Raw genomic sequence first — 57671 nt, 5'->3', positions numbered from 1 at the left:
CGTGGGGGTTCAAGTCCCTCTACGCGCACCATCATTAATGCGGAAGTGGCTCAGCGGTAGAGCATCGCCTTGCCAAGGCGAGGGTCGCGGGTTCGATTCCCGTCTTCCGCTCCATATTTTGCGCCCTTAGCTCAGCTGGATAGAGCGTTTGACTACGAATCAAAAGGCCGGGAGTTCGAATCTCTCAGGGCGCGCCATTTTTTTATCCAAGTCATTCATGCATTAACGGGATGTAGCTCAGCTTGGTAGAGCACCTGGTTTGGGACCAGGGGGTCGCATGTTCAAATCGTGTCATCCCGACCATTATTTAAATGATAACCTCTTGCTACCGGCAGGAGGTTTTTTTGTGTTTAAATGCCATGAGTCGCTATCGCTGAGAACCGTTGACCGCGCGAATTTATTGTTAAAAAGAGGAAAAAGATCGAGACGCCAAGAATGATGTAGATTAAGGCCTACATAGCTCGAAGGAAGGCAAGGCGATGAGATGCAGGTATTCATTCTGATGAAGCAGATCGGCAAACGTCAGCCCGTAATAGGCGAACGGCCACTCCTGCTGCAAGAAGCGCCGATGACGCTGCGGCATCTAATCGGGCAGGTTGTCGCGCAGGAAGTGGAGCGTTACAACGCGCTCGAGCTCGAAGCGGATTTTGTTCGGCTGCTGACGCAAGAAGATATGCAGGAGCAGGCGGCTAACGGGAAGATAGGGTTCGGCCGCCGCTATCAGGCAGATAATCAGTCTGTTCGGACGTCAATTGAGACAGCTTGTCAAGCTTTCGAAGACGGGTTATACAAAGTCGTGATTAATGAAGAGGTGATCGACGAATTGGATTCACCTCTGCAGGTAAACGAGAACGACCGCATCGTCTTCATTCGGTTGACGATGCTCGCGGGTCGATTATGGCCATAAAGGAGCCGACAAATGCGGACTGCCAGTGAACAGAAGCAAGATTTGGAACGTTATATCGCGAGCAAACGGGAAGAGGCTGCCCGCTGGCCGGAGTCGAAGCGCCGGTTGATCGAAGCCGTATTGGCCGACGTGGAGGACCCGACGGTCCAGTCCGCGCAGATGTTGGAGAAACTCTTCTGGCCTGCACAAGTGAATCATATCAGCGAAGCGCTCCAGGGTGAGCGGCTTGAGGTTGTGGCAAAGCTCATCGGCGAAGAGCATGCGGCGATGTTCAAAGCCATCTGGGACCGATCTGTCCTGTATCCGTACACAAGCGGACTCAGCCGACTGCCTTTTCGGTCGCCCGAGCAGTCCCGGCTCTATCTGCCGCTGAATTTGCGCCGCCTGGCGGCTGCGGTTCATTTTGTCGCGCAAGGGTATGCATGGGGAGTGGAAGCTGTACTGCAAGATGCGGCTAACCATCCCTTCCTTCACGATTGGATTGCGCTTGCCATCGATCAAGGCGACGATCAGTCACTGCAAGCCGTTAAGCGCGTGATCGAGAGCGACGATAGCGGCGCGAAGCTGACGCGAAACATGATCAAGGGCTGCCTCATGAGTCACAACGTCGAGGCTCGCCGCGCGATCGGCGAGCTTCTGCTGTCTGCGAAATTGCAGGAAGGCTTGCGCCAAACGATTATGGAGTGCGCGGACGAGACAAGCCGCGAGTCGTTCATCCTGATGCTCCAGCTGGTGCTGGAAACGGATTTGCTGCGGTTTCCTTCGATCGTCCGCGCCTTCGGCACCTGGACTGCCATCGTGCTCGATATGGACAAGCCGGCGGTTATCCGCAAGTGCCTGCAGAGTGCCTATGATTGCTTGACCGACCGCGACGCATTGACGGCGTGTCTGAACAGCAGCGACGCGCAGCTGTTCTATATCGGACTTTGGGCGCTTGCCGTAGACGAGACGGCATGGCTGCAGCAGCCGATTCTGCTTGCTATCGGCACCGGCGAGGTATACAAGGCGGTTGCCGCGCTGGAGCTGCTGCAGCATACGCAGCAAGAGGATTTTCAGCATAAGCTTGCGTCCGGCTTCTTGATCAATACCGAGGCTGGCGGAATGACGCATCTTCATTTCTTGGCGAAAGTGTTGGCGAATTTGTCGACGCACGATGGGACGGATTCGGCATTTTCGCTGCGGCACAGAACGAAGCTAAGAAACGCGACCGAGGCGGATATCGCTCTGTTTCGTCAGTTTCGGAAGCTTCTGGCGATTGTGCCTATTAAACAGCAAACGTTCTGGGAACAGGACTATTCCTCGTATACCATCTCAGCCGATACGGTCTGCCTGCATATGATCGTGCTGGCCATCGAGACGGGGAGCGAAGAGATGGGCGACGAGCTGTTGGAGCTGCTGCCGACGATGAGTCCCGGGACGAGAGAGACGTTCTGCTCTGCCGTTCTGGGGCATGCCCGCAACGATAAACAACGGAGCGCTCTAATCGACGCGCTTGGCGATAAAGGCGCCGGCGTACGTCATGCGGCTATGCGAGGCGTGAGCAAGCTTGCGCTTATGCCTGAGGAATATGCAAGAGTCGAGCAGCTGCTGCAATATAAAGCCGGGGACATACGGCAGAACGCGCTGGAGCTGCTGTTCAAGCAGCCGCTTGAAGAGCTGAAGGCGACGGTCGGACGGCTGCTGACCGACAAGAAAGAGGAGAAGCGGCTGGCAGGGCTGGAATGCATGGTGCAGATGCGGGATTCCGAGCGGCACGGTCCGATTTTCGAAGCTTGTCTGGGGCTGGCACGCGGATTGAAGCAGCCGACGTCGCGGGAAAAGGTGCTGCTGGACAGTATCGTCGAGAAGGATATTTCGGCGGATGATCCCATGCACGGCTTCGGTTTGTATGATCCATCGATGCATGATAAACTGTCTCCTCTGCCGGAGCATCTGACATTGGAAGGGATTTTCCGCACAGGTCATGAGGAGTTGAAGCAAATCCTTCAGGTCTGGAGCGATCGGATTCATGAGCTGCGGAACGAGGAATTCGTGCTAGAGCTCGGGGATGGAACGCAGCAAACGTTGCTGTTATCCGAAGGGGAATGGGGGTTCCAGGCACTGCGAATGCGGGCAGTCAAGCCGATGGATCAGTTTCCGTTCCCTGATGTATGGCGTGAGCTTGCCCGTTCACAAGGGTTGGACGGCGAACGGCTTATCCAGCTGATTTGGTACCTTGAAGCGCCTGGTTCGAAACAATTCGGCTTTAAATTGGACGATTTCAAGGAGAACTATCATACGCCGCATTTGGACGGACTTTTCGCTTCATTGAAGCAGAGCGGCCTGCAAATCTTTAAAGAAAAGCTGCACTATAGCTGGTTTATAAGAATGCTCTGCAGAGCGTTGTATCAGGAGGAGCAGGAGGACGAGCGTTACCGTATCGTCTATCATACGTCCGTGGCGATTTACAACTGTCTGATGGCCGATTCTCAAGTGCAGAAGCAGGATAATCGGCCGAGGCAGGGGAGGCTGCGTTTCGGCAACGGGGAAGTGCATTTCGGGGATGTCGTCGATACCGAGGAAGTTCAGTTCTGGCTGAAACATTTGCAAGATTTCGGGTTGTACGGCGCGGACGAAACGGAATGGCGGGACGAATGGAGATGGCAGGATGGGAAGTTCCGGGAGAGCTTCCGGCTGCGGCAGCGCATCGCGAAATTAGAGCGGCAGGAGTATGCTGGTCCGATCCTGGAGACGGAGGAATTGCTCGGCGCGCTGGAAGCCGGCATCCTGTCGGAGAATGAATTTTATCGCGAACTGTTCGAAGGGGACCATGGAAGAACGCATCTGCACGCGCTGACGAGAGACGCCGCCTATCATCGCATTTCGCTCGAGAAGTATCCCATCGGACAGCGGCTGACCCGTCGGGCGGTCGACCGTATCGCGGAGATCGAGATGAAGCGCGGGGATATTGCGACGCCGGTCAGCCGGCTTGCGGAGGGGATTCAACGTTTCGAGGGCGCGAGGCATTTTGTACAGTGTCTGCTCAGCTTGGGATCCGAGTCGCTCGCCAGAGGCTACGACTGGTTCGGCGTGAGCACGAAGAAGGGCTCGCTCAGCCGGATGCTGAAGCATGTGTTCCCAGGTGCCGGCGAGGACGCTGGTACGCTTCGCGCTTTGCTGAGCGGGCATAAGGTTCCCGAGCGGCGCTTGATCGAAGCGGCCATGTACGCACCTCAGTGGATCGATCTGGTGGAGCAGGTGCTGGAGTGGGAGGGGCTTTCGTCGGCTTGCTGGTATTTCCATGCGCATACGACGGATTATTTGACGGCGGATAAGGAAACGATGGTGGGCCGCTACTCGTCTATCCCGCCCCGGCAATTGCAGGAGGGCGCCTTCGACATCGACTGGTTCCATCAGGCATATCGCAAGCTTGGGGATAAACGGTTCAGACATGTCTATGACAGCGCGAAATATATTGCGAACGGAGCGAACCACCGCCGGGCGCAGCTGTTCGCGGATGCCGTATTGGGCAAGCTTCAGCTGGCGGAGCTGGAAGCGGAGATGATCGAGAAGCGGAACAAAAATTATGTGCTCTGTTACGGACTCGTGCCAATGCTGGAGAAGGACGGCGATCATCGGGAGGATTTGCTGCATCGTTATGAAGTGCTGCAGCAATTTCTGAAGATAAGCAAAACGTTCGGCGCGCTGAGACGGGAGTCCGAATCGGCCGTCGTGCAGCTTGCGCTCGAGAATCTGTCCCGCAATGCAGGATTCGCGGACTTGACGCGGATGATCTGGCACGTGGAGGCAGAAGCGTTCCAAGCGCTGTCGGGCCATTTTGCGCCTATGGCAATCGGGTACTGGGAAGCGTCGCTCGCCGTCGACGAATTCGGGCAAACCTCGATGCTGGTGACGAAAGACGGGAAAGCGTTGAAATCAGTGCCTGCGGGGCTGAAAGGGTACGAGGCGTTCAAAGAACTCAAGAAGACTCAGGCGTCGCTGAAGGCGCAGCTCCAGCGCGCACGGGCCGCGTTCGAGCAGGCGATGGTCAATCAAGAGGCGTTTACATGCGGGGAATTGGTCCGTTTGGAGAAGAATCCGATCTTGGCTCCGTTGGTTGGACGGCTCGTATTCCGAACGGAGAGCGGCGGCTTAGGCTGGTTCGTGGACGGTTCGCTGCGCGGCGTGAATGGCGATCTTACGGTGATCCGGGGCGAAGAACGACTGTGGGTTGCGCATTCGTTCGATCTCTACGAGAGCGGCGAATGGCCGCAGTTCCAACGGCAGCTGTTCGCCGAGAAAATCGTGCAGCCGTTCAAGCAGGTGTTCCGGGAGCTGTATCTGCTCACGGAGGACGAGCGTTCCAACGGCGCGGCATCCGGCAGATACGGCGGCCACCAAGTGCAGCAGCGCAGAGCGGCCGCGCTGTTCAAAGCAAGGCGGTGGACGGTCAGCCACCAAGCGGGACTGCAGAAGGTGTACCATCGGGAACGTATCATGGCGACGATGTATGCGCAGGCCGATTGGTTTACTCCGGCGGAGATGGAGGCGCCGACGCTGGAGACGGTCGAGTTCTTCCATTTGGACACGTGGCAGCGGGTTGCGTTAGCGGACGTGCCGCCGGTTATTTTCTCCGAGGTCATGCGGGACATTGATCTGGTCGTCAGCGTAGCCCATGTCGGCGGCGTCGATCCGGATGCCAGTCTATCGACGATCGAGATGCGTGCGGCGATGGCTGCCGAGCTTATGCCGCTGCTGAAGCTGAGCAATGTAACGTTCAAGAGCGCTCACGCGATTATTGAAGGCGTGCTTGGCGAATATAGCGTCCATCTGGGCAGCGGTGTCGTCCACCAGACAGCCGGAGGCGCGCTTCACATCTTGGCGGTTCACGGCCAGCAGCGCGGCCGGTTGTTCCTGCCGTTCGTCGACGACGATCCGCGGACGGCGGAAGTGTTATCGAAAATCATCGTGCTCGCGGAGGATCGCAAGCTGAAGGATCCGACGATCTTGAGACAGATCAAGCAGTATGCGGGGAGTTAAGAGGTTCGCGGGCGGGATTTTTCGTAAATAGATATAGGCTAAAGGTAATTAAAAGCGTCCGCCCCTTTCGTTAGGGTGCATCCAGAAGCAGAAGCGCCGGCGCTATAGATTCAAATCGTAAAAATAACCAAGGCCAAGCATGCATGCTTGGCCTTGGTTTATGTTGAAAAAGCTTTGAAGGATCACCAATTCATTTTCAGCATTCGCAAATAGCGTTGCATAGCATCGTGAAACGCATCGTTGGAAGCGGGCAAGCGATGGAGCAGCAGCTGCATGACATCAGCCATCTCATCGCGGCAAGGTGCCGTCCAGCGTCTGCCTGAGCTCAGCCAGAACAGGCGCGAGGCGGATCGCTCCGCTGTTTCTTGCATCTCTTGATTGCGGCCGAGCGCGAGTATGCTGCGGATGGCCGACAGCTCGAATGCGCAGAGAGCTTCGGGATTGGCGTCTAGCTTGTCCGCTTCCAGTCGTACTTGAAGTTCAGCAGCCAGCTTAAGCGACAGCTCGGCGAGCCCTTCCGGATCAAGCCGACGGACGGAAGCAACCGCGAATAGCAAAATGGCGGCGATCAGTTCTAGCAGGTCGCCGGTTCGCTGCGCGGAGGCGTCCAGCACAAGCACGCCGTGTTTCGAAATGATGCGTACGAAGCCTTCGGTTTCCAATTGCTGCAGGGCGGCCCGGACAGGCGTCCGGCTCATGTCCAGTTGAGCGCTCAGCTGCACCTCGGAGGTGACAGTGCCTCCGGCCAGCGCACCTGCTGCGATTTGTTCGTAGATGATATGATAGGCTTGATCGCGGAGCGAAGGAGCGGACATAGGTAATGACGCGCCTCCTTTCGAGGAACTATTGAGGAACTAGTTTGAAGTATAACATAGGCTTGCGGGCCCGGATAAGGAGATGAACCGCGTGAGCAGGCAAGAGGGGAATGTGACGCTTCGCGAGACGGCGTTCCAGGTCATCAAGAAGCATATCGTCGGCGGCGATTGGACGGGCGGCACGTTCCTGTCGGAGAAGTTTCTGAGCGAACTGCTCGGCATGAGCAAGACGCCGATCCGCTCGGCGCTGGACCGGCTGGAGATGATGGGGCTCGTGAAGCTTGCGCCGAAGCAAGGCGTATTCGTGCAGGAGCTGTCGTTGAAGAAGATCTTGGAGTTCTATGAGCTGCGGCTGTCATTGGAAACGTATGCCGCCCGGAAGCTGACGGGACGGATGGATGCGGCTTTCTTTCAGAGGCTGGATGCTAACCTTGCGCTGCAGGACGAAGCGATTCGGCAGGATGACATCTCCCGTTATGTGGAGCTGGATCGCGAATTCCACGCGATGATCGTCGGCGGTCTCGACAATGAGGAATACATGGAAGTGATGTCGCGGATTCAGGATAAGTTTCTGCTCGTCGTCCGTATGACGTTCGTCAAAAACAAGCGGCGGCTGATCGGCAGCATCGAGGAGCATCGGCAGTTACGGCAGGCATTGGCGGGGCAGGACGCCGCTTTGTCGGTCAGGCTGGTCGAGGCGCATATCGAGTACGTGAAGAAGATTATGTTTTGAGAGAAGGGCGATGCTGAAGAAGTAGATAAATGCTGCATTCCCTGACCTCCGTCAGTGAACGCAAACCAATCATCTGACGCAAACCAATCATAACATGTATACATGTTAGACATCTTGTGCGTTCGGAAACCCCTGTGCTACGTTGGAGCTAGCAGTTATTCTTCGTGCAAGGGAGCGACGCAAGGATGAAGATTACCGATGTTCGCACGTTTATTTTGGGCAATCCGTGGAAGAATTGGCTGTTTGTACTCGTGGATACGGACGAGGGCGTGACTGGGCTGGGCGAGGGAACGCTGAATGGTTTTGCGAAGACGGTGGAGGCTGCCATTCATGAATTGAAGCATCTCGTCATGGGCCGCGATCCGTTCGATGTGGAGACGATCAGCTTGAAGCTGTTCCGCGACGTGTATTCGGACGGCGGGCAAATTCAAGGCTCTGCGCTGGCGGCAATTGAAACCGCTAGCTGGGACATCATGGGCAAGGTGACGAACCAGCCGCTGTACAAGCTGCTCGGCGGGCAATGCCACGATAAACTCCGCGCGTACGCCAACGGCTGGTACCGCGGTCCGAACACGCCGGACAACTTCTTCGAGAAAGCCAAGCTCGTAGCCGCGAAAGGCTACACCGCGCTCAAATTCGATCCGTTCGGCGCGGCTTGGCGGACGGTGACCCGGCAGGATTTTGCGGCGGCGATCGAGAATATTGCAGCGGTGAGGGAAGCGGTCGGCCCGGACGTCGATATTCTGATCGAAGGCCATAACCGGTTCAGCGTCTCGACCGCGCTGCAGTTCGCGGACGCCATGCTGAAATACGAGCCGACGTGGTTCGAAGCGCCGGTTCCGCCGCATCTTATCACCTCGATGGTCGAGGTCGCGAGACGCAGTCCCGTACCGGTCGCGTGCGGCGAGGACTACTATTCCCGCGAACAGTTCGCGGAGCTGCTGCGGCATGACGCGGTGCACATTATCCAGCTGGAGCCGCAGTTCCTCGGCATTGCCGCGTCGAAGCAGGTTTGCGGCATGGTCCATGCGCATAACGGGGTCACGGCGCCGCACAGCGCGCAAGGGCCGGTCTGCTCGGTCGTCTGCAGCCATTTGAACATGGCGACGCCGAATTTCTATTTGCATGAGATCTTCGATGAATTCAACGAACCATGGGAAGAGCAGGTGCTGATGCCGCCGCTTAAAGTTCAGAACGGTTATCTCACGCCGCCGGAAGGACCGGGTCTTGGCGTCGAGCTGAACCTGGAGGAAATCGACAAGCACCCGTACCAAGTGGGCAACTGGCTCCCGTTGTTCAAGCAAGGCTGGGAGAAGCGCGAGACGGTCAACGAATAGGGAGCGATGAGAGAATGACGCAGGCAATTGCAAAACAGTTCGCGCATGCGGCGGAGCTGCTGCTGGATGCGAAAGCGATTTTGGCAGAGGGACCGCATTGGCATGCCGCGCAAGGCAAGCTGTATTGGGTGGACATTCAAGGCCTGTCCTTCGGACGGTTCGACACGGCTTCCGGCGTCAACCAGCAGTTCCGGGTAGGCAAAACGGTCGGAGCCGTCGTCTGCGATGCCGAGGATGGCGAGGTCGTCTATCTCTCGACGCGCGACGGCTTCGAGCGGTACGACTGCCGCACGGGCGAGCTGACGAACATCGCGGACCCGGAGGCGGATAAGCCGGCTAACCGGTTCAATGACGGGAAATGCGATTCCGCCGGACGTTTCTGGGCAGGCACGATGATGGATGCCGAGACCGGCGTTACCGGCGCGCTGTACGTGCTGGACAATGATAGGAACTGCCGCAAGGCATATGAGAACGTCGGCGTTTCCAACGGCATTGCGTGGAACGCCGATGAAACGGAAATGTACTATATCGATTCCATGAAAGGCACCGTCACGGCATTCGATTACGATCTTGCTGCGGGAAGTATCGATCGCCCGCGGATCATCATTGATTTCCGCGACGAACCGGGCGCGCCGGACGGCATGACGATCGATGCCGAGGGCATGCTGTGGATCGCGCATTGGGGCGGATGGCAAGTGTCCAGATGGAACCCGCGGACCGGCGAGAAGCTCGATGCCGTGTACGTTCCGGCAGCGAAAGCGACGTCGTGCATCTTCGGCGGCGATGAGCTCGATATCCTGTACATCACGTCGGCGAGCATCGGATTGACGCCGCAGGAGCTGGCGGAGCAGCCGCATGCAGGCGGTATTTTCACCTACCGGCCCGGCGTGAAAGGCACGCCGACGCATGCTTACCGGGCGGCGAAAGCTTAGAAGAAAGCTTAATCGAAACTTTAACCAAAACCCGTCTCCGGGCTGGTAGCAAAGTCTCTTATTTGGGGTATAGTAGAGATATAGAGACGGAAGCAGGCGGCATGGGAGTTCTGCTAGCTTACCGGCAAGGAGATGGTATTTCGATGAAAAAGCGTGCGATTGGTATTGCGTTAACTATTCTGGGATTAACGACGCTCGTATCCACGGTGTCAGCGCTCGACAACGGTTATGCGCCCGTCAAGCAAACGCCCGATATGATCACGGTTTATATCCACGGCATCGAAAATCAGGACGGCCGGGAAACGCTGCAGGCGGATCCGATTCAATGGTTCGAAGGGAAAGCGGCAGACGAAGAGTTCCTGAAGGATGAACCGGATTCCGGACTGGATGGCGCGCCGGACGGTTACTATATCGTAAATGACGATCAGAAGCTGGAGACGCTCGAGATCGATCCGCATGCCGCCGTGTACATGCAGATCTATGACCGCACGGGCAGCCTGGTCAACGTTACGACAGAGTGGAACCAATCGGTTTCGCTGGAGAAGTTCAAGGCGATTTACCGCAACAACGCCATCGTCGACGTGAGCGAGTACCCGTACCATTTGACGCTGAAAGACGGCAAGGTCGTTCGCATCGTGCAGCAGTTCGTTCCATGACCGGTACACTTAAATTCATGCCCTTCCACGACCCGTGGAAGGGTTTTTCGTTTGGCTTGCCGTATGTATGTACGGACAACCTATTATTTTGCCGAAAAGGGAGCTGGTCCGCATGTTCGATCCAACCGTATTCGATAACTTGAAGGTGGCCGTCGAGAATTACGTCTACGACCTGGACAACCTCGATGCCCGCGTCATCGTCACGCACCGCGTCGACCGGCTGGAAATGGCCGTGATGGGAAGGGTGTTCGCGCTGCAGTTCACGCTGGCCAAAGGGAGCGGGATCACCGCTGAAATTCGGCTGGAAGCGTCGCTTCAAGATTTGGCCGCCGAGATTCTGGACCAGCAGGGCGCTGCACCGGGATGCACGGTCCGGATTCGCTTCTATATGCCCGTTGAAGACATCGAGACGACTTGTGCCTATACCGAACGGGAGTTGACCGAGATCTGGCAGCTGGAGATGCCGCCGACGCAAATGCTTAGCTTTATGTACGGCGAAGGACTTCCGTCCCCGAGTTACCAGAACGAGATCGAAGTGCATTTCCATCGTAAAATCAACGAGGAGCAGATGGAGGACCTTCCGGAACTGATCGAGCATATGGTGCAGTCGCTGGAGAGACTGGAGGCTTTTGCGGCAGAGCCGGCGTAGTTGCTAAGAAGCGTCATCGCGACGACAACGGCGGCAACGGCGGCAACGGCGGCAACGCGGCAAGACATAGGTCAAACCAATGACCGATATAGGTTCTCCGTATTTCACGCGGCCGGCGCCGTGGCGTATGATAGGAACAACTTGGAGGTGGGCGAAATGGAAAACATGAACCATGTGCGTTCGACGTTCGACGCGACGGCCAACGGCTACGATGCGCAGCGCCGCAAGCTGATTCCTTGCTTCGACGATTACTATGGAACGGCCGTCTCGCTGGCGGAAGCGGGTGCGGCGAAACCGCGCATTCTCGATCTGGGAGCGGGTACGGGACTGCTCTCGTCGATGCTCTTAGCGAAGCATCCGGAGGCGCAGCTGACGCTGATCGACCTGTCGGACAATATGCTGGCCGTGGCGAAGGAACGGTTCGCAGGGCAGCCCGATATCGACTATGTTTGCCGGGACTATACGAGCTACATGGAAGAGGAAGCGTTCGACTTGATCGTGTCGAGCTTATCGATCCATCATCTCTCGGACGAAGGCAAGCAGGCCGTCTACCGGAACGCCTATGCGAACTTGAAGCCGGGCGGTATCTTCATCAACGCCGATCAGGTGCTCGGCCGTACGCCGTTCATCGACGCGCTCTACAAAGACGATTGGAAGCGCAAGATCGAAGCCAGCGGCTTGACGAGGGCGGAGCTGGATGCCGCCTATGAACGGACGAAGATCGACCGCATGTCGGGGCTGGACGAGCAGCTGGCATGGCTTGCGCAAGCCGGCTTCTCGGACGCAGGCTGCGTGTATCAATCATTCAACTTCGTCGTCATGTACGGCAGGAAGCAGGAAGAGGGATCGCGAAGCGAATGACTAGCATAGCTTACCGAACATTAATCGGGGTTCCTGCGGGAACGCCGATTTTTTCTTTTTCGAGAATGCAGGGCAGTCTTCTTAAAATCAAGGAGGCGCCGTCCGATATAGTACTCAGCACCTACGCAATGTTCCCGGATTACGTTATTGCTTCTTGGAAGAATGTTCTATTATACCGATGTTGGATTTTTCCAGTCCTGCTATAATGGTAATCTACCTTTTTAAATGACCTGGAAGGAGATTCTATGCGAACAAAATGGTTTGGTCTTGCTCTTATTCTCGTTGTTATTGTCGGTGGTTTAGGTTTGCGCTCCAATGATGCCGCAGCTACGACCAAGGTTCCGTATCAAGCAAAAGTCAGCACGACCGCACTAAACGTCCGGAGCGAGCCGGCGCTTCAGGCTTCGGTCGTCGGGCAGTTGAAGGCAGGAGACGTCGTCACGGTCACGGATGAAGAAGAAGACGGCTGGGTGCAAATCAAGAAAAACAACCTGTCCGGTTATGCGGCCGGCTACCTGCTCCGCAGAACGGACAACAGCGGGCAGACGGCAGGAACCTCCTCTTCCACGGGCGGAAAGGTGAGCACGAGCCCCGGCTCGACCGCTACTGTAACGGCAGATTCGCTGCGCATCCGCTCCGGCCCGGGGACGGGCTACAAGGTTGTCGGTTCCTTGAAGCAAGGCGAGCAGGTAACGATTCTCAGCAGCGAGACGAGTTGGCTTAAGATCCGCGCGACCCCCAGCGTAACGGGATGGATCGCGAAGGAGTACGTCGACAAAGGCGCTCCGAAGCAGTCCCATTCGTCGGGGACAGGCATTCGAGGCAAGCTCATCGTCGTCGATGCCGGCCATGGCGGCAGCGATCCCGGAAAGATCGGTACAACCTACGATACGAAGGAAAAAGGACTCACGCTCAGCACCGCGCAGTATCTGAAGCAAGAGCTGCAGCGGCTTGGGGCTAAAGTCGTCATGACGCGGACGACGGACGTGAAGCCGGAATTGTCGGAGCGGGTTCAAATCAGCGAGTCGAACCATGCCGATGCCTTCGTCAGCATTCATTACAACTCCGCGGAGACGAAGACGAGCGGCACGCTGACGTTCTTCTATTCCGAGCAGAAGGACAGGCCGCTCGCGAATGCGATCGAGTCGGAGCTGTCCGAGTCGGGCATCGGGCTTCGCAGCAACGGGGTTTCGTTCGGCGACTTCTACGTGCTGCGGGAGAACAATGTGGTGTCCACCTTGGTGGAGCTGGGCTTCCTCTCGAACGCGAAGGACGAATCGAACGTCCGCGGTTCGGCGTATCAGAAGAGTGCCGCGGCGGCGATTGCGCGCGGCTTGGCGGATTATTTTGACTAATGGGTGTTAAAAGACTAACCGGTATTAAAAAGGGCCTTCAGCGATCAGTCATCGCTGGAGGCTATTTTTTGGCGTGCCTGATACTGCGCGACCGGAGCGGAAATGGGACGACTTTACCAAATTGATACGGAGTTGTAACTCTTCTGTAACGACATTAAATAGAGGACGTTTTATAATCGTCCATGTAGCCGAAATAAGCGGTAATTTAGACAGCAAGAGGGGCCGATTCCCCTTCTGGAAGGAGAATGCTTTATGCCAAGACCTATTGGAAGCAGCCGGTATATGCCAGGGCTCGACGGGTTGCGGGCAATCGCCGTTTTCGCGGTAATTGCGTATCATCTAAACCTCTCATGGGTGCCAGGCGGTTTGCTAGGTGTCGGTATATTCTTCGTCCTCTCCGGATATCTCATTACGGACATTTTATTGAAACAGCACGCCAAAGCGGGAAAGCTCGATCTGCGCGATTTCTGGATTCGCCGCGCCCGGAGACTGCTTCCGGCAATGATGATCATGTTGGCCCTCGTATCTTCGTGGCTGCTCGTCGCCGATCCAGGGCGGCTTGCCTCCATGAAGGGGGAGATCGTCTCGGCGCTGCTCTACTATAGCAATTGGCGATTGATCTTTCACGACGTCTCGTACTTCGAAAGCTTCGGTCCTCCATCGCCGCTCGGGCATTTGTGGTCGCTTGCGGTCGAAGAGCAGTTCTACCTTATCTGGCCGCTTGCGCTCGTGTTCTTGATCCGCAGCGTGAAAAGGCGCGGCCGGCTGTTGTTCTTGATCTTGGCCGGCGCCGCGGCTTCCGCGGGTGCGATGGCGATGCTCTATGTGCCCGGACTCGATCCGAGCCGCGTCTATTACGGAACGGATACGCGGGCGTTCGGTCTGCTCATCGGCGCCGCGCTGGCGGTCGTTTGGCCGAGTTGGAAGCTGAGCGCATCGATTTCGCGCCGCGGCAGCATGGCGGTCGACGCCGTCGGCACAGGCGGCTTGATCGTCGTCGCGCTGATGATCGCGCTCGTTGGCGAATATGATGCATTCTTGTATCGCGGCGGCATGGTTCTCCTGTCCATTGCGACAGCGGCGGTCGTGGCCGCCATGGCGCATCCGGCCAGCAGGCTGGCCCGCCTCATCGGGAGCAAGCCGCTGCAATGGTTCGGCGCCCGCTCGTACGGCATTTATTTGTACCATTATCCGGTCATTGCGTTGTCGACGCCGATGGCGCAGGTGGATGAATTCCATCCGCTGCGGGCGCTGCTCCAGATCCTGGCTTCCATTGCGCTTGCCGAATTGTCCTGGCGCTTCATCGAAGAGCCGATTCGCCAAGGCGCTATCGGCAAGCTGCGCAGCCGCTTGGCAGATGGCGTCCAAGGACGCCAAATCGGAAGAAAACGCGGCGTGATGCTGGCTTGCATCTGCGCCTTGATTATTACAAGCGTCTCCTGCTCCAGCCAGAACAATCTGGTGCAAGGCGACAATGGCAGCGGGCAGACGGGCAAAGGCCAATTAACGGCCGGAGGCACGAGTGGCGGTCAAGACGCCGGAATTATTCAGACCGGCGATCAAGGAGGGACGGCTCCGAACAACAACGGAACCGGCACGGATCATCAGGCCGGTGAAGACGGAAGCGACGGCAATTCCGCAGGAAGCGGAACTGCGGGCAACGCAGGCTCGAACAATGGCGCCGGCGCTGACGGCACCGAAGGCACGGGCAATTCGAAGCCCGGCGCTTCGGACGGAGGTACGGCCGCGCCGGATCAAAACGGGGCAGGGGACGCCGGAGACCAAGGCGGTGCAGGCGGATCTACCGGTCCGGGTGCCGGCAACACGGCTGGTTCGGGAGCGAATGGTTCTACTGATGCCAGCGGCGGGAACGGCAGCTCCGGCGGCGGCACGGGAATTATTGGCAGCGGCAGCGGAGGAAGCGCCGATACGGGCAGTTCGGGCGGTACGGCAGGCGGCGGAAGCACCGGCGGCACGAACGGCAAGCCGGATTCCTCCGCCGGCAACGGAACGCCGCCAGCGGCTAACACCGGCGGCGACAATGGCAACGGCACGATTCCTGTCCAGCCGCCCGCCGAGCTGCCGATTGCCAAAGACGGCATTACCGTCATCGGCGACTCCGTCATTTTGGACGCAAAGCCGTTCCTGGAGAAGCTCGTCAAAGGCATCGTCGTCGAAGGGAAGGTCGGCCGCCAGATGGCGCAGGCTGACGACGTCATTGCCGATCTTAAGAAGCGGAACCAGCTGGGCAAGACGGTCGTCATCGAGCTTGGCACGAACGGCTCCTTCTCGCAGAAGCAGCTTGATGAGCTGATCGCGGCCATCGGCAGCGACCGGACGATCTACTTCATCAATACTCGCGTGCCTCGCAAATGGCAGGATGTCGTGAATGAAATGCTGAGCGATACGATCGCAGCCACCGCGAACACGAAATTGATCGACTGGTATACCGCGAGCAAGGGACATGACGACTTCTTCGGCAAGGACGGCGTTCACTTGAAACGCAGCGGCGGCGAGTTCTTTGCAAACTTGATCGTGAGTGCGCTTAAATAGGCTGAGGCATTATCGTCTCCTTGTAAAAAAGACAGCGAAAATTCGCTGTCTTTTTGCATTTATGGCCTATCTGCGATTGGGTCACTAATTTCTCCAGCTTTGTTTCGGACCGGCTGCACAGCTTAAGGCATGCGGTTTCGTCGCGGCTTATAAATACGGCAAATTGTTTATATTCATATTGCGGCGTCTCCAGCAGTACAAGCACCATCCTATCGGGAGGCGTCAGCTAGGGGGTTATTTCTGATGCGGTCGAAAACCGGAACAGAAATTTGGAAGAATTCCATCATTTCGGGAATACTATCACGGTACTTGAATACACGTGAATAACGTGTGAATAAAACTGACATACAAGAGGCGGGAGGCAGCTTTTTTCCACAAAACTTATTTACAAAATTGCTAAATCACCGTATATTTGATACATATAAGAACAATTGTTAAAAGTCGCTTTTTACAAATGTTTAACAAGGGGTAATAAAGCACGAATTAATAAGGGAATGGGGCGTTTCAGACATGAAGAAGAGTTTAAGTTTAGTTGTAATTTGTATGTTAGTTATGGTTTTGGCTGCATGCGGCAGCAAGGACAATAACAGCGGGAACAACGCGAATACCGGTTCCAATGGCGGCGGTACGAACGGCGGGGCTACGAAAGCATCCTTTAAAGCGGGCATGGTTACCGACTCCGGTACCATTGACGACAAATCCTTCAACCAAGGCACTTGGGAAGGCTTGGAGCGCGCGAAGAAAGATCTTGGCGTCGCTGACAAATACCTGAAACCGGCTGGCACGACGGAAGCCGACTACCTGAAAGAAATCGGCAACCTCTATGATGCCGGCTACAAAATGATCGTCGTGCCTGGCTTCAAATTCGAGACGGCGATCTTCGCCGCTCAAGACAAATACAAAGACGCGAACTTCGTCCTGATCGACGGAACGCCTCATTCTTCTGCCAAAGACGCTCCGCCTGCCGTTGGTTCCAACACGGTATCGATCTACTTCGCGGAACACGAGTCGGGCTTCCTTGCCGGCGTAGCGACTGCGGTTCAGCTGAAGGAGGGCGAAGCGGGCTTCATCGGCGGCATGGAAATTCCGCCGGTTCAGAAGTACAACTGGGGCTTCCAGCAAGGCGTGAAATACGCGAACGAGAACCTGGGCACCAAGATCGGCCTCAAGAAAGAAAACGTCGTGTACCAAGGCAGCTTCGACAACTCGGCGGCAGGCGGACAACTGGCTGCGCAAATGTACGACCGCGGCGTTAACGTGATCTTCACGGCTGCCGGCGGCGTAGGCGTAGGCGCGATCAACGAAGCCAAGAACCGCGCGCAAGCGGGCAAGACGGCTTGGATCATCGGCGTAGACGGCGACCAGTACAAAGACGGCGTTTACTCAGGCGACAAATCCATCATCCTGACTTCGGCTATGAAGAAGGTCGACGAGGCTTCCTTCGATATGGTTAAAGCGCTGCAAGAAGGCAAGTTCCCAGGCGGCCAAACGCTGACGTTCGACATCAAGAACGATGGCGTGGGCATTCCGGCCGAGAATCCGAACCTGACGGACGATACGATTGCCAAAGTCAACGACGTGATCGCGAAGCTGAAAAGCGGCGACGTGAAGGTTGCGGCTGAACAAGGCGACCTGATCAAGTAAAATAACGTAGGCATGTCATATCCAAGAAGAGACGGAGGCTCCGTCTCTTTTTGGTTGCTATATACCGATCTTATGCGCAATAAGATGGATGCGAAAAAGGCGAAAAGGGGCCCTAACGTATGGATTTTGTAGTGGAAATGCTCAATATTCGCAAAGAGTTTCCCGGCGTCGTGGCCAACGACGACATTACGCTGCAGCTTCGGCGAGGCGAAATTCACGCGCTCCTTGGCGAGAACGGAGCCGGTAAATCCACGCTCATGAGCATTTTGTTCGGCATGTACCAGCCCGATCAGGGGAGCATCCGAATCAATGGGAATCCGGTGAAAATCGCTAATCCCAATGTGGCGAATAATTACGGCATCGGCATGGTTCATCAGCATTTTAAGCTGGTCAGCAATTTTACCGTTACTGAAAATATTATTCTGGGCAACGAACCGACACGCTGGGGAGCGCTGAATATTCAAGGCGCGGCACGCAAAATCGAAGAACTGTCCCGTCATTACGGACTGAACGTCGATCCGCACGCGAAGATCGAGGACATCTCGGTCGGCATGCAGCAGCGGGTCGAGATTCTGAAGATGCTGTACCGCGACGCCGAGGTGCTCATTCTCGATGAGCCTTCTGCCGTGCTGACGCCGAAGGAAATCGAAGAACTGATCAAGATCATGCTGAACTTGGTCAAAGAGGGCAAATCGATCATCGTCATTACCCATAAGCTGAAGGAAATCAAGGCAGCGGCTGACCGCTGTACCGTCATTCGCCGCGGCAAGACGATCGGCACGGTCGACGTGAAGACGACGAGCGAAGCGAAGATGGCGGAGATGATGGTCGGCCGGGACGTCAATTTCACGGTGACGAAGGCCGACAGCAAACCGGGCGAAGTGATTTTGCAGCTGAACGATCTCACCGTCAAGAATAACAAGAACGTCGCCGGCCTGAAGCAATTCTCGCTGGAAGTAAGAGCCGGGGAAATCGTGGGCATCGCAGGCGTGGAAGGCAACGGCCAGACGGAGCTGGTCGAGGCGATCACGGGATTGCGCAAAGCGGAAAGCGGGAACATTCTCCTGGAAGGACAAGATATTACGCGGGATTCCATCCGTTCGCGGATCGACAAAGGGATCGCGCATATTCCGGAGGATCGGCAGAAGCGCGGACTCGTGCTGGATTATACGCTCGAAGACAATATGATCCTCCAAGTGTATAACCGGGAGCCGTTCTCGAAGCGCGGCATTCTGAACCGGGCGGCCATTCGCAAGTATGCAAGCGCCATACTAAGCAGCTTCGACGTGCGTTCGGGACGGGGACCGTTGTCCGTGACTCGTTCGTTGTCGGGCGGCAATCAGCAGAAGGCGATCATTGGCCGCGAGATCGAGCTCGATCCTTCGCTGTTGATCGCCGTTCAGCCTACGCGCGGTCTCGACGTCGGTTCCATCGAATACATCCACAAGCGGCTCATCGGGCACCGGGACAACGGCAAGGCCGTACTGCTGATTTCCTTGGAGCTCGACGAAGTCATCAACGTCTCCGACCGCATTGCGGTCGTGAACAATGGCGAATTGATCGGCGTCGTCAACGCGGCCGAAACGAACGAACAAGAGATCGGCCTCATGATGGCCGGCGTAGGCAAAGGGGGAGAACAATGAGAAACCTCATCATATCCCTGTGCGCCGTGCTGTTCGGCTTGATCGGCGGCGCCGTTCTGATGGCGGTTACGGGGCATGATCCAATCGAAGGCTATAAATTCCTGTTCCAGGGCGGGCTTAAGAATTCGAAGCGCCTAGGCGATACGCTGGCGACGGGAACGCCGCTGGTGTTCACGGGATTGTCGGTCGCTTTCGCCTTCCGCACGGGGCTGTTCAACATCGGCGCGGCGGGCCAAATGCTGTTCGGCGGCTTCTGCGCGACGATAATCGGCTTGAACATCGATACGGCCAGGCCGCTGCTGCTGCTCATGATGATCGTGGCGGCTATGCTCGGAGGCGCCGTGTGGGCATTCATTCCAGGCCTGCTTAAAGCCCGGTTCAATGTCCACGAAGTCGTGTCGACCATCATGATGAACTGGATCGCCTATTGGACGATCTACTACGTGGTGCCGGCATACCTCAAGGCAGAGTCGGTCGAGACGGAATCCAGGCTTCTGCCGGACAAAGCAACGCTTAAATCTACGTTCCTCTCCGATATGTTCGGCGGTTCGTATATCAATATGGGGCTTTACATCGCGGTCGTCGCGGTGATCGTCATTGCGTTCATCATTAATAAAACGACGCTCGGCTACGAGCTCAAGGCGGTCGGTTACAACCGCCACTCCGCGGAATACGCGGGCATCAAGGTCAGCCGGAGCATCATTACGTCGATGCTGATTTCCGGCGCGCTCGCCGGACTGGGCGGCATGGCGCAATTCGCGGGCAACGGCGCCAATATCCAGATCGGCGTGCTGCCGACGCAAGGCTACGACGGCATCGCCGTGGCGCTGCTGGGCGCGAACTCGCCGATCGGCGTGCTCATCTCCGCCTTGTTCTTCGGCCTGCTGTATTCGGGCCGCGGTTTCATGAATGCCATGACGGATATTCCGCCGGAAATCGCGGATTCCATCATTGCGATCATCATTTATTTCGCCGCGACGAGCGTGCTGATGGACAAATGGATTACCCGCATCGTTAATCGCCGGAAAGCTTCCGCCGGCGCAGGCACGGGCGGACCGGTCAGCGGAAAGGAGAGCGCATAGCCATGTGGACGACAATCGAGCAAATATTCCCGTACGCGATCATGTTCACGATTCCGCTGCTCATCACCGCCCTGGGCGGACTGTTCAGCGAACGGAGCGGCGTCGTCAATATCGGTCTGGAAGGGCTCATGGTCATGGGTTCCTTCGTCGGCGCGCTGACGATCAGCAAGCTGCAGGAAGCTTGGCCGCATCATACGGTGCAAGCCATCTGGATCGGTCTGCTAGTCGCGCTGGCCGCGGGGATCGTCTTCTCCCTGCTTCATGCCTTCGCGAGCGTTCATCTCAGCGCGAACCAGGTCATCAGCGGTACCGCGATCAACATGATTGCGGGCGCCATCACGGTGTTCTTGTCACGGAACATTACGGGCAGCGGGAACATCCGCTTGATGAACGGCTTCCAGCCGTTCGACGTACCGCTGCTATCCGATATTCCGATCATCGGGCCGCTTGTGTTCACCAAGACCTATTGGACGACCTGGATGATTCTCGCCGTCGTGCTGATCAGCGCTTGGGTGCTGAAGAAGACGCCGTTCGGCTTGCGTCTGCGTTCGTGCGGCGAATATCCGCAGGCAGCGGAAGCAGCTGGTGTCAATGTGCGCAGAATGCGGTATATTGGGGTTATGATATCCGGCGCATTCGCCTCGCTCGGAGGCGCGATTCTGCTCGTTACGATTGCCGGCGAGTTCACGGGTACCGTTGCCGGACTCGGCTTCCTCTCCTTGGCGGCGCTTATATTCGGCCAATGGCGTCCGCTTGGCATCCTTGCGGCGACGCTGTTCTTCGGCTTCGCCAGCACGGTCGCGAACGTATCGCAGGTTATTCCGGCGTTAAAGCATATCCCGCCGATAATACTCAGCTTGTTCCCATTCGTGGTAACATTGATCGCGCTCGTTATTTTCTCCAAGAGCTCGCAGGCGCCGAAGGCCGCAGGGGAGGTATTCGATTCCGGAAAACGCTAACGATTGCATGGGATAGGGGAGTGTTGAGAACCAATGTATGACGAACGCACAGACGACAAACGAGGCAAAATGCTTGACGCCGTTCGTATGTATTACCAGTTGGACTACAGCCAACAGGAAATCGCCAAGCAGCTCGGCGTGTCCAGGCCGACAGTCAGCCGTTTCATTCAGCAGGCAAAGGAAGAAGGGTACGTGGTCATCAGCATCATCGACCCGCTCGAGAACAACGATCTGCTTGCCGGCAAAATCGAACGTAAATTTGGGCTCAAAAAAGTGGTTATCGTCAATGTACCGAACTATACCGACGCCGTCGTCAGGAAGTATCTCGGCGTCGCGGCGGCCAAGTACTTGGACAATATCATCAAGGATGGCGATATCGTCGCGGCGACGTGGGGAACGACGCTGTACGATGTTGCGCTGAACTTGCAGGACAAGCATGTGAAGGACGTCAAGGTCGTCCAGTTGAACGGCGGCGTCAGCCACTCGGAGACGAGCACCTATGCCAGCGAGATCATGAGCTTATTCGGCAAGGCGTTTCACACCATCCCGTATTTCATTCCCCTGCCAGCTATCGTGGACCATCCGATCGTCAAGAAGACGATCGAGACCGACCGGCATATTCGGAATATATTGGAGCTTGGGAAGAAAGCGAATATCGCGATGGTGACGGTCGGCTCGCCGACCGAAGACTCCGTCCTGATCCGGGCCAACTATTTCAGCGATGCGGAATTGAAGCTGATCTACGAGAAAGGGGCGGGGGACATTTGCTCCCGCTATTTCAATATCAACGGCACGATTTGTTCGCAAGAATTGGATCAGCGCACGATCGGAATCGAATTAAACGACTTGAAGAAGAAAGAGCAGTCCATCCTCGTGGCGGGCGGCGTTCGCAAAGTCGACGGCATTTATGGGGCGCTCCGCGGCAGATACACGAACGTGCTGATTACGGACCAGTTCTCGGCGAAGTATTTGATGGAACGCCCATAAATTTACAGAGAGAAAGGGATGTTCAACATGGATAAGGAATTGGGAGGAGCAGCGCTGGCTGCTTACTTTGACCATACATTGCTGAAACCGGAATCGAAGCTTTCGGACATCGTTAAATTGTGTGCGGAAGCGAAACAGTACCGCTTCGCGACGGTTTGCATTAACCCGTACTGGGTCGCGGAAGCGGCGGAACAGCTGAAAGGATCGGAGGTCGGCGTCACGACGGTCATCGGATTCCCGCTCGGCGCGAACAACACGTTCGTCAAAGTCGCGGAAACGAGAGACGCGCTCGCGAGCGGCGCGACCGAGATCGACATGGTGCTGAACGTCGGTGCCTTGAAATCGGGCCAACTCGAAGCGGTCGAACGGGACGTGCGGTCCGTGGCGGAAGCATGCAAAGGAAAAGCCTTGCTGAAGGTCATTCTGGAGGTCGGCTTGCTGACTGACGAAGAGAAGACGACGGCATGCGCGGTCTGCAAGCGCGCGGGCGCCGATTATGTGAAGACGTCCACGGGCTTCGGTCCCGGCGGCGCGACCGTGAAGGATATCGCGCTTATGCGCGAGGCGGTCGGACCGGAGATGGGCGTGAAAGCATCCGGTGGCGTACGCGACCTGGAGACGGTCCGCAGCTTGATCGCAGCGGGCGCGACGCGCATCGGAGCCAGCGCAAGCGTGACGATCGTAAGCGGCGGCACGGGCGAAGGCTACTAAGGTTGATCGGCATTGAACGTCATACAGGAAATACACACAAGGAGCTGTTCCCGGTCATGGTCATTGACACGGGGACAGCTCCTCGGTTGTTTGGCGTTACGCGGAAAGATATCGGTCGCGAACGATGCTCAAGTGGTGCAGCTCGTGGCCTGCGATGACGTAAGCGAATGCGCGGGCCGACATCTCCGTATTGCTGGCAGTGCCTTTGCGCGTCCAGGCTTCCGCGGGGATCGAGCGAATCAAGCTTACGGTCGAGGCGCGTACGGCCTCGTAATCCGCGAGCAATCGCTCCACGGTGCTTGCAGTAAAGTCGGCGTTCGAGATGTAGCTGTCCTGGTCGAATCCGGGCAGCGGCGTCGTATCCCCGCGGGCGATGCGAAGCATACGATAACTCATGACGCGTTCCGTATCCGCCAGATGGCCGAGCACTTCCTTCAGGCTCCATTTGTCCGGCGCGTAACGGAAGTTTGCTTCTTCGTCCGTCAGCTTCGCGAACAGCGCCGTCGCGTTCCGGCGGTTGTCTTCGAGCTGTTCGAGAACGCTGCGATCCGCGACAAGATTGATGTAGGTTCCGAAATGACCGCCGAATTCATCGGCTGCAGGGCGGCTAAGCATAGACGTCATCTCCTCAAAAGGTTGAATTTGAATCGCTTATGGGTGTAAGCTACTAGAACAAGCGTAACCCTCGTGCAAGTTAAAAACAAGGAGTGTTTTCGAAAATGGCAGGAAGATCGAAAGAAGAATTGCAAGAGAACGGCATCTCCCACTTGGGCAACCAAGGCACGCAGTATCTGTTCAATTACAGCCCGGAAGTACTGGAAACGTTCGAGAACAAGCATGTCGGCCGGGACTATTTCGTCAAATTCAATACGCCGGAATTTACGAGCCTATGCCCCATTACGGGCCAGCCGGACTTTGCGTCCCTCTACATCTCGTACATCCCCGACGTGAAGATGGTGGAAAGCAAATCGCTGAAGCTGTACCTGTTCAGCTTCCGCAACCATGGCGATTTCCATGAGGATTGCATGAACATTATCATGAACGACCTGATCGCGCTCATGGAGCCGCGCTACATCGAAGTGTGGGGCAAATTCACGCCGCGCGGCGGCATCTCGATCGACCCGTACACGAACTGGGGCCGGCCGGGCACGAAATTCGAGGAAATGGCCCACTTCCGCCTCATGAATCACGACCTGTACCCGGAGAAAGTGGACAACCGCTAACAGTAAGCATTTGCTAAACGGACTTCTAACCGCCGATACTTGCGAAGCTGACCGTTAACCGCTTTAGGATGCGCGGTCGAGGCACTGATGCCGCCTACACTTCATCCAACGCAGCCCGCAAATCCTAACGAATCCAGAAAACCTTAATCGGGCCAATTTCGATCTTTTTAATTTCTAACGAACTCCAGACGCGCTATATCTATGCAATCGGTGATATTTCGCCTCTTTTCAACGCTTCGCTGACTAATAACGCTGCTGGAGTTCGTTAGAATGAAACTAGAGCCCGTTTCCAGGAAATAAGCGTGCTTCGGTTCGTTAGCTTGCCTTGCCTCCAGCGTGGCGAACGGTTCGCCGCCTGTCCCTGCGATCGCCATTTTGCGCGAATGCACGCTGGTTAGTGATAATCGCGGCGGCAAAGCGCAATTCAATGTACGACTGCACATACAACGTTACAAAATCCAAAGGACCCAGCGACTTTCAAAGATAAAGCCGCACGCAGATATGCGAAAGGACGTGGCTATGCAATGAAATTTTCGTGGGAACGAAATCTTGCCGTGCTGTGGACGGGCGTTTTCTTCTGCAGCATGGCGTACTCCATCTCCATTCCGTTTCTGCCGATCTTCCTGAACACGGAACTCGGCGTGGAGCATCATTTGGAGGCCTGGTCGGGCATCGCGTTCGGCATCACGTTTCTGGCCAGCGCGCTGATATCGCCCTACTGGGGCTCGCTAGCCGACAAGTACGGACGGAAGCCGATGCTGATCCGCTCGGGCTTCAGCTTGGCCGCTCTCTATTTCATCAATTATTTCGTGCACGATCCGTATTTGTTTCTGATCGTTCGGATCTTCCAGGGGCTGCTGGCCGGCTTCGTGCCTGCCTCCATCGCCCTTGTCGCGACGAATACGCCGGAAGAGAAGACGGGGTATGCACTCGGGATCATGTCGACGGCCGGCGCGACGGGGAGCATTATCGGACCGCTCGTCGGCGGCGTGGTCAGCCACTATATCGGCAATCGGGAAGCTTTTCTATTCTCCAGCGCCATCGTGCTCGTCTCCGCGCTCGTTGCCGTCTTCTTCGTGAAAGAGCAGAACTTCAATCGGAAGGCGACGCGGTCGCATGTGCTGGACGACTTGAAGCATGCGATGTCGAATCGCTCCTTCATGGTGCTGCTGTCGCTAGTCGCGCTCAGCACCTTCTCCGTCATGATCCTGGAGCCGCTCATTACGGTGTACGTGCTGCGGATGGGCGTCGACAAGAACAGCGCATCGCTCAGCTCCGGCATCATCTTCTCGGCCGTCGGCATCGCCACGGTCATCATGGCGCCGCGCTGGGGCAAGATCGGCCGGAAGGTCGGGTACGAGAAGGTGCTTATTATCGGGCTCATCGGCAGCGGGATCGGCAATCTGCTGCAGGTGCTCGTGACGAATTACATCGGCTTCGGCATCCTTCGTTTCGGTTACGGGCTGTTCTTCGCGGCGGTGAACCCGTCCATCAATGCAATGATCGTGAAGACGACGGAACCGGATTTCCGGGGACGGGCGTTCAGCTTGAACCAATCGTCTTCCCAGATCGCCACGATGGCGGGGCCGATTCTCGGCGGATTGCTCGGCGGCTGGCTGCCGATCCGCTGGATTTTCGTCATCAACGGCAGCATGCTGCTGCTGGCGGCGCTGATGTTCAAAGCCAGAAACCAAAGCAAGTCGACGGTTGCCGCACGGCATAGCTAATTAGAGTTAGCATGTTCAAGCATGCAAGGATAATGAAGAGGCTGTCCCTTCAACGGGGGCGGCCTCTTCGTCATTTTCTGACATTTTTCTCTAAATCTCGTTCTCTATCGAATTCGCCCATGGTATAGTAAAGGGAGGAAATGACAGGCTTTTGCCGCTGAGGCAGCGCATAAGGCAGCTTCGCCCGGCCGGCGTTTTCATAGATCGACAGTGCGACCGATATGGGGGAATGAGAGGGAATGTTGAGAAAGCAGAGCAAGAAACGGCAGTGGTCGGCGAGCAAGACGGTTCGGATATTCGGAACGGCCGCGACGGTCGTTCCTCTAGCTATGTCCGCGCAAGCAGTGAGCGCCAATCCGATTCAGTCGCCGGTAGTGAATGCGAGCATCGACAGTTTGCTGGCCAATGCTTATTCCACCTCGCTGGTCGCCGGCAAGAGCTTCGCGATCGATCTGGATGACGTGTTCCAGAATGCCGACGATCTCGACTACGCGGTGTTCGTCCAGTTTAATTCGATCGCGGATGTCAGCGTCAGCAACGACGGCGACGGCAAAAAGCTTCGGATCGGGCTGAAGAAAACAGGTACGACGAAGGTCGACTTGATGGTATGGGTGCCGGAAACGGAAAATTATGAACATCAACGGTTCACGCTGACGGTTCAGCCGAATTATGCCCTGAATAGCTCGGGTACCGCGGGAATCGGCGACGTCATCCGGTACTACAAGTCGCATCCCGCGGAATTTCAATCGACGGACGATTACCGCCGTCTGCTGCAGGCCGCCGTTTCCAGCTCCGCTCCGGCAGTCAATCATCCGCCGGTTGTCTACTCGGACGCCATGTCGGAACCCGGCAGCCCGGACGTGAAGGACGTCAACCTGCTGTTGGACGCGAACAATTCGGAAACGATAGACTTGAGCGATTATTTCAGCGATGAGGACGGGGATACGCTGACGTACCGCATCATCGAAGGAACGGATCACCCGACAAGCGGATCGTTCGCGTACGGCCAGATCGTTGGAGGATCGCAGCTGGAATTGCACGCTTACGGCACAGGCAGCATGGATTTCATCGTCGAGGCTTCGGACAATCAATCCGCGGCGACTGCCGCGATGACGTTCAGGTTGTCGTCGGAGTGGGCGCCGGAAGAGCCGGACGATGATTTCATCCTGCATACGATCGGCGACGGGAACGCCTTCAGCATCCATGAAGGCCAGTCGGCGAAGATCGATTTGTCCCGGATGTTCGAAGAGGTCGGAGAGGGCGAAGTCAGCTATGACTTCTCGGTGGATGACGGTTACTTTGTCGATGGTGAACTAGCCGGCTCGGAGTTGACCTTGCAGACGACAGGATCATCCAGTCTCACGCATCTTACCGTCATGGCGAGCGACGATGAAGGCGAGAATTGGACGTCGCAGACGATTTCGATTTCTCCCGCCGAGGGCAGCAAACTGCCGGACGTTGCATACAACAACTCGATCGCGACCGCTGCCATCGACGTGGCGGATTATTTTGCCGGAAGTTATACCTTTGACGCATCCGTGCCGGAAGGGCCGGCAACGGCGGAGCCTAACGGCAGCCTGCTGACGTTGGGCCTTCAGCCCGACAGCACATCGACAGTCGAGGTGGATGCTTCGAACGAGAACGGATTAACGATTCGCGATCGGTTCCAGGTCGAGGTCAGCGACATGAGTCCCGTGGATATCGGCGTGCAGCATATGAATCGGGATGGAGACGTTTATTTTGCATCCGTGGACCTTTCCGCGATTTTCCCGAATGCGACGGATTTCCGCGTGGCGGATTACTCCTACGAATTAGAGGATTTAAGCGGTTATTCCGATTATTCCAGTAATAACATGCTGATGCTGCGTACGACGGTTCCATCCGACGACTATCTATATGTCGATGTGGAAGCTATCAATGATGAGGAAGTGACGGGAACCTATCGGATCCTGTTCAGTCAGAGCAGCGAGCCGTTTGCACTATAGAATATGCCTGTTAATCGGAAGGGTCTCACAGCGGAAAGGCCAACTGCGCAGTTGGCCTTTCTTCTCGTTCAAACGATTCAAAGGGATAGATAGACGCGGCTATCATCATGAGAAGGGGGAAGCGGCATGAAGATGGAAGTACGTTCGGACGCGATTCGGCAGGCGCTTCAGGAAGGCCGTTACGACGAGGCGGAGAAGCTGGCGACGTTGAAAATCAAAGCGGGCCCGCTTGCCCCGCAAAGCTGGGTGTTCCTTGGCGAGGCACTGATGCACGGGGGATTCGCGGGAGCGGCGCGCGGCGCGTTCGACCGGGCTGCTCTTCTGGATCCTCAGGCGCAGTGGATGCCGGACGTGGAGAAAGCTTTGGCCGCGCGGCCCGCAGGCCCGGTGCGGATCGATATCGGGCGGCTGCTGGCGCCGCCGGCCGTCGTGACGGTCGCCGCGGTCATCATGACGCGTAACGAGGCGCGGTGCATCGCGCGCTGCATCGCCAGCTTGGCCGATGCGGCGGACGAGATTATCGTCGTCGATTCCGATTCCACGGACGACACGGTCGAGATTGCCTCGCGTTTCCCGGGCGTGAAGATTCTGCGCGGGGTGACGCTGCAGGATGATTTTGCCGGCAAACGAAACGCTGTCCTGCCGCATATTCAAAGCGACTGGGTGCTGTGGGTGGATGCCGACGAATGGCTGCTTCCTGAGGATGCAGCGGCGGTTCGCGAAGCGGCCGGCATCTATAACGATGCGCGCGAGCATGTCGTGTTGAATATAAGCCAGGTCAATCACGTTCGCGGCAGGCAGTCGACCGATTTCGGCGTGCCGCGGCTGTTCCCGCTGCGCAGGGGATTGCGTTATTACGGGCGGGTACATGAACAGGTGATCATTGATGGCCGGGACGCGTACGACGAATCCGTCCTGCGGCGCAATGTACGCATCCGTCTCCACCATGACGGCTATGAGCCGGAACGCATGGCCTCCAAGGGGACGGTCGCTCGCAATCTGAAGCTGCTCGTCCGAATGATCGAGGAGGAGCCGGGCAATCCCGGATGGCTGCTCTATTACGCACGCGAGTCGATGGCGGCCGGGGAGATCGCTAATGCGAAGGAGGCATTGCTGCGGGCGGATGCTGCCGCGGAGTCCACGCCGGGCTTCGGGCGGCGGCTGCAAATCTGCATGCTGCTGCACCGGATATACATGTCCGAGCGGGCGTTTCTTGAAGCGGAGCGCGCGTGCCGGAAGGCTCTTCGGCTGCAGCCGGATTATCCGGACGCGCTGTATCATCTGGCCGAGGCGCAGCTCGCCCTTGCGGCGGAGACGCTTCGGGAAGCGCAGCGCCATGCGGAAGCGGCGAAGTCCGCGTTCCGTGCCTATCGGGGAACCGTTTCGGCGGATGAAACGATCGCGGATTGGAAGGCGGATTTGCTGCTGGCCGACCTGACGCTGATGCGCGGCAATCAGGGGGAAGCGAAAGCGCAGTACGAGGCGCTGTTCGCGCGGCATCCGGAGCTGGCCGAGCGCCGGGTGAAGCGCGGGGCGAAGCCGCGGGAGTAGACGGGATGAGCAAGACAGGCAGCTGATGCGAGGGAATTGGATAGGAGCGAAAGCGAAATATGCCGGTAGCCGGAAGCGAATGCTGGTTGCGGGGCGCAGCTCGCGGGGCGCAGCTCGCGGGGGATCGGAGCGAAAGCGAAATATGCCGGTAGCCGGAAGCGAATGCTGGTTGCGGGGCGCAGCTCGCGGGGGATCGGAGCGAAAGCGAAATAGGCGGGAATCAAGCTGGCAGCGATTGCGTGGTTTGCGGGGCGCAGCTCGCGAGTGATCGGAGCGAAAGCGAAATAGGCGGGAATCAAGCTGGCAGCGATTGCGGGTTGCGGAGCGCAGCTCGCGGGGGATCGGAGCGAAAGCGAAATAGGCGGGAATCAAGCTGGCAGCGATTGCGGGTTTGCGGAGCGCAGCTCGCGCGGATCGGGAACTGACGGTTCACGCCGCTAACGAACCTAGTAAGCGCTATTCGTCCCTGTAGCCGGCTTTATGTAACGTAACGAATCCCAGCGGCGTTATTAGACCTAATTGGCTTACTTATGGGCTGGTTTCAACGCAATAAGGCGTGTCGGATTCGTTATTCTGTATACGTTGCTTATTTCGTCCAAATAAGGCGCGCGGGGTTCGTTAGCATTCGAAACCTATGAAACATGCGGAAGTTGCTAGTGGGATATTCCAGTGGTGAGGCCATGCGGCATGGGGCAGAGAGCATAGAGCGTTAGTTAGGTTGCCTGCAGCAGCGGCGAAAGCGGGCAAGGCGTTAAGCCGCCTGCGGCGGTGAATAGCGCGGTGAGCGTAAGGCAGGCTGCGGCAGAGCGAAAGCGAGCAGGGCGTTAGGCCGCCTGCGGCATGCTGCCGTTGTTCAGCTGTTTCCAGGCCGATCTCCATTTGAGCAGCCGGGATTTCAAGTCGCGGACTCGTTTCATGTCCTCAGATTCCCTCCATCATGCGCGATTTGTTGTTATCAGCATATCGCGGCACTGTTATCGGGCCGTTATCGGCGCGTAACGATTGCAAGAAGAAAATGTAAGATCCCGTCTTTCCGGCTTCCGGAAGGGCGGGATCTTTGTTTTGCGGCAGTTATGGACGCACGGAGCGGCGCTAGGCTTCGGAAGCGGCCTTGCGCAGGACGGCTTCGACGTCCGGATGCGCAAAATGCTTCGCCCAGCCGAGCGGCGTGCTGCCGTACCGGGCATCCTTCAGCGACAAGTCCGCGCCGCGGCGGATGAGCAGCTCCGTCAATGCGGTGCTTCCGCCGGCCGCAGCCCAGTGAAGGGCTGCCGCGCCCGTCCGGTCGAAGCCGGAAGGGGTGCCGTTCACGTCGGCGCCGCGGTCCAGCAGGTACTCGGCGCATGCCAGGCTGCCGCCGATTGCCGCGTAGATGAGCGCTTGCTGCAGCAGCTCCTCCGGTCTGGCGCCGCCCGGAATGGGGATGTTCACCGGCTCGCGGTGATGTCCGGCGTCTGGCAGCAGCGCGCCCTCCGCATCGAAGAAGGCGGGGAGCAGCTCGCTGCGTCCCACGGCCGCGGCGAGCTCCAGATCCAGCGCCGCTCCGCGCTGCAGCAGCAGCTCCGTCACCTTGCGGCAGCCGTACCAGACGGACTGGGCGAGCGGCCTTCGGTCATCGTTCAGTCCGTCGACCGGTGCCCCGGCGTCGATCAGGAAGCCGGCCATAACGGCATCGTCGTTGCTGGCAGCCCATTGCAGGGCGGTCTCTCCGCGTTCGGGATCGATTGCCCGGGCATTCACGTCAGCGCCGGCTTCGACCAGCACCCTGGCCGTCTCCAGCTGGCGGGGGTAATGGCCCGGCCAGTCGCACAGCTGGTGCAGCAGCGTGCGGCCCTGGACCGAGCGGGCCTGCGCAAGGCCGGGGTGCGCGGCAAGCAGCTCGCGCAGCCGTTCGGCCTCGCCTTGCTTGACGGCATGATAAGCGGCGCGATAACTCGTTAACAGGCCCGCCTCCGCGGCTTGGTCATCGATATCGTTGGAAGAGTTCACGGGGTCAGCTCCTTTTTTTTGTCGGGACAAGGTTGGCTTTGCCTCCACTTTATCATGAATCGCCGTGCGGGAAAATACGATGTAATAAGCGGTTGTAGGCATGGGGCGCTCTGTCTGTTTCGGGAAGGGGGCGTTATGCGCATGGAATTCGGACTTTCGGAGGAAGAGGCGATGATCCAGGACATGGCGGCGCGGTATGCGGAGCAGGAAACCGCGCGCCGGGTCGGACCGCTCGATGAGTCGGAGTCATTCGACCGGCAGTCGTTCGACGAGCTGGCGGAGCTGGGGTTCACGGCTTTGCCCTGGCCGGAGGAAGACGGCGGCGCGGGCGGCGGCTTCGTCGGTTTCGCGCTCGTGCTGCAGGAGCTCTCGCGGGTGAATGCTTCGCTAGCCGCCGCGTTGTGGGCGCATGTGTATTTGGCGGCGTGGCCGCTTATGCGAGGCGGCAGCGCAGAGGCGAAACGGCAGTATAAGGGGCCGCTGCTGGAAGGAAGCATGCTGGCAACCGGCGTATTGCCGGGCGCGGTCGGCGGCGCCTCACGGCTGCGGGTAGGCATCGAAGCGAGAGCGGAGGGCGGCGAGTATGTGCTGGAAGGCCAGCAGAAATACGTGCTTGGCGGCTCGCAAGCGGATCTCTTCGTCGTATATGCGGAGACGGCCGGGCCATCCGGGGGCGTGCGCAAGCGGTACAGCGCTTTTCTCGTCGGCAAAGACATGCCCGGACTCGACATTCAGCCCGTGACGAAGAAACTGGGCCTGCGATCCGCAGGAATGGCGCACCTGACATTCCGGGATTGCCGCGTATCGTCGGATTTCCGCTTGGGCCGGGAGGGCCAGGGAAACGCGCTTGCGCGTGGCGCGGTCGCCGGCGTGCGCTGCGGATTGGCGGCGGTCGCTGCGGGCATCGCGCGGGGAGCGGCCGATGCCGCGCTCGGTTATGCCAAGTCGCGTTCGCAGTTCGGCAAGCCGATCGCGAAGCATCAAGCGATCGCTTTTCTGCTGGCGGATATGGAAGCGGGCGCGAATGCGGCGCAGCTGCTCGCGCATCAGGCCGCATGGCGCGCGGATGCCGGAATAGCGGATGGCGGCAAGGCCGCTGCGCTGGCGCTTCGGTATGCCGCCGATGCGGCGATGGCGGGCAGCATCCAAGCCGTGCAGGTGTACGGCGGCTATGGCTATATGAAAGAATATCCCGTCGAACGGTACATGCGGGATGCGAAGGCGCTGCAAATGTTCAAAGGGCTCGACGGGCTGGATAGGCTAGATTAAAAGCCGCCGCAGCGGCGGGCGGGGAAGGGAAAAAGGACTTGGCTGAAACGGTTATTATCGGCGGCGCGCGAACGCCTTTCGGCAAATTCGGCGGCGTGTTGAAGGGACGGCCGGCGGTGGAGCTCGGAGGCATTGCGCTTCAAGGCGCGCTGCGGCGGAGCGGGATTTCTCCATTGTCGGTGGACGAAGTCATCATGGGCATGGCGATCCAAGCAGGTGCGGGACAGAACCCGGCGCGGCAAGCGGCGTTGTTCGCCGGGTTCAATGCCGAGGTGCCCGCAGAGACGGTGAACAAGGTGTGCGCCTCCGGCATGCGGAGCATCACGCTGGCCTCGCAGATCATTGCCGCGGGCGATGCGGAGATCATCGCGGCCGGCGGCATGGAAAGCATGAGCAACGTACCCTACGCCATGCGGGATTACCGGTTCGGAAAGCGCATGGGTGACGGTACCGCCACGGATCTGCTGCAGCGCGATGGACTTCGCTGCGCGACCGAAGGCCGGCATATGGGCGATTATGCCGACAGTATCGCCGCCGAATACGGCATTTCCCGCACGGAGCAGGATGAGTGGGCGCTGCGAAGCCACGAGCGCGCGGTGCAGGGGATTTTGCAGGGGATCTTCGCTGCGGAAATCGTCCCGGTTCCGTTGGAGGACGGAACGCCGCCCGCCGCGAGTCACGTGTTCGCCGTCGAAACGGATGAACCGCCGCGCGGGGACACGAGTCTGAAGAAGCTCGCCGCGCTTCGGCCGGCCTTCGCGGCAGCTGGCACGACGGGCACGATTACGGCGGGCAACGCGCCGGGCGTGAACGACGGCGCGGCGGCGGTTATCGTCACCTCGAAAGCTCGCGCGATACGCGAAGGCTGCGCGCCGCTCGCGACGATCCTCGGGCATGCGGCGGTCAGCTTGGAGCCGCGCCTGTACCCGATCGCGCCGGCGCTGGCGGTGCAGAAGCTGCTGCAGCGGCAGGGGCTGCAGCTCGATGCGGTCGACCGGATCGAGCTGAACGAGGCGTTTGCCGCAGTCGTGCTCGCCTGCGGCCGCCTGCTCGGCTGGGATAGCGATAAGGTGAACGTGCATGGCGGCGCGATTGCGCTCGGGCATCCCGTCGGGGCGAGCGGCGCGAGGATCGTCGGCACGCTGGTGAACGGGCTGCGGCGGCGCGGCGGCGGACTGGGCATAGCCGCCGTCTGCAGCGGCGGCGGGCAAGGGGATGCGGTGCTGATTCGGGTTGAAGGGTAGCGCCGGTACCCATATTCAGGGAAGGAGCTGGCATTGTGACGATTCAGAACGTATCCGTCGTCGGAGCCGGGCAGATGGGGCGCGGCATCGCGCAGGTCGCGGCGCTGGCGGGCTGCCGGGTGCTGCTGCATGACACCGACGACGCCCGCGTGTCCGCAGCGCTTGATGCAATCGGCAAGGCGCTCGCTTCCGGCACGGCCAAAGGACGCCTGGCGCCCGAAGCGGCGGCGACCGCGTTCGCGCGCATCGTGCCCTGCGGCAATCTGAGCGCGGCGGCCGAAGCGGAGCTGGTGATCGAAGCGGCGACGGAGAACATGGCGGTGAAGAAGAAGATTTTCGGCGTGCTGGACGGCATCTGCGGGGACCGGACGATTCTGGCAAGCAACACGTCCTCGCTCTCCTTGACGGAGCTGGCCGCGGCGACGACCCGGCCGGAGCGGGTCATCGGCATGCATTTCATGAACCCTGTTCCGGTCATGAAGCTGGTGGAAATCATCCGGGGGCTGCGAACGAGCGACGAGACGTACGACGAAGTGGCGGAGCTCGCGGGGCGGATGGGGAAGACGGCGCTGGAGGTGCGGGATTTTCCGGGCTTCGTGAGCAACCGGATCTTGATGCCGATGATCAATGAGGCGGTTTATGCGGTGTACGAGGGCGTGGCGACGGCGGAAACGGTCGACGGCATCATGGAGCTCGGCATGAATCACCCCATGGGGCCGCTCGCGCTGGCGGATCTGATCGGGCTCGATACCTGCCTTGCCATTATGGAGACGCTGCACGAAGGTTTCGGCGATTCCAAATACCGGCCTTGTCCCCTGCTTCGCAGCTATGTGCATGCAGGCTGGCTCGGACGCAAGAGCGGCCGGGGATTCTACGTCTACGGAGACGGGGAAGGGAGCTGATCTCCCGGTGAAGTTTCGGTTTACGGAGGAGCAGGAGGCGCTGCGGGAGCGGGTGCGTGGTTTTGCCGAGACCGAAGTGGCGCAGGCGGTGAAGGCAATGGAGGAAACGGATGCTTTTCCAAGGGAGCTCGTCGCGAAAATGGGACGTCAGGGCTTGCTCGGCCTGCCGATATCGACCGCATGGGGCGGAAGCGGCTGCGATATGGTTTCCTACATGCTGGCGATCGAGGAAATCTCGCGGGTCAGCGCGGCGGCCGGCGTCATCCTGGCCGTGCATACGTCGGTCGGGACGCTGCCCATCGTCTATCACGGCACGGAGGAACAGCGAAACCGCTGCCTGCCGCTGCTGGCCTCCGGATCCTGGCTTGGCGCCTTTGCGCTGACGGAACCGCATGCCGGCTCCGACGCATCGACCATCCGGACAGCCGCCGTGCGAAGAGGCGACGATTACTTCCTGACAGGGACGAAGGTGTTTATCACGAATGCCGGAGAAGCCGCCCAGTACGTGTTGTTTGCCGTTGTGCAGGAGGAGGCGTCGTCGTTGGAAACGGGTGAAGAGCAGGACGGCGGCAGCGGCGCGGAAAAGGCGGAGCTGCGCAAGGCGGACGTCGATGCCGGAGCGAAACGGACTGGGGGATCGGGCGGATCGCCGGCGCGGGCGCAGGCTCGGAGCGGCGGCATTACGGCTTTCTTGGTCGCTGCCGATACGCCGGGCTTCGCCGTTGGCCGCAAGGAGACGAAAATGGGGCTGCGAGGCTCGAACACCTGCGAGCTGATATTGGAGGAAGCGCGGGTGCCGGCATCGCAGCGGCTCGGGGGGGAAGGCCAGGGCTTCCGTATCGCGAAGTCGGCCTTGAACGGCGGCCGCATCGGCATCGGCGCGCAGGCGCTTGGCATCGCGCGGGCGGCGCTGGCGCTGGCGGAGCGCGAGCTGCCGCTGGTGCCGCGGCGCCAGCGTGCGAGAGCCGCGGCGGAGCTGCTGGATCTGGCCGCGGGGACGGAGGCGGCGGCGCTGCTCGTCTATCGCGCGGCGGAGCTGCTGCAGCGGGGGCGTTCTTGCACGAAGGAGGCGTCCATGGCGAAAATGTTCGCCAGCGACACCGCCGTTCGCGTCGCCACGCGGGCCTTGCAGTGGTGCGGACCGGAAGCGCTGACGGAGGAGCATCCGGGGGAACGGCTGTTCCGCGACGCGAAGGTGACGCAGATCTACGAGGGGACGAACGAGATCCACCGGATCGTTATTTCGGGGGAGCTGCTGAAAGGGTAGCGGTGTTTGGAAGCGGGAAGGAGGGGCGCGATGAACGACGGCAGTGGAGACGGGAATGGTGACGGGACGTACTTGAACGGCAGCGCCGATGATAGCCGCGGCATTGGCAGCGGAGGGAGTATCGGAGCTGACAGCGGTATCGAAGCCGACAACGGTATCGGAAAGGCAGGAGCTGGCGGCGGCAGCTCCGTCCGCAGCGCAAGCAGCGCTTCGCCCGGCAGGCGATTCAGGGAAGCGCTGCTGCAGGAGCAACCTCTGCAGATCGCGGGGGCGATCAACGCGTACGCCGCAATGCTGGCGCAAGCGACAGGCTTCCGCGCGCTGTACCTGTCCGGCGCCGGGGTGGCGAATGCTTCCTTCGGCCTGCCGGACCTCGGCATTACAACCTTGAACGACGTGACGGAGGATGTGCGCCGCATCACTGGCGCGGTCGGCCTGCCGCTCCTGGTCGACGCCGATACGGGCTTCGGGTCCGCGTTCAACATTGCCCGCACGGTGCGGGAGATGATCCGCGCGGGAGCCGCGGGCATCCACATCGAGGACCAGGCGGCCGCGAAGCGATGCGGTCATCGGCCGAACAAGGCCATCGTATCGCAGAGCGAGATGGCCGACCGGATCGCGAGCGCGGCGGATGCGAAGCACGACGCGGATTTCGTGCTGATGGCCCGGACGGACGCGCTGGCGTCGGAAGGAATGGAAGGCGCGGTCACGCGCGCGCTCGCTTACGTGGAAGCGGGAGCGGACATGATTTTTCTGGAGGCGGCGACCGATCTCGAGGCATATCGGGCTTTTACGTCGCAGGTGAAGGTGCCGGTGCTTGCGAACGTCACGGAGTTTGGCCGCACGCCGCTGCTGACCGCGGAAGAACTGGGCTCGGCCGGGGTCGCCATGGCGCTGTACCCGCTGTCGGCGTTCCGGGCGATGAACGCGGCGGCGCTGCGGGTGTACCGGACGATTCGCGAGAAAGGGACGCAGGCGGACGCCGTCGGCCAGATGCAGACGAGGGAAGAATTGTACGGGTATCTGGACTATTACGCCTACGAACGCAAGCTGGATGCGCTGTTCGACCTGGGGAGGAAACCGGAGGAGGGATGAAGGATGGCGGTGAAGAAGCCCGGCGGGCTGGCAGGCGTGGAAGCAGGCGTAACGGCGATCAGCACAGTGGGAAAAGACGGACGCGGGCTGACCTATCGCGGTTACGGGATCGAAGATTTGGCGGAGCATGGCAGCTTCGAGGAGACGGCGTATCTGCTTATACGCGGCAAGCTGCCGAACGTTGACGAACTGACGGATTACCGGCGCAAGCTCGATGCCGCAAGCCGGCTGCCGGAGACGCTGAAGCGAATTCTGGAGCTGCTTCCGGCGGACGCGCATCCGATGGAGGTGCTGCAGGCCGGCTGCGTCGCGCTCGGCACGCTGGAGCCGGAATCGCCGCAGCGGCAGGCGGCCGATCTCGCGGATCGGCTCATTGCGTTGACAGGGCCGATGCTGCTGCATTGGTATTATTTTCACCGAGGCGAACGCGTGAGCGAGACGCTCGCGGTCAAGTCCGCGGACGCGCGGCAGGCGGTGTTCAAAGCCGATACGGCCGACGGTTTGACTGAAGCAGAAGCGCTGGGCGGCGACGAAGACGCGCCAGCGGCGAGCTCCGCGGCTAGCGCTCAGCAACCCGCGCTGGCCACCGGTCCCGCGGCCAGCGCCCAGCAACCCGCGGCCGACGAGGATTACACCGTCGCCGGCCATTTCCTCTACCTGCTGCACGGCAAGCACGCGGCGATCCGCGCCCGGCGCGTGTTCGACATTTCGCTCACGCTGTACGCGGAGCACGAGTTCAATGCCTCGACCTTCGCGGCCCGCGTAACGGCGTCGACGCTGTCGAACTTCTACTCTTGCATCGTTACGGGCATCGGCACGCTGCGCGGCAATTTGCACGGCGGCGCCAACGAAGCCGTCATGGAGCTGATCGAACGCTTCACGACGCCGGAAGAAGCGGAAGAAGCCACCCGCGCCAGACTCGCGGAGAAGCAGCTCATCATGGGCTTCGGCCATCGGGTGTACAGCGTTTCCGATCCGCGCTCCGACATTATTAAGAAATGGTCCGAGACGCTTTCCTTCTGGTCGGAGGACGGCCATCTCTACCCGGTTTCCGAAGCCGTCGAGCGCGTGATGCGGGAGGAGAAGGGGCTCTTCCCGAATCTCGATTTCTACAGCGCGACCGCTTATCATTTCATGGGCATTCCGACCGCGATGTTCACGCCGATCTTCGTTATCGCGCGGCTGGCGGGGTGGACGGCGCACATCATGGAACAGCGAAGGAACAACCGGATCATCCGGCCGACGGCCGCCTACGATGGACCTGATAATCTGCCGTGGCTGGAGCTGCATGCGCGGCGCTAGAACGAAAGCGAGGTGATGAGGCATGTCGCAAGTCCAAGAACCGAACGTAAGGCCGGAGCCTGATCAATTGCTCATCGACATTGCCGATTACGCGGCGAACTTCCGTATCCGCAGCGAGACGGCATACGAGACGGCGCGCTACTGTCTGATGGATACGCTCGGATGCGGTATTCTGGCTTTGAAATACCCGGCCTGCACGAAGCTGCTCGGTCCCGTCGTACCCGGCGCGGATCTGCCCGGCGGCGTCCGGATTCCAGGCACGTCGTATGAGCTCGACCCCGTAACGGCGGCCTTCAACATCGGGTGCATGATTCGCTGGCTGGATTTCAACGACACGTGGCTGGCGGCGGAGTGGGGACATCCGTCCGACAATCTCGGGGCGATTCTGTCCGCCGCCGACTATGTCAGCAGACGCAACGACGCGGCTGGCAAACCGCCGCTCACCATGCGCGACGTGTTGACGGCCATGATCAAAGCGCATGAGATCCAAGGCGTGCTGGCGCTGGGCAACAGCTTCAACCGCGTCGGGCTGGACCATGTCATTCTCGTCAAAGTCGCCTCGGCCGCCGTCGCCACCGGCTTGCTCGGCGGCACGAAGGACGACATCGTCAGCGCGCTCTCGCACGCTTGGCTCGATGGCCATCCGCTGCGCGTGTACCGCCACGCGCCGAATACGGGCTCGCGCAAATCCTGGGCGGCCGGCGATGCCGCGGGCCGCGCCCTGCAGCTGGCGTTCCTGACGCTGCGCGGCGAGATGGGCTATCCGTCCGCGGTCACGGCCAAGGGCTGGGGCTTCAGCGACGCGCTGTTCCAAGGCCGCCCCATTACGCAGGAGCGTCCGTTCGGCTCCTATGTCATGGAGAACGTCCTGTTCAAGATCGCGTATCCCGCCGAGTTCCATGCCCAAACCGCGGTGGAAAGCGCCATTCGGCTCCATCCGCTGGTCGCCAGCCGGCTGGATGACGTCGCGCGGATCGTCATCGCGACGCACGAGTCCGCCATTCGGATCATCGACAAGACTGGACCGCTGCACAATCCCGCCGACCGCGATCACTGTCTCCAATACATGACGGCCGTCGGCTTGCTGCATGGCCGCCTGACGGCGGATCATTACGAAGACGAAGCGGCGGCGGACCCCCGTATCGACAAGCTGCGCGGACTGATGAAGGTGACGGAGAACGCCCAGTTCTCCCGCGACTATCTCGATCCCGAGAAGCGTTCGATCGCGAACGCGGTGCAGATCTTCTTCCGCGACGGCGGCATGACGGAACAGGAGGTCACGGAGTATCCGGTCGGCCACAAACGCAGGCGAGCCGAAGGCATCCCGCTGCTGCAGCGGAAATTCGAGGCCAATCTGGCGACGCATTATAGCGACGAGCGGGTCCGGCGCCTCGTCGAGCTGTGCGGCAATCCGCAGGAGCTGGAAAGCATGGCGGTTCACCGGTTCATGGATTTGCTGGCGAATTAGCGGTCCGGACGCGATGATTTCAGGAGACGCGACGGTCATGCAAAGGCACGAAGGCGGAGGCGGCGCTCGCATGCTCCGCCTTTTTTTAATTCGTCCGTTGAAGGAAAACGGAGCCTGACATCGAAAGTTTTGTACGAACATTTCAGAAAAGTTTGCAGCCGAGGGGCTTAATCCTCGGCTCGGACCTTTTGCAATTGGAGGAGATCGAGATGAATAGCGATAATCGGATTCGAATTGGACTCATCGGAGCCAGCTGGTTCACGGATTTGTGGTTTTTGCCCGTACTGACGCGGCATCCCGGCGTCGAGGTGGCGGCGATTTGCAGCAAGAACGGAGCGAACGCCCAGGCGCTTGCGGACAAATACGGCATTGCCGGCGTATATCGTTCGGCCGAAGCGATGATGGACGAGGCCGGACTTGACGGCGTCTGCATCGTAACGCCGAACGATCTGCATTATCCGCTGACCATGGCCGCCATTGAACGGGGGCTGCACGTGCTGTGCGAGAAACCGCTCGGCATGGACGGCGGGCAGACGACAGCGATGAGGAACGCGGCGGAACAGGCCGGCATTATTCACGGGGTCAACTTCTCGATCCGGCAGCATCCTGCGGTGCAATACATGCGTCAAGCCGTAGCGGACGGCCGGATCGGCCAACTGCTCGAAGGACGCTTCGAATATTCCGGGGACTACGGATTATCGGGACCGCCGGGATGGCGCGGTTCCGTCCAAGCGGGCGGTTCCGGAGGCGTGCTGCAGGATCTCGGTTCGCATATCATCGATCTGTCGCAATATATTTTGAACGATGCCATCAGAGCCGTTCAAGGCTCTGCACGGTGTTTGGAATCCGGACGGAGCGTGGATTTCGCCGAACGTTCAAATCCGGATCAGGCGGCCGATTCCATAGCGTTCCTGGCCGATTTCGCATCCGGCGGCCATGTTGCTTATCAGACAAGCTGGGTCAAGCCGCAGGGCAATAATTTGCAAACGCTGGCGATCGAAATTCAAGGCGCGGAGGGCAGTTTGAAGCTTATTAGCTGCGGCTATGGCGGACAGCTGCAGTTCGGCGGTCCGGGGCGCGATTGGGAGACGATCGAGCTGCCCGGCCTGCTGCCGATCGACTATGCCGAGACGCCTTCGGAGGATCGCTTCCGGACGTACCGGAATTCGCCCGACAATGAAGCCTGGCGGTGGGCGGACGCGATTTTGCGGGCCCGCGGCGATCAATCGCCGAAGGTCGAATTGCCCGATTTCATCGCGGGGGATCGCGTTCAACAGGTCATCGATGCCATTATGGCGTCATCCGAAACGGGCAGGAAAGTGAAGGTTCAGTAAGAGGGAAGCGGAGCTGGGACCGGAAGAAGCGAATCGAAAATTCGGACGGGAGATGAGGCCAAGATGGAACCGATCGTGCAAATTTCGCTGGACTTGACGACGATAGAGGAAGCGCTCGAGATGGCGGAGGTCGCCGTGGACGCAGGGGTAGACTGGATCGAAGCGGGTACGCCGCTGCTGCTCGGGGAAGGTCTTCATGCGGTTGTCGCTTTGCGCAAGGCTTTCCCGAACCATCCGATCGTCGCGGATTTGAAAACGATGGACGGCGGCTACCTGGAGGCGGAAATGATGGCCAAGGCCGGCGCAACGCATGTCGTGGTGATGGGCGTCGCCCATCCGGCAACGATTCGCGCCGTCGTGCGCGCGGCGCGCGATTACGGGATCAAGGTCATGGGCGATATCATGGCTGCTCCGGATCCGGTCGCATGCGCGCAATTTCTGGAGCAGAGCGGCGTGGATTACATCCTTGTGCACACCTCGTTCGACGAACGGGGAGAAGATCCTGCCCGCAGTCCGTACGACCACTTGAAAGCGGTTGTGAGCGCGGTGTCGATCCCGGTTCAGGCAGTCGGCGGTCTATCGATCGAGCAGGCGGCCGAGATGCCGAAGCTTGGCGCGCCGCTGGTCGTCGTAGGCGCCCCGCTCGTCATCGACCGCAAGGAATTCCGCCCCAGCACGGATCGCGGCGAGCTCAAGGCGGTGCTGGAAAATCTGGTCGCGAGGGTGAAAAACAGTGTCCAAGCCTGAGCTGCGCGATGCGAGAGTCGCCGTCTTCCCGAAAGGGTACATGGATGAATTGACGAACGGCACGATGACGATCTTCGAGTGGATCGAGCTGGCTGGCACGCTCGGGGTGGACGGCATCGAGCTGTATCCGACTTTTCTGAAGCAGCAGGACGAAGCGTATTTGAACCGCGTGAAAGCAGCCGCCGACAAGCATCGCCTGGCCATCCCGATGATGTGTTCTTCGCCGGATTTCGTCCAACCGGACGAGATGGCGCGGGAGAGCGAAATCGAGCGGATGAAAGCGATGATCGACGTGATGGCGCTGCTCGGACCGGAGGAGTTCCGAAGCGTTCGCGTGCTGTCCGGCCAGAATCGTCCCGGCATATCCCGTGAAGAGGGCATTGCTTGGACGGTGGCATGTATCCGGCGCCTGCTGCCATACGCCGAAGCGAAGAGGGTTCACTTGGTGATGGAAAATCACTATAAGGACGGCTATTGGGTGTATCCGGAATTCGCGCAGTCCTCGGCGATCTTCCTGGCTATCGTATCGGAGATCGATTCCCCTTGGTTCGGCGTCAATTTCGACCCGTCGAACGCGCTGCTGGCGGGCGAGGATCCGCTGGTCGTGATGGAGCAAGTGAAGGAGCGCATCGTGACGATGCACGCTAGCGACCGGTATTTGAAGCCGGGCTATACGCTTGAAGACTTGCGGGCGTATTCGCTGCAAGGCTATTCGGAAGCGCTCGCGCACGGCGTGATCGGCAAGGGGCTGAACGATTATGACGCGATTTTCTCGCATCTGCGCGATATCGGCTTCCATAGATGGATCTCGATCGAAGACGGCGTTAACGGGCTGGACGAAATGCGGCAATCCGCCGTATTCCTGAAAGCCAAACTAGCGGAATGGGGAGCGAAGCGATGAATCGAACGGGAACACGGCTTGCGGGCAAAACGATCGTCATCACGGGAGGCGCCCGCGGCATCGGAAAAGGCATCGCGCTGAAATGCGCGTTACAGGGCGCTAACGTCGTGCTGGCCGGACCGAATGAGCAAGAAGGGGAGGCTGCCGTACGCGATATCGAGCAGCAGACGGGATCGGAGGCGCTCTATGTCCGGACCGACGTCACTAAAGTGGACGATTGCCGGGCATTGATGGCCGCGGCAGCAGAACGCTTCGGACGCATCGACGGGCTGGTGAACAATGCGGGCATCTTCCCGCGCGGGGATTTGCTGAACACCCCGGAAGAGCTGTTCGATTCCGTCTTCGACGTGAACGTGAAGGGCGCCTTCTATTGTTCGCAGTACGCGGTCGCCGCGATGATCGAGACGGGAGGCGGATCGATCGTTCAGATCGGCTCGACCAATGCGTACGTGGGCCAGCCGGACCTCGCGGCGTATTCCATTTCCAAAGGCGCGTCGCTTACGCTGAGCAAGCATATCGCGGCGCACTTCGGGGGCCAGCGGATCCGGTCGAACTGGATAACGGTCGGCTGGGTCGCCTCGGACGGCGAAGTCGAGCTGCACCGGAAGATGGGCATCGGCAAAGATGAGCTTGCCGCGATGGGCGCGTCGATCGTGCCGAGCGGCAGGCTGCAGACGGAAGAAGACATCGCGTTCGGCGCCGTCTACTTGCTCAGCGACGAGTCCTCTCAAGTAACGGGGACGGAACTCGCGATTACGGGCGGGCATCGGTTGTGGTGATAAGAAGATAGCCAGCAGCAATGAACAGGCAGCAACCAAAAAGGCAGCGCCGGAGTCGATCGGACTCCCGCGCTGCCTTTTTATGACACAGATTTCCCCGTCCCGTCTATGCTATGATGCTAGCAGATAGAGTCGCGAACAAGAGGAGGCTGGCATTGGCATGGGGCATTCCATCTTCAACCCCGACCGGCCCGGCAACGCCGATCGGGATTTGCAGCTGCTGTACTGGGGCAACGAACGCTGCGCGCCCGGGCATTCCGTCGGACCGGGCATCCGGGAATGCTGGAAGGTTCATTTTATCCATGACGGGTTCGGGAAATTAACGGTAGGCGACCGGTCATTCCGGCTGTCGGCGGGCGAGGCGTTCATCATTTATCCGCATGTCGTGATGCATTACGAAGCGGACGGCGAGGTGCCGTGGACGTATTCGTGGATCGCGTTTCAAGGCGCGCAGGTGCGCGATATTCTGGCAGGGACGAGCTTGGCGGCGGACAATCCGGTGTTTCCGATGGATCTGAGGACGATGCCGGGGTTCTGCGATTCGCTGACCGAAGCGCTGTCCCATGGCGGGGCTGCGGACTTGCGGCTCACGGCGCTGCTGTACGAGTTCATGTTCGCCTTGACGGAAGCGGCCCCGGCGTCGGCGGCCGCGCTCCCTTCCCGCAAGCAGGACGGCTACGTGCACCGCAGCATGACGTTCATCCATACCCACTTCTGCGAAAATATTTCCGTCGGCCAGCTCGCTTCGCATATCGGCTTGGATCGGAAATACTTTTCCGTCCTGTTCAAGGAAGCGCTGGGGATGCCGCCGCAGCAGTATCTGCTGCATTACCGGATGGACAAGGCGTGCGACCTGCTCGGAAGCGGGGCGTATACCGTCGGCGAGGTGGCTCGTTCCGTCGGCTACCAGGACGCGCTGCTGTTCTCGAAAATGTTCAAGAAAGTGAAGGGCGTCTCGCCGAAACAATTCATGCCGAACGATCTGAAACAGACTTTATAACATAATTATCAGCCTTGCTAACATTGGCTCGTCCTCATTCGTCCATTAATATAGGTGTTGTTATTCAGTTGTGGATCAATAAGGAGGATGCAGGAATGACTTACAAGGCTGAACAAGATCGATATGACAAAATGACATATAACCGCTCGGGACGGAGCGGACTGCGGCTGCCGGCGATTTCGCTCGGGCTGTGGCATAACTTCGGCGGCATCAACGTGCTGGAGAACCAGCGCGCGATGGCGAGAAGGGCGTTCGATCTGGGCATTACCCATTTCGATCTCGCGAACAACTACGGGCCGCCGCCTGGATCGGCCGAAGAAAATTTCGGCACGCTGCTGAAGCAGGATCTCGCGCCTTACCGGGACGAGCTGATCATCTCGACGAAAGCGGGCTATTACATGTGGCCGGGGCCGTACGGCGAATGGGGCTCCAAGAAGAACCTCGTCGCGAGCCTTAACCAGAGCTTGAAGCGGATGGGCCTCGATTACGTCGATATTTTCTACCATCACCGTCCGGATCCGAACACGCCGCTGGAAGAAACGATGAGCGCGCTGGATCTCATCGTCCGCCAGGGCAAAGCGCTTTACGTGGGCCTCTCCAACTACTCGGCGGAACAGACCCGCGAAGCTTCGCGGATTCTGAAATCGCTCGGTACGCCTTGCTTGATCCACCAGCCGAAATACAACATGATCGACCGCTGGGTGGAGAACGGCCTGCTCGACGTGCTGGACGAAGAGGGCATCGGCTCCATCGCCTTCTCGCCGCTGCATGCGGGCATTCTGACGGACCGTTACCTGAACGGCATCGCGGCGGATTCCCGCGCGGCAGGGCCTTCCGTCTTCCTGAACGAGAATGCCATCACGGAGGACGTCATCGCCAAAGTCCGCCAGCTGGACGAGCTGGCGGACTCCCGCGGCCAGAAGCTGTCGCAGATGGCGCTCGCTTGGGTGCTCCGCGGCGGCCGCGTGACGTCCGCCCTCATCGGCGCGAGCAAGGTCAGCCAGATCGAGGACGCCGTCGGCGCGCTGGCCGTGCCTGATTTCACGGGCGAAGAGCTGGCTTTGATCGATGCGATTATTAAGGGGTAATGATGTGGGAAAACGCAGGGCATCTTCGGATGCGCTGCGTTTTCTCAGTTTGCGAAGGCATAGGCTGCGCCGGTAATTCAGGTGGGGGCTTAGCTCTCGTGCCGCGCCGCGACGAGCTGCGACGAGCTTTGCGATGCTGAGCCGAGATGTGCGGTGCTGCGCCGAGCTGAGCGCCGCGTCGAGCCGAGCGCCGCGGTACGGCAGAGCTGAGCCGCGTCGTGCGGAGCCGAGATGCACCGCACCGAGCAGAGCAGACCTGCGACGAACTGTGCGGTGCTGCGCCGAGCGTCAAGTCGAGCCGAGTAGTGCGGAGCTGAGCCGAGCTGATCTGCGTCGTGCGGAGCCGAGATGCACCGCACCGAGCAGAGGAGAGCTGCGACGAACTGTGCGGTGCTGCGCCGAGCGTCAAGTCGAGCCGAGTAGTGCGGAGCTGAGCCGAGCTGATCTGCGTCGTGCGGAGCCGAGATGCACCGCACCGAGCAGAGGAGAGCTGCGACGAACTGTGCGGTGCTGCGCCGAGCGTCAAGTCGAGCCGAGTAGTGCGGTGCTGCGCCGAGCTGATCTGCGTCGCACAAAGCTGAGCTGTGCCGCGCTGTGCGCTACTGCGTCGAGCCGCACCAAGCCGAGCTGAGTCGCGTCATGCCGAGCGAGCTGTGCTGTGCGAAGACGAGCTGAGCCGAGCCGAGCCGCACCGCACCGCTCTGAGCTATGCTGAACCGCGCCGCACCGTGCGGTGCCGCGCCGAGCTGCCGAGATTTAACGAATCGTAGGATGCTTATTCGGTCCGAATAGGCCGTTTCGATTTTCTAACGAATCGTACAAGCGCTATTGCTTGCAGAAGCCCGCAATTTCGCCCCTTTTCACGTGTTTACTGAGATATAACGCCGCCACGATTCGTTAGAGAGAATCTCCCTTCATTTTCGAGCAAATAAGCGCGCTACGGTTCGTTAGCACCAATCGACGTATCTTCCTGATCACCAATTTGCGTGTCATATTGCGATGCATAACCATTTTCCGGCATTGCAGCGAAACCGATCATCAAGTACTGATTTTGAAGCTGCGCCTATCCACCTGTATTTGTTTTCCTCCGGAATATCAACGATTAATCCTTTCGAACTATCGCCATGATGAACGTTATCTAATTTCCCGGTTGCATCTATGATCCCGCTCGTCGTATTGTCGATTCGATCCACGCTGAAATACGCGAATGCTCCGTTAAATTGCGGCCGTTCTCCGATTTCCTTCGCTATTTTTTTAGAGATAAAGGGAAGGCCTTTATAATGATCATTTTCTGCAGATAAATTGGCCCCCCAAATCATGATTGCTTTGCCATCTTGGATCTTATAATAGAAAATGACATCTCCTTCCGACACTAAAAATCGATCAGCTTTCCCTACCGGAAAATAAAAGATTTGCGTCATGAGGGAACCGCCATATTCAAGGGCGTCTATATCTAAATCGACTCTTGGAAGTTTAAGCGCCTTCGTCCGGTCCGTTGTTAATTCTTGGTTTGCCGTTTGGGTAACCGTGCCGATCGTAATGGTATTCGCAGCTGCGGACCAACTGACTTGCACGCCGACGGACTCCCCGATAAACCGCAAAGGCACCATGACACGACCCTGTTTAATAAGGGAGGGAACAGTTAATTGAATCTTTTCCGTGCCCTTCCAGCCAAACTCCTCATTTACTCGCAAGGTAATCTTATCGGTCCCGTAAAGGATGGTAGCAATCTTCTGCTTATTGTCCCATTGGGTAGTTAAACGAGAAAGTCCGAGCTTTCCAATTACATTTAGCGGAACTAGTGTCGTCCCGTTTACGACGTAAGGCGCAACATCCGCTGTGATAGGCCCGTTCAATCCTACAATCTTAATCGTCGATGGGGCTGCTTCGACCGGCGAGTGAACGGCCAAAGAGGAGCTTAATAGGGCGGACAATGCTAGTAGTGATCTTTTTATTTTCATGATAATCTCACCATCCTGCATCGAGTAATACAAGTATACTTATAGAGACTGAGTCTCAGTGGAAAATGTTACATGTCGGTATGCGAGGAAACTCTTTTTTTTAAAAATCGGGGAGGCAGGCCGTTGAAAACTAAAATTGAAGCTATAATTTTCGATCTAGGCGGAACGTTAATCGATTACGAAGGTTTTCCTCACTATTGGGGTGATTATTATCATCAAGCGTTCAAATATGTATCCGATCAATTAACTTTAAACGTGTCGGAGGAACAAATTAACGCAGCGACAGAAACATTGAAGAAATACAATCCGCGACTGTATCCAAGAGAGATGGAGTATACGCCTGCAGCTATATTTTCTGATGTTTTTGATGGATGGAACCTAGCCGAAAATAGGTTTGATACGGCAATCGCGGTTTTTTTTGCGTTCTTCCAACAGAACGTGATGGTCTATCCGGAAACCGTACCAGTTATAAATGAGCTTAAGGCGAATGGTTACAAAATCGGGATTTTGACGGATGTACCCACTGGTATGCCAACAGAGATCATTATTCAGGATATACGCACATTCAAGGATAAAATCGATTATTTCTTATCCTCCATTGACTGCGGTTTCCGTAAACCCAATAAAAGAGGCATTGAGATCATCGCAGAGCATTTCGGGGTTCAGGTTCAACATATCGCTTTCGTCGGAAACGAGGAAAAGACATTGAAGCAGCGAAAAACGCTGGAGCCCTATCGATCCTTATCAATAGAGAAGCAATGAATAAGGACTATGGCGAAGATATTCAACTTTCGAATCTGACGGAAATTACAGCCATCCTGAACGAAGCTTCCGGTATTTGAATCAACGTTACAATCCGTGCAACTTCCGGCCCCGACTTCGCGTCCCCTAGAAGACACTTGGAAAATAGTGTCCGATCTTGGGGATTTTGTGTTTTAATGAAGTATTCAGAGGGCCAAGCCCCCGAATGAAGCATCTGCAGCAGAGAATGAGCTCCCACGTCAGTCCGGTTCATCACTCTAGGGAATCCCATTCATCCCTTGCCTAGGAGGTTTTATTTTGGCGCATGACCGCAAAAGATTTCACTTCGACAATCTGTACTTCTTGGACCCGAAGCAATACGAGCTGTTCACCCTGTACCAGATCGGCGATCTGAGCTGCGATTCCGGGTATGTGCTGCAAGAACATACGCAGCTCTGCTACGAGATCACCTACGTCATGTCGGGGAGAGGTTGGTTCTCGACCAACGGCGTGCGCAGCGAGGTGGAAGCGGGGGACTTGTACATCAACATCCCCGGCGAGGTGCATACGGGAGGCGCCGACGACAAGGAACCGTTCCGGTATTTCTACGTGGGCTTCCTCTTCAACCTGCAGCCGGACGACGAGTACCGCGAGAACTATGAGACCCCGTTCATCCACATTCAGAAAATGATGGACAAGCGGGAGAATCCGCTGACGAAGGACCGCTTGGACATGCAGCACACGTTTCTAAGCGCGCTGAAGGAATTCCGCAACATGTCGCACTATTCGCAGATGATGACGCAAATGTATTTGAACCAGCTGATCGTGCTCATGTACCGCAACTTCTTCGACGATTGGGACAGCACGTACCACTACGATCAGAGCAGCGGCAGCGGCGGGGCGAAAGAAATCGTCTACAACGCGATCAGCTACATCGACAACAACATGCTGACGATGCAGGACTTGGCGGAGGTATCCCGCGTGCTCGGGTACAGCTATTCGTATCTGTCGCATCTGTTCACCGAAGAGACGGGCATCAGCCTGCGCAACTTCTACTCGCAGAAACGGCTGCAGAAGATGCTCGAGCTGATGAAATCCAAGACGCTCAGCATTACGGAAATCGCCGCGACCATGCAGTATCAGTCCATCCATTCGTTCAGCCGCGCCTTCAAGAAGGCCGTCGGCTTGTCGCCGACCGAGTACATTCGGTTGAATTGCAAGGAGTGAACACTCCCTTTTGCACGCCAATGACCTAAACAATGGTACAACAATACAGCATGAACGGTTAAATACAGCCTATCCCGATTCGGGTAAGATTTCCTTAGAAACGCACTCTTGAAGAGGAAGAGGGGACGATATGGGGAATGTGAGACGGTTAGCTTCGATCGCGGTAGTCGGGAGCATGGCGGTGGCGATGTTGTCCGCATGCGGCAATTCGAACGACGGGAAGACGAATGCGAATACGCCGAACACGAACACGGGGGATACGAACGCGAGCGGCACAAATGCAACGGGCACGAATACGACCGGTACGAATACGGGGGGCACGACTGCGGAAACGCCCAAGAAAGACGTCACCTTGAATTTCTGGACCATCTCGCTCAGCCCGAACTTCGACGATTACGTCAACGCCCGCATTAAGAAATATCAGGACGAGCATCCCGGCATTACGGTGAAATGGACCGACCTTCCTTACGGCTCCATGGAGAACAAACTGCTCACGTCCATCGCCGGCGGCAATTCGCCGGACGTCGTCAACCTCAACACCGGCATGACGCTGACGCTGGCGGCGAAGAACGCCCTTGTCGATTTGAACAAGGAAGCAACGGAAGAACAACGCTCGATCTATTTCCCCGACCTCTACAACTCTACCAAACTAGGCGAAAGCGCCTATGCCTTCCCATGGTACTTCGGCTTATCCGTCTTCATGTACAACAAGAAGATCTACGAAGAAGCGGGTCTCGACCCGAACAAACCGCCTGTCACGCTCGATGAACTGAAGCAGCAAGCCATTCAAATCAAAGCGAAAACCGGCAAATACGGCTTCACGCTCGTGTCCAACCCGCCAGCCGATTTGTATTTCTCCGGCGTGCCGATGATCAGCGACGATAAGAAGAAGATTATTCTCAACACGCCAGAGGCGCTCGCGTGGGCAAAATGGAACAAGGCGTTGTACGACGAGGGCGTTATTCCGAAGGACAGCGTCGGCGCCGATGCCAACTACGCGACCGACAAGTACCAAGGCGGCCAGATCGCCACGCTGACAACGGGCGCGAACTTCCTGAACCGCGTCAAGACGAATGCGAAGGACGTGTACGACAACACGCTCGTCGCCAAAATGCCGGCCAAGAAGGAAGGCGGCAACTACCAGGCCAGCCTGATGGACGTCGTCGTGCCGACGATGAGCAAGAACCACAAAGAAGCGATCGACTTCGCCAACTACATCACGAACGACGAATCTCAGCTTGAATTTTGCAAGGTAGTCAATATTCTGCCTTCCACGAAGAAAGCGGCGGCCGATCCGTTCTTCACGCAGGGCGGCGACGATCCGGAATCCAAGGCCAAAATCATCGCGGCGTCGATGGTCGGTCAGGCGAAGGACTTCACGCTGGGCATCAAGGACGAATCGAAGGTGCTGGATCCGCTCTGGAAAGGCTGGACGAAGATGATGCTCGGCCAGCAGTCGCCGGAGGACATGCTGAAGACGGCCGAAGCGGAGATGCAGAAGCAATTGGATGCCATCAATGCGGAAGGCTAGATGATCATGCGGGGAGTGAACGTCTCTCTCCCCGCTATATAGGGGGAAGGGGGATTTCGCATTGGCTGCCAAATTGTCCAAACAGCAGAAGAGCCGGGCCGGCTTCGCCTATCTGATGATCGCTCCCGGCGTCCTGCTGCTGATCGTGTTCACCTTTTATCCGATCGTATACGGCCTTCCCCTCGCGTTCACCAATTATTCCGCCCTCGATACGACGAAATGGATCGGGCTGAAGAACTTCCATCGCGCGTTCAGCGACCCGGATTTCTACGTTTCGCTCAAGAACTCGCTGATCTACGTCGTCGTCGTGCCGATCATTCAGATCATCGCGATTCTGATGGCGGTGCTGGTCAACACGAAGCTGCGATTCGTCGGTTTCTTCCGGGTGGCCTACTTCATTCCGGTCGTTACGTCCATGGTCGCGGCGGCGATCGCGTGGAAGTGGATGTACGAGGAGACGGGGATCCTCAACTACATCCTGCGAACCCTCGGTCTCACGCATCACGATATTGCCTTCATGGTGGAGCCGAAGTATGCGCTGGCGGGCGTCATGCTCGTTACGATTTGGAAAGGGCTCGGCTATTACATGATGATCTACCTGGCCGGCCTTCAGTCCATTCCGAGCGAGCTGCAGGAAGCGGCCAGAATCGACGGCGCCAATCGCATGCAGGTCATACGCTTGATCACGATCCCGCTGCTGATGCCCTTCGTGCTGCTATGCTCGCTGCTATCCGTTATGGGCGCGATTCGGGTGTTCGACGAGATTTTCGTCATGCACGGTCCTAAGGGAGATCCGATCAACTCTACCTTGGTCACGAGCGTGTACACGTACAAAGTCGCGTTCCAAGACTTCGACTTCGGCTATGCGGCTGCGATCGGGCTTGTCGTCGCGCTGATCATTCTGGTGTTTTCCTTGTTCATGTTCCGTTACACCCGCAAGGGAGGGCTGACCTACTATGAGTAATGCGACCCCGAACCGCGGCATCGAGAGGGCGGAGAGAACGTCGGCAGCCGACGAGGCTGGACAATCCAGACAGACCAGACAATCCAGACAATCCAGACAATCCAGATCGTCAAGGCCGGTGTCGCTGCGAAAAATCATATCGGCGATCATCGTCTACGCGCTGCTGGTGTTTACGGCGCTGCTGTGTCTCGGCCCCTTCCTGTGGCTGCTGTCCACCTCCTTGAAGGTGAACGCGAACGTGTACAAATTCCCGCCGCAGCTCATTCCGTGGCCGATGAATTTCAAGAACTTCAGCGACGTGTTTCACATCATGCCGCTCTGGACGTACATCAAGAACACGATCCTCATGACCGGGATGGGCGTCCTGCTGAACGTGGTCATCTGCACGATGACGGCGTATCCGCTCGCGCGCATCGTGTTTCCGGCACGCAATTTCGTCTTCTATGCCATCGTCAGCACGATGATCCTGCCGAACGCGGCGGGGATGATCGTCAACTTCATCATCATTCAGAAGCTGCATCTGTACAACACGCTTCTCGGCATCGTGCTCCCGTCGGCGGTCAGCGTATTCAACATCTTCTTGCTTCGCCAGGCGTTCATTACCATTCCGAACGATATGGAATATTCCGGCCGGATCGACGGAGCGAGCGAATTTCGGATCTTCTGGAACATCATGGTCCCGATGGTTCGTCCCGCGATCGCAACGGTCGTCATCTTCGATTTCATGGCCTTCTGGAACAGCATGATCTGGCCGATCATTATCCTCGACGACAAGGAGAAGTACCCGCTGGCCGCGGCGCTCCAATATTTGCAGGGGAACTTGTCCTATAACTTCCCGTACATTGCGGCAGGCACGATTATTTCCGTCATTCCGATCATCATTATATTCCTGATCTTGCAGAAGCAATTCATTAACGGGATGGTCGGCGCGGTCAAAGGGTAATGGAACGGCTGCATGATTGCAGCCGTGAAAGCGCTGGTATGCATACGGCCCGGCATCCCCACATTGAATATATGAGGAGTGGATATTGTGATACGTAAACGTAAAATCGCACTGGCAGTCGCTTTCGGGTTGTTTGGCACGAGTACCGCATTCGCGGCAGACACGGCACCGGCGACGGTCCCGGTCGCTTCCCTGCAGCCGGCCGTTCATCTCGAGAAGCCGCAGCTGACGGGCGTAGGCGGCAAGCTGCTGCTAAGCGATTCGCCTGAAACGTTCTCCGGCACGGGCGCATTCTACCGGGATACGGCCGAAGGCGAGTTCCGCGTGTTCTGGCATCATCAGAACGAGGCGCCGCAAACGCTGACGGTGGGCGTCGCGATCACGAACACGTCGGCGGATACGGTTTCGTTGTATCTCGAAGGCAACGGCCTTGGAACGAACATCTATGTCGACGTCGCCGGCCAATCCGCGCTCGCCGACTTCATCGCTTCCGAGAACAAGCGGACGCTGGCGGCGAAGCTCGCCCCGGGCGAGAGCTATTACTTCGATGCGCCGACGGACAACAACATTACGAACAGCGGCATCGTGCAGTTCGAGGCCGTGTCGGGCAAGAAGAACGCCCCGGCCCAAGTAACGGCGACCGTGCTCAGCTATGACGCGAAGCCGGAGCATCCGGAACAGGTCGAGGTGCTGCCGGAAGACTCGCATACGCGGGGCACGTTCCCCCACTTTGACCGGACCGGCACGGTTCAGTACGATACGGCGCTCGGCAACGCCTACCTGCGCATCGATTCCGCCGCTTACGGACAATGGAGCGACGCCATGCCCGGCGAATACGAGGACGGCTGGGATGCGGTCGACGGCAACAAGCCCGTCATCAACAACGGCAACTACGGCGTTATGTATCGCTTGAACACCGAAATCGTCAATAGCTTCCACCATCCGAGACAGGTCGGCCTGTTCTTGAATCCGTCGGGCGGCTACGGTCATTACGTGGTCAAGTGGAACAAGACGATTTTCCAATCCGGTTATACGACTTATGAGAACGCGTGGAACATCACGAACTTCAAGCTGAATCCGAACGGCGGCACGTATAAATCCGAAATGAGCCTGACCGGCGGCGCGGCGGGGCCGCAAGTCATCTACTTCACGAACCAGGAAAAATAATGGAACCGAGGAGGCTTACCCGATGAGCAAGGAGATGCATGCCGATCTGGTCATTATCGGCGGCGGGACCGGCGGCTGCGCGGCGGCGCTGGCGGCTGCCCGAATGGGCGTCACCGTGATCATGACCGAAGAAACGCCATGGATCGGCGGCCAGCTGACCAGTCAAGCCGTGCCTCCCGACGAACATCCCTGGATCGAACAGTTCGGCTGCACGAGGAGCTATCGCCGGTTTCGCGACGGCGTGCGGCAGTACTACCGGGACTATTTTCCGCTGACGACCGAAGCAAGGGCGAACGTGATGCTGAATCCGGGCAACGGCTGGGTCAGCCGGATTTGCCACGAGCCGCGAACCGCGCTCGCCGTGCTGCAGCATATGATGGCTCCCTATATTCACAGCGGCCGGCTGACGATTCTGACCCGGTATGCTGCGGAGTCGGCCCGCACCGAAGGGGATAACGTCGTATCGGTCACCGTGCGGGGATTGGACCAATCGGAGCGGATGGAGCAGGTGGAGCTGGTGGCCCCGTACTTCCTCGATGCGACCGAATGCGGCGACGTCCTGCCGCTCGCGGGCGTCGAGTACGTAACCGGCGCGGAGTCGCAGCGGCAGACCGGAGAGCCTCATGCGCTCGAAGGCGATCCGCAGCCGATGGATATGCAGGCGTTCACGTACTGCTTCGCCATGGACTACCTCGAAGGAGAAAATCATACGATCGACAAGCCCGGGCAATATGAATTCTGGCGGGATTACAAAGCGGATTTCTGGCCGGATCGCCTGCTGAGCTGGACGGGCGTCAAGCCTGCGACGCTGGAGCCGATTCGATTCGATCTGTTTCCCGACAAGGATTGGATGTCGCTGATGGGGTATCGGCGAATCGTCGACAAGAGCAATTTTGCCCCGGGGACGTATCGCAGCGATATCTCCGTCGTGAACTGGCAGCAGAACGATTATTGGCTCGGCTCGGTCATCGACGTGAGCGAGGAAGAGAAGGCGCGCCACTTGGAAGGGGCAAAGCAGCTGAGCTTGTCCCTCTTGTATTGGATGCAGACGGAGGCTCCGCGCGCGGACGGCAAGCTGGGCTATCCCGGCCTGCGTCTGCGCAAGGACGTCGTCGGCACCGCGGACGGGCTTGCCATGGCGCCGTACATTCGCGAATCGCGCCGGATCAAAGCGGAATTCACGGTGCTGGAGCAGCATCTGAGCACGGAATGCCGCGGCACGGAAGAAGCCGAGACCTTCCTCGATTCCGTCGGTATCGGCTGTTACCGGATCGATTTACACCCGAGCACGGGGCTGCGCCATTATATCGATATTTCCAGCCTGCCGTTCCAGATCCCGCTCGGCAGCCTGATCCCTGTCCGCGTCAACAATCTATTGCCCGCAGGCAAGAACATCGGCGTCACTCATATCACGAACGGCTGTTATCGTCTTCATCCGGTGGAATGGAACATCGGAGAGGCGGCCGGCTACCTGGCCAGCTACTGCTTGCAGCACGGCATCAAGCCGCGGGATGTCCGCAACCGCCAGGAGCAGCTCGCCGCCTTCCAGAAGCTGCTTGTCCAAGAAGGCATCGATCTCGCATGGCCGGAGTCGCGCCCGGTCTGATCTACACGACTAACTTAATAATCAGGGAGTGTCTACTATGACAAACACGATTCGTATTGGCGTTATCGGAGCAGGCTCCATCTCGGAAATGCATTTGAAATCCTACGACAAGAACCCGAACGCGAAGCTCTATGCCATATGCGATTTAAACGAGCAGCGGGCGCAGGCCAAGGCCGACAAATATGCGATTCCGCATGTGTACACGGACTATCTCGAACTGCTCGCGAACCCTGAGATCGATGCGATCAGCATCTGCACCTGGAACAACAGCCATGCGGCCATCAGCATTGCGGCTTTAAACGCGGGCAAGCATGTGCTGTGCGAGAAGCCGCTGTGCCGGACGGTCGAAGAAGCGCTTCAAGTGGAGCAGGCCGTAAGGCAAAGCGAGAAGACCTTGCAAGTCGGCTTCGTCCGTCGGTACAGCGCCAATACGCGAATCGTCAAGGAGATGGCGGATCAAGGCGATCTCGGCGAGATCTATTATGCCAAGGCGTCCTGCATCCGGAAGCTCGGCAACCCCGGCGGCTGGTTCTCCGATCACGAGCGCTCCGGCGGCGGTCCGCTGATCGACGTCGGCGTTCACGTCATCGACCTATGCTGGTATCTCATGGGCAGGCCCAAAGTGAAGTCGATCAGCGGCAATACGTATAAGAAACTCGGCAACCGCGCCAACGTGCAAAATCTCGCCTACTATAAGTCGTCCGACTACGACGCCGACAAGAATACGGTGGAGGACATGGCGAACGCGCTCATTCGCTTCGAGAACGGCGCCTCGCTCTATGTCGACGTCAGCTTCACGCTTCATGCGAAGGAAGACGAGCTGACGGTGAAGCTGTACGGGGAGAAAGGCGGCGTAGAGCTGGAGCCGTCGCTGACTTTTATCACGGAGAAGTACAATACGATCATGAATGCGACGCCGCAGATCAACAACCTCTCGTTCGATTTCGCGGCCGGGTTTCAGGATGAAATCAATTATTTCATCGAAGTGTGCAACGGCACGAAGCAGACGTTAAGCCCGGTCGAGGACGGTGTCGAGATGATGAAGATGCTTTGCGGCATTTACGAATCTGCCGAGGCAGGGGAGGAGATCCGTTTCTAACGGCGGATCGGGGGCGATGATGAGCATGAATGAGAACATGAACGAGCAGATGAACGAGAAGATGAGCGAGAAGATGAACATGAAAACTATCGGGTTTATCGATTATTTCCTGGATGAATGGCATGCCGAGCACTACCCGGCGTGGATCGAGCAGGCATCGAACGGCGGAATGCGGGTTGCTTATGCTTATGGCAAAGTGGATAAGCCGGGCGGGCTGACGAATGCGGCGTGGTGCGGGAAGAAAGGCATCGAGCTGCTCGCTTCCGTCGAGGAGGTCGTGGCCAAGAGCGACTATCTGGTCGTGCTGTCGCCCGATCATCCGGAGTTTCACGAAGAGCTGTGCGAGCTGCCGCTGCGTTCGGGCAAACCGACGTACGTGGACAAGACGTTCGCGCCCGACCGGCGTACGGCGCTTGCGCTGTTCGAGACGGCTCGCAAGAACGGGACGCCGCTCTGGTCGGCTTCCGCGCTTCGTTTCGCAGCGGAGTATGCAGAAGCGGCTGGAGCAGGGGGAGAAGCCGGAGCCGAGGAGAGGGCTGGAGCAGGGAGCGGAGCCGAGGACGGAGCAGGGTACGAACCCGGGGCTGAAAAGCCGGGAATCGCGGTCATCGGCAGCGTCGGGCCGGGCACGTACGAGAGCTACGCGATCCATCAAGTCGAGCCGATCGTCATGCTGATGGGCTGCGATGCTCGGCGCGTCATGTACATCGGCAACGCG

At 58.4% G+C, this 57671-nt stretch carries 46 protein-coding genes and 4 tRNA genes (2 of these 50 cut by a window edge); 46 read left to right on the top strand and 4 right to left on the bottom strand.

The features are described from left to right. The 6 genes from GZH47_RS11020 to GZH47_RS10995 form a co-directional block, all read left to right on the top strand. Nucleotides 1-31: transfer RNA gene (locus GZH47_RS11020), tRNA-Leu, on the top strand; it begins 52 nt to the left of the window's first position. An 8-nt stretch (nt 32-39) separates the two neighbouring features. After that, nucleotides 40-114 (top strand) — tRNA-Gly (locus GZH47_RS11015). A 6-nt stretch (nt 115-120) separates the two neighbouring features. After that, nucleotides 121-197, top strand: a tRNA-Arg gene (locus GZH47_RS11010). Nucleotides 198-226: 29 nt separating this feature from the next. Next, nucleotides 227-303, top strand: a tRNA-Pro gene (locus GZH47_RS11005). A 181-nt stretch (nt 304-484) separates the two neighbouring features. Then, entirely contained in the window at nt 485-907 is a 423-nt protein-coding gene (locus GZH47_RS11000; RefSeq protein ID WP_162640141.1) for a hypothetical protein, read from the top strand. A gap of 12 nt (nt 908-919) precedes the next feature. Continuing rightward, entirely contained in the window at nt 920-5926 is a 5007-nt protein-coding gene (locus tag GZH47_RS10995; protein ID WP_162640140.1) for a DUF4132 domain-containing protein, read from the top strand. A gap of 182 nt (nt 5927-6108) precedes the next feature. Here the strand turns inward: GZH47_RS10995 and GZH47_RS10990 are convergent, their stop codons facing one another. After that, the gene (locus GZH47_RS10990; protein WP_162640139.1) at nt 6109-6741 is read right to left on the bottom strand and encodes a GntR family transcriptional regulator; all 633 of its coding nucleotides are present in this window, start codon (nt 6739-6741) and stop codon (nt 6109-6111) included. Between the two features lie 91 nt (nt 6742-6832). Here GZH47_RS10990 and GZH47_RS10985 point away from each other — a divergent pair, with 91 nt between their 5' ends. The 14 genes from GZH47_RS10985 to deoC all read left to right on the top strand — a co-directional run bounded on the left by GZH47_RS10985 (nt 6833) and on the right by deoC (nt 22843). Next, entirely contained in the window at nt 6833-7474 is a 642-nt protein-coding gene (locus GZH47_RS10985; protein ID WP_162640138.1) for a GntR family transcriptional regulator, read from the top strand. Between the two features lie 185 nt (nt 7475-7659). Next, nucleotides 7660-8811: a mandelate racemase/muconate lactonizing enzyme family protein gene (locus GZH47_RS10980; protein WP_162640137.1), complete on the top strand. Its 1152-nt coding sequence runs from the start codon at nt 7660-7662 to the stop codon at nt 8809-8811. Between the two features lie 14 nt (nt 8812-8825). After that, nucleotides 8826-9743 carry an SMP-30/gluconolactonase/LRE family protein gene (locus GZH47_RS10975; RefSeq protein WP_162640136.1) on the top strand — a complete coding sequence of 306 codons (918 nt, stop codon included), beginning with the start codon at nt 8826-8828 and terminating at the stop codon, nt 9741-9743. 143 nt (nt 9744-9886) lie between these two features. Next, a complete protein-coding gene (locus GZH47_RS10970; protein WP_162640135.1) occupies nt 9887-10399 on the top strand; it encodes a hypothetical protein in 513 nt (170 codons plus the stop codon). Between the two features lie 112 nt (nt 10400-10511). Next, the gene (locus GZH47_RS10965) at nt 10512-11048 is read left to right on the top strand and encodes a hypothetical protein (RefSeq protein ID WP_162640134.1); all 537 of its coding nucleotides are present in this window, start codon (nt 10512-10514) and stop codon (nt 11046-11048) included. Between the two features lie 156 nt (nt 11049-11204). Further along, nucleotides 11205-11909, top strand: a complete 705-nt coding sequence (locus tag GZH47_RS10960) for a class I SAM-dependent methyltransferase (protein WP_225446441.1) — start codon at nt 11205-11207, stop codon at nt 11907-11909. Between the two features lie 245 nt (nt 11910-12154). Continuing rightward, nucleotides 12155-13264, top strand: a complete 1110-nt coding sequence (locus GZH47_RS10955) for an N-acetylmuramoyl-L-alanine amidase family protein (protein WP_162640133.1) — start codon at nt 12155-12157, stop codon at nt 13262-13264. Nucleotides 13265-13516: 252 nt separating this feature from the next. Further along, nucleotides 13517-15817 (top strand): acyltransferase family protein, encoded by a 2301-nt coding sequence (locus tag GZH47_RS10950; protein ID WP_162640132.1) that lies wholly within the window; start codon nt 13517-13519, stop codon nt 15815-15817. Between the two features lie 510 nt (nt 15818-16327). Then, nucleotides 16328-17461, top strand: a complete 1134-nt coding sequence (locus GZH47_RS10945; protein WP_162640131.1) for a BMP family lipoprotein — start codon at nt 16328-16330, stop codon at nt 17459-17461. A 119-nt stretch (nt 17462-17580) separates the two neighbouring features. Next, nucleotides 17581-19104: an ABC transporter ATP-binding protein gene (locus GZH47_RS10940; RefSeq protein WP_162640130.1), complete on the top strand. Its 1524-nt coding sequence runs from the start codon at nt 17581-17583 to the stop codon at nt 19102-19104. Beyond that, entirely contained in the window at nt 19101-20186 is a 1086-nt protein-coding gene (locus tag GZH47_RS10935; RefSeq protein ID WP_162640129.1) for an ABC transporter permease, read from the top strand. Before GZH47_RS10940 ends, GZH47_RS10935 begins: the two co-directional genes overlap by 4 nt. A gap of 2 nt (nt 20187-20188) precedes the next feature. Next, on the top strand, nt 20189-21145 hold the full coding sequence (locus GZH47_RS10930) for an ABC transporter permease (RefSeq protein ID WP_162640128.1): 957 nt from the start codon (nt 20189-20191) through the stop codon (nt 21143-21145). Nucleotides 21146-21178: 33 nt separating this feature from the next. After that, nucleotides 21179-22132: a DNA-binding transcriptional repressor DeoR gene (locus GZH47_RS10925; RefSeq protein ID WP_162640127.1), complete on the top strand. Its 954-nt coding sequence runs from the start codon at nt 21179-21181 to the stop codon at nt 22130-22132. 27 nt (nt 22133-22159) lie between these two features. Next, entirely contained in the window at nt 22160-22843 is a 684-nt protein-coding gene (deoC, locus tag GZH47_RS10920) for a deoxyribose-phosphate aldolase (protein ID WP_162640126.1), read from the top strand. 96 nt (nt 22844-22939) lie between these two features. Here deoC and GZH47_RS10915 read toward each other — a convergent pair whose 3' ends face one another. After that, nucleotides 22940-23458, bottom strand: a complete 519-nt coding sequence (locus GZH47_RS10915) for a DinB family protein (protein WP_162640125.1) — start codon at nt 23456-23458, stop codon at nt 22940-22942. Between the two features lie 104 nt (nt 23459-23562). Here GZH47_RS10915 and queF point away from each other — a divergent pair, with 104 nt between their 5' ends. The 4 genes from queF to GZH47_RS10895 all read left to right on the top strand — a co-directional run bounded on the left by queF (nt 23563) and on the right by GZH47_RS10895 (nt 29329). Next, nucleotides 23563-24066: a preQ(1) synthase gene (queF, locus tag GZH47_RS10910; RefSeq protein WP_162640124.1), complete on the top strand. Its 504-nt coding sequence runs from the start codon at nt 23563-23565 to the stop codon at nt 24064-24066. Between the two features lie 524 nt (nt 24067-24590). Next, nucleotides 24591-25793 carry an MFS transporter gene (locus GZH47_RS10905; RefSeq protein ID WP_162640123.1) on the top strand — a complete coding sequence of 401 codons (1203 nt, stop codon included), beginning with the start codon at nt 24591-24593 and terminating at the stop codon, nt 25791-25793. Between the two features lie 239 nt (nt 25794-26032). After that, nucleotides 26033-27778, top strand: a complete 1746-nt coding sequence (locus GZH47_RS10900) for a hypothetical protein (RefSeq protein WP_162640122.1) — start codon at nt 26033-26035, stop codon at nt 27776-27778. A gap of 126 nt (nt 27779-27904) precedes the next feature. After that, nucleotides 27905-29329, top strand: a complete 1425-nt coding sequence (locus tag GZH47_RS10895; protein ID WP_162640121.1) for a glycosyltransferase family 2 protein — start codon at nt 27905-27907, stop codon at nt 29327-29329. A gap of 1092 nt (nt 29330-30421) precedes the next feature. Here the strand turns inward: GZH47_RS10895 and GZH47_RS10890 are convergent. Continuing rightward, entirely contained in the window at nt 30422-31318 is an 897-nt protein-coding gene (locus GZH47_RS10890) for an ankyrin repeat domain-containing protein (RefSeq protein WP_162640120.1), read from the bottom strand. A gap of 141 nt (nt 31319-31459) precedes the next feature. On the opposite strand from GZH47_RS10890, the gene GZH47_RS10885 reads away from it, so the two are divergent. The 13 genes from GZH47_RS10885 (at nt 31460) to mgrA (ending at nt 45714) form a co-directional block, all read left to right on the top strand. Next, nucleotides 31460-32587 carry an acyl-CoA dehydrogenase family protein gene (locus tag GZH47_RS10885; RefSeq protein WP_162640119.1) on the top strand — a complete coding sequence of 376 codons (1128 nt, stop codon included), beginning with the start codon at nt 31460-31462 and terminating at the stop codon, nt 32585-32587. A 38-nt stretch (nt 32588-32625) separates the two neighbouring features. Further along, nucleotides 32626-33831 carry an acetyl-CoA C-acetyltransferase gene (locus tag GZH47_RS10880; RefSeq protein ID WP_162640118.1) on the top strand — a complete coding sequence of 402 codons (1206 nt, stop codon included), beginning with the start codon at nt 32626-32628 and terminating at the stop codon, nt 33829-33831. A 35-nt stretch (nt 33832-33866) separates the two neighbouring features. Next, entirely contained in the window at nt 33867-34733 is an 867-nt protein-coding gene (locus GZH47_RS10875) for a 3-hydroxybutyryl-CoA dehydrogenase (RefSeq protein ID WP_162640117.1), read from the top strand. A gap of 7 nt (nt 34734-34740) precedes the next feature. Beyond that, complete coding sequence (locus tag GZH47_RS10870; RefSeq protein ID WP_162640116.1) at nt 34741-36000, top strand: acyl-CoA dehydrogenase family protein; 1260 nt, start codon at nt 34741-34743, stop codon at nt 35998-36000. Nucleotides 36001-36030: 30 nt separating this feature from the next. After that, entirely contained in the window at nt 36031-37095 is a 1065-nt protein-coding gene (prpB, locus tag GZH47_RS10865) for a methylisocitrate lyase (protein WP_162640115.1), read from the top strand. Between the two features lie 3 nt (nt 37096-37098). Then, nucleotides 37099-38397: a citrate/2-methylcitrate synthase gene (locus GZH47_RS10860; RefSeq protein WP_162640114.1), complete on the top strand. Its 1299-nt coding sequence runs from the start codon at nt 37099-37101 to the stop codon at nt 38395-38397. Between the two features lie 22 nt (nt 38398-38419). Further along, nucleotides 38420-39865, top strand: a complete 1446-nt coding sequence (locus tag GZH47_RS10855) for a bifunctional 2-methylcitrate dehydratase/aconitate hydratase (protein WP_162640113.1) — start codon at nt 38420-38422, stop codon at nt 39863-39865. Nucleotides 39866-40074: 209 nt separating this feature from the next. Further along, the gene (locus tag GZH47_RS10850; protein ID WP_162640112.1) at nt 40075-41199 is read left to right on the top strand and encodes a Gfo/Idh/MocA family protein; all 1125 of its coding nucleotides are present in this window, start codon (nt 40075-40077) and stop codon (nt 41197-41199) included. A gap of 63 nt (nt 41200-41262) precedes the next feature. Further along, entirely contained in the window at nt 41263-41946 is a 684-nt protein-coding gene (locus GZH47_RS10845) for an orotidine 5'-phosphate decarboxylase / HUMPS family protein (RefSeq protein WP_162640111.1), read from the top strand. Then, nucleotides 41933-42847 (top strand): sugar phosphate isomerase/epimerase family protein, encoded by a 915-nt coding sequence (locus GZH47_RS10840; RefSeq protein WP_225446440.1) that lies wholly within the window; start codon nt 41933-41935, stop codon nt 42845-42847. The genes GZH47_RS10845 and GZH47_RS10840 overlap by 14 nt, the downstream gene beginning before the upstream one ends. Next, on the top strand, nt 42844-43626 hold the full coding sequence (locus GZH47_RS10835) for an SDR family NAD(P)-dependent oxidoreductase (protein ID WP_162640110.1): 783 nt from the start codon (nt 42844-42846) through the stop codon (nt 43624-43626). The genes GZH47_RS10840 and GZH47_RS10835 overlap by 4 nt, the downstream gene beginning before the upstream one ends. Before the next feature lie 160 nt (nt 43627-43786). After that, nucleotides 43787-44626: an AraC family transcriptional regulator gene (locus GZH47_RS10830; protein WP_162640109.1), complete on the top strand. Its 840-nt coding sequence runs from the start codon at nt 43787-43789 to the stop codon at nt 44624-44626. A gap of 95 nt (nt 44627-44721) precedes the next feature. Further along, entirely contained in the window at nt 44722-45714 is a 993-nt protein-coding gene (gene mgrA / locus GZH47_RS10825) for an L-glyceraldehyde 3-phosphate reductase (protein ID WP_162640108.1), read from the top strand. A 989-nt stretch (nt 45715-46703) separates the two neighbouring features. On the opposite strand, the gene GZH47_RS10820 is transcribed toward mgrA, so the two are convergent. Next, nucleotides 46704-47675, bottom strand: a complete 972-nt coding sequence (locus tag GZH47_RS10820; protein ID WP_162640107.1) for a copper amine oxidase N-terminal domain-containing protein — start codon at nt 47673-47675, stop codon at nt 46704-46706. Nucleotides 47676-47798: 123 nt separating this feature from the next. Between GZH47_RS10820 and GZH47_RS10815 the strand changes: the two genes are divergently transcribed. The 9 genes from GZH47_RS10815 to GZH47_RS10775 all read left to right on the top strand — a co-directional run. Next, nucleotides 47799-48437 (top strand): HAD family hydrolase, encoded by a 639-nt coding sequence (locus GZH47_RS10815; protein ID WP_162640106.1) that lies wholly within the window; start codon nt 47799-47801, stop codon nt 48435-48437. Between the two features lie 297 nt (nt 48438-48734). Then, nucleotides 48735-49643, top strand: a complete 909-nt coding sequence (locus GZH47_RS10810; protein WP_162640105.1) for an AraC family transcriptional regulator — start codon at nt 48735-48737, stop codon at nt 49641-49643. Nucleotides 49644-49773: 130 nt separating this feature from the next. Further along, nucleotides 49774-51174 carry an ABC transporter substrate-binding protein gene (locus GZH47_RS10805; RefSeq protein WP_162640104.1) on the top strand — a complete coding sequence of 467 codons (1401 nt, stop codon included), beginning with the start codon at nt 49774-49776 and terminating at the stop codon, nt 51172-51174. A gap of 61 nt (nt 51175-51235) precedes the next feature. Then, nucleotides 51236-52138 carry a carbohydrate ABC transporter permease gene (locus GZH47_RS10800; protein ID WP_225446439.1) on the top strand — a complete coding sequence of 301 codons (903 nt, stop codon included), beginning with the start codon at nt 51236-51238 and terminating at the stop codon, nt 52136-52138. Continuing rightward, complete coding sequence (locus tag GZH47_RS10795; RefSeq protein WP_162640103.1) at nt 52131-53081, top strand: carbohydrate ABC transporter permease; 951 nt, start codon at nt 52131-52133, stop codon at nt 53079-53081. Before GZH47_RS10800 ends, GZH47_RS10795 begins: the two co-directional genes overlap by 8 nt. An 87-nt stretch (nt 53082-53168) precedes the next feature. Next, a complete protein-coding gene (locus GZH47_RS10790; protein WP_162640102.1) occupies nt 53169-54248 on the top strand; it encodes a hypothetical protein in 1080 nt (359 codons plus the stop codon). 22 nt (nt 54249-54270) lie between these two features. Further along, complete coding sequence (locus GZH47_RS10785; protein ID WP_162640101.1) at nt 54271-55854, top strand: FAD-dependent oxidoreductase; 1584 nt, start codon at nt 54271-54273, stop codon at nt 55852-55854. Between the two features lie 37 nt (nt 55855-55891). Further along, nucleotides 55892-56953 carry a Gfo/Idh/MocA family protein gene (locus tag GZH47_RS10780; RefSeq protein ID WP_162640100.1) on the top strand — a complete coding sequence of 354 codons (1062 nt, stop codon included), beginning with the start codon at nt 55892-55894 and terminating at the stop codon, nt 56951-56953. A 79-nt stretch (nt 56954-57032) separates the two neighbouring features. Beyond that, nucleotides 57033-57671, top strand: partial view of a Gfo/Idh/MocA family oxidoreductase gene (locus tag GZH47_RS10775; protein WP_162645180.1) — the 5' portion only. 294 nt of this gene lie beyond the right edge of the window; only the first 639 of its 933 coding nucleotides appear in the window; it begins with the start codon at nt 57033-57035; its stop codon lies off the right edge, out of view.

It is taken from the genome of Paenibacillus rhizovicinus, assembly GCF_010365285.1.
Classification (GTDB): Bacteria; Bacillota; Bacilli; order Paenibacillales; family Paenibacillaceae; genus Paenibacillus_Z; species Paenibacillus_Z rhizovicinus.
The sequence above is the reverse complement of the archived record's forward strand: the minus strand, read 5'-3'. Positions and strand labels throughout refer to the sequence as shown.

Excerpts from the sequence above, each read along its gene's own strand:
- GZH47_RS11000 (WP_162640141.1), top strand. The coding sequence starts at position 485 with ATGCAGGTATTCATTCTGATGAAGCAGATCGGCAAACGTCAGCCCGTA.
- GZH47_RS10995 (WP_162640140.1), top strand. The coding sequence starts at position 920 with ATGCGGACTGCCAGTGAACAGAAGCAAGATTTGGAACGTTATATCGCG.
- GZH47_RS10990 (WP_162640139.1), bottom strand. The coding sequence starts at position 6,741 with ATGTCCGCTCCTTCGCTCCGCGATCAAGCCTATCATATCATCTACGAA.
- GZH47_RS10980 (WP_162640137.1), top strand. The coding sequence starts at position 7,660 with ATGAAGATTACCGATGTTCGCACGTTTATTTTGGGCAATCCGTGGAAG.
- GZH47_RS10975 (WP_162640136.1), top strand. The coding sequence starts at position 8,826 with ATGACGCAGGCAATTGCAAAACAGTTCGCGCATGCGGCGGAGCTGCTG.
- GZH47_RS10970 (WP_162640135.1), top strand. The coding sequence starts at position 9,887 with ATGAAAAAGCGTGCGATTGGTATTGCGTTAACTATTCTGGGATTAACG.
- GZH47_RS10965 (WP_162640134.1), top strand. The coding sequence starts at position 10,512 with ATGTTCGATCCAACCGTATTCGATAACTTGAAGGTGGCCGTCGAGAAT.
- GZH47_RS10960 (WP_225446441.1), top strand. The coding sequence starts at position 11,205 with ATGGAAAACATGAACCATGTGCGTTCGACGTTCGACGCGACGGCCAAC.
- GZH47_RS10955 (WP_162640133.1), top strand. The coding sequence starts at position 12,155 with ATGCGAACAAAATGGTTTGGTCTTGCTCTTATTCTCGTTGTTATTGTC.
- GZH47_RS10950 (WP_162640132.1), top strand. The coding sequence starts at position 13,517 with ATGCCAAGACCTATTGGAAGCAGCCGGTATATGCCAGGGCTCGACGGG.
- GZH47_RS10945 (WP_162640131.1), top strand. The coding sequence starts at position 16,328 with ATGAAGAAGAGTTTAAGTTTAGTTGTAATTTGTATGTTAGTTATGGTT.
- GZH47_RS10940 (WP_162640130.1), top strand. The coding sequence starts at position 17,581 with ATGGATTTTGTAGTGGAAATGCTCAATATTCGCAAAGAGTTTCCCGGC.
- GZH47_RS10935 (WP_162640129.1), top strand. The coding sequence starts at position 19,101 with ATGAGAAACCTCATCATATCCCTGTGCGCCGTGCTGTTCGGCTTGATC.
- GZH47_RS10930 (WP_162640128.1), top strand. The coding sequence starts at position 20,189 with ATGTGGACGACAATCGAGCAAATATTCCCGTACGCGATCATGTTCACG.
- GZH47_RS10925 (WP_162640127.1), top strand. The coding sequence starts at position 21,179 with ATGTATGACGAACGCACAGACGACAAACGAGGCAAAATGCTTGACGCC.
- deoC (WP_162640126.1), top strand. The coding sequence starts at position 22,160 with ATGGATAAGGAATTGGGAGGAGCAGCGCTGGCTGCTTACTTTGACCAT.
- GZH47_RS10915 (WP_162640125.1), bottom strand. The coding sequence starts at position 23,458 with ATGCTTAGCCGCCCTGCAGCCGATGAATTCGGCGGTCATTTCGGAACC.
- queF (WP_162640124.1), top strand. The coding sequence starts at position 23,563 with ATGGCAGGAAGATCGAAAGAAGAATTGCAAGAGAACGGCATCTCCCAC.
- GZH47_RS10905 (WP_162640123.1), top strand. The coding sequence starts at position 24,591 with ATGAAATTTTCGTGGGAACGAAATCTTGCCGTGCTGTGGACGGGCGTT.
- GZH47_RS10900 (WP_162640122.1), top strand. The coding sequence starts at position 26,033 with ATGTTGAGAAAGCAGAGCAAGAAACGGCAGTGGTCGGCGAGCAAGACG.
- GZH47_RS10895 (WP_162640121.1), top strand. The coding sequence starts at position 27,905 with ATGAAGATGGAAGTACGTTCGGACGCGATTCGGCAGGCGCTTCAGGAA.
- GZH47_RS10885 (WP_162640119.1), top strand. The coding sequence starts at position 31,460 with ATGGAATTCGGACTTTCGGAGGAAGAGGCGATGATCCAGGACATGGCG.
- prpB (WP_162640115.1), top strand. The coding sequence starts at position 36,031 with ATGAACGACGGCAGTGGAGACGGGAATGGTGACGGGACGTACTTGAAC.
- GZH47_RS10860 (WP_162640114.1), top strand. The coding sequence starts at position 37,099 with ATGGCGGTGAAGAAGCCCGGCGGGCTGGCAGGCGTGGAAGCAGGCGTA.
- GZH47_RS10855 (WP_162640113.1), top strand. The coding sequence starts at position 38,420 with ATGTCGCAAGTCCAAGAACCGAACGTAAGGCCGGAGCCTGATCAATTG.
- GZH47_RS10850 (WP_162640112.1), top strand. The coding sequence starts at position 40,075 with ATGAATAGCGATAATCGGATTCGAATTGGACTCATCGGAGCCAGCTGG.
- GZH47_RS10845 (WP_162640111.1), top strand. The coding sequence starts at position 41,263 with ATGGAACCGATCGTGCAAATTTCGCTGGACTTGACGACGATAGAGGAA.
- GZH47_RS10835 (WP_162640110.1), top strand. The coding sequence starts at position 42,844 with ATGAATCGAACGGGAACACGGCTTGCGGGCAAAACGATCGTCATCACG.
- GZH47_RS10830 (WP_162640109.1), top strand. The coding sequence starts at position 43,787 with ATGGGGCATTCCATCTTCAACCCCGACCGGCCCGGCAACGCCGATCGG.
- mgrA (WP_162640108.1), top strand. The coding sequence starts at position 44,722 with ATGACTTACAAGGCTGAACAAGATCGATATGACAAAATGACATATAAC.
- GZH47_RS10820 (WP_162640107.1), bottom strand. The coding sequence starts at position 47,675 with ATGAAAATAAAAAGATCACTACTAGCATTGTCCGCCCTATTAAGCTCC.
- GZH47_RS10805 (WP_162640104.1), top strand. The coding sequence starts at position 49,774 with ATGGGGAATGTGAGACGGTTAGCTTCGATCGCGGTAGTCGGGAGCATG.
- GZH47_RS10795 (WP_162640103.1), top strand. The coding sequence starts at position 52,131 with ATGAGTAATGCGACCCCGAACCGCGGCATCGAGAGGGCGGAGAGAACG.
- GZH47_RS10785 (WP_162640101.1), top strand. The coding sequence starts at position 54,271 with ATGAGCAAGGAGATGCATGCCGATCTGGTCATTATCGGCGGCGGGACC.
- GZH47_RS10780 (WP_162640100.1), top strand. The coding sequence starts at position 55,892 with ATGACAAACACGATTCGTATTGGCGTTATCGGAGCAGGCTCCATCTCG.